51 protein-coding genes and 2 riboswitches are annotated in these 57,671 nt (G+C 59.8%); of the genes, 22 read left to right on the plus strand and 29 right to left on the minus strand.

Annotated elements, in window-relative coordinates; genetic code table 11:
* The 3 genes from AC1DUP_RS33930 to AC1DUP_RS33940 form a co-directional block, all read left to right on the plus strand.
* Window positions 1–276 (plus strand): enolase C-terminal domain-like protein (locus AC1DUP_RS33930; RefSeq protein WP_477836894.1); only part of this gene is annotated, 276 nt, incomplete at its 5' end.
* 94 nt (window positions 277–370) lie between these two features.
* Entirely contained in the window at window positions 371–766 is a 396-nt protein-coding gene (locus tag AC1DUP_RS33935) for a DoxX family protein (RefSeq protein ID WP_477836896.1), read from the plus strand.
* Between the two features lie 77 nt (window positions 767–843).
* Window positions 844–1,623 (plus strand): SDR family oxidoreductase, encoded by a 780-nt coding sequence (locus tag AC1DUP_RS33940; RefSeq protein WP_477836898.1) that lies wholly within the window; start codon window positions 844–846, stop codon window positions 1,621–1,623.
* 266 nt (window positions 1,624–1,889) lie between these two features.
* Here AC1DUP_RS33940 and AC1DUP_RS33945 read toward each other — a convergent pair whose 3' ends face one another.
* Together AC1DUP_RS33945 and AC1DUP_RS33950 are read right to left on the minus strand one after the other, a co-directional pair.
* Window positions 1,890–3,107 (minus strand): adenylate/guanylate cyclase domain-containing protein, encoded by a 1,218-nt coding sequence (locus tag AC1DUP_RS33945; protein WP_113296790.1) that lies wholly within the window; start codon window positions 3,105–3,107, stop codon window positions 1,890–1,892.
* 83 nt (window positions 3,108–3,190) lie between these two features.
* The gene (locus AC1DUP_RS33950; protein ID WP_477836900.1) at window positions 3,191–4,213 is read right to left on the minus strand and encodes a LacI family DNA-binding transcriptional regulator; all 1,023 of its coding nucleotides are present in this window, start codon (window positions 4,211–4,213) and stop codon (window positions 3,191–3,193) included.
* A 94-nt stretch (window positions 4,214–4,307) separates the two neighbouring features.
* Between AC1DUP_RS33950 and AC1DUP_RS33955 the strand changes: the two genes are divergently transcribed.
* The 3 genes from AC1DUP_RS33955 (at window position 4,308) to AC1DUP_RS33965 (ending at window position 7,476) form a co-directional block, all read left to right on the plus strand.
* On the plus strand, window positions 4,308–5,495 hold the full coding sequence (locus tag AC1DUP_RS33955) for a phytanoyl-CoA dioxygenase family protein (protein WP_477836901.1): 1,188 nt from the start codon (window positions 4,308–4,310) through the stop codon (window positions 5,493–5,495).
* 80 nt (window positions 5,496–5,575) lie between these two features.
* On the plus strand, window positions 5,576–6,397 hold the full coding sequence (locus AC1DUP_RS33960) for an SDR family oxidoreductase (RefSeq protein ID WP_113507041.1): 822 nt from the start codon (window positions 5,576–5,578) through the stop codon (window positions 6,395–6,397).
* 167 nt (window positions 6,398–6,564) lie between these two features.
* Window positions 6,565–7,476: an SMP-30/gluconolactonase/LRE family protein gene (locus AC1DUP_RS33965; RefSeq protein WP_113507040.1), complete on the plus strand. Its 912-nt coding sequence runs from the start codon at window positions 6,565–6,567 to the stop codon at window positions 7,474–7,476.
* Window positions 7,477–7,487: 11 nt separating this feature from the next.
* Here AC1DUP_RS33965 and AC1DUP_RS33970 read toward each other — a convergent pair whose 3' ends face one another.
* The 6 genes from AC1DUP_RS33970 to AC1DUP_RS33995 form a co-directional block, all read right to left on the minus strand.
* Window positions 7,488–7,769 carry a MurR/RpiR family transcriptional regulator gene (locus AC1DUP_RS33970; protein ID WP_162805072.1) on the minus strand — a complete coding sequence of 94 codons (282 nt, stop codon included), beginning with the start codon at window positions 7,767–7,769 and terminating at the stop codon, window positions 7,488–7,490.
* A 70-nt stretch (window positions 7,770–7,839) separates the two neighbouring features.
* The gene (locus AC1DUP_RS33975) at window positions 7,840–8,589 is read right to left on the minus strand and encodes a ThuA domain-containing protein (RefSeq protein WP_113308286.1); all 750 of its coding nucleotides are present in this window, start codon (window positions 8,587–8,589) and stop codon (window positions 7,840–7,842) included.
* A 16-nt stretch (window positions 8,590–8,605) separates the two neighbouring features.
* A complete protein-coding gene (locus AC1DUP_RS33980; RefSeq protein ID WP_477836903.1) occupies window positions 8,606–9,688 on the minus strand; it encodes an ABC transporter ATP-binding protein in 1,083 nt (360 codons plus the stop codon).
* A gap of 19 nt (window positions 9,689–9,707) precedes the next feature.
* Window positions 9,708–10,619, minus strand: a complete 912-nt coding sequence (locus AC1DUP_RS33985; protein ID WP_477836905.1) for a carbohydrate ABC transporter permease — start codon at window positions 10,617–10,619, stop codon at window positions 9,708–9,710.
* A gap of 1 nt (window position 10,620) precedes the next feature.
* A complete protein-coding gene (locus AC1DUP_RS33990; protein ID WP_113308289.1) occupies window positions 10,621–11,508 on the minus strand; it encodes a carbohydrate ABC transporter permease in 888 nt (295 codons plus the stop codon).
* Between the two features lie 87 nt (window positions 11,509–11,595).
* Window positions 11,596–12,888: an extracellular solute-binding protein gene (locus tag AC1DUP_RS33995; RefSeq protein ID WP_113308290.1), complete on the minus strand. Its 1,293-nt coding sequence runs from the start codon at window positions 12,886–12,888 to the stop codon at window positions 11,596–11,598.
* 201 nt (window positions 12,889–13,089) lie between these two features.
* Here AC1DUP_RS33995 and AC1DUP_RS34000 point away from each other — a divergent pair, with 201 nt between their 5' ends.
* The 3 genes from AC1DUP_RS34000 to AC1DUP_RS34010 all read left to right on the plus strand — a co-directional run bounded on the left by AC1DUP_RS34000 (window position 13,090) and on the right by AC1DUP_RS34010 (window position 17,453).
* The gene (locus tag AC1DUP_RS34000) at window positions 13,090–14,094 is read left to right on the plus strand and encodes a Gfo/Idh/MocA family protein (RefSeq protein ID WP_477836908.1); all 1,005 of its coding nucleotides are present in this window, start codon (window positions 13,090–13,092) and stop codon (window positions 14,092–14,094) included.
* Window positions 14,095–14,104: 10 nt separating this feature from the next.
* Window positions 14,105–15,103, plus strand: a complete 999-nt coding sequence (locus AC1DUP_RS34005; RefSeq protein WP_113296778.1) for a LacI family DNA-binding transcriptional regulator — start codon at window positions 14,105–14,107, stop codon at window positions 15,101–15,103.
* 106 nt (window positions 15,104–15,209) lie between these two features.
* The gene (locus AC1DUP_RS34010; protein WP_477836910.1) at window positions 15,210–17,453 is read left to right on the plus strand and encodes a glycoside hydrolase family 2 protein; all 2,244 of its coding nucleotides are present in this window, start codon (window positions 15,210–15,212) and stop codon (window positions 17,451–17,453) included.
* Between the two features lie 110 nt (window positions 17,454–17,563).
* Here AC1DUP_RS34010 and AC1DUP_RS34015 read toward each other — a convergent pair whose 3' ends face one another.
* The 4 genes from AC1DUP_RS34015 to AC1DUP_RS34030 form a co-directional block, all read right to left on the minus strand.
* Complete coding sequence (locus AC1DUP_RS34015) at window positions 17,564–18,679, minus strand: ABC transporter ATP-binding protein (RefSeq protein WP_113296776.1); 1,116 nt, start codon at window positions 18,677–18,679, stop codon at window positions 17,564–17,566.
* A gap of 3 nt (window positions 18,680–18,682) precedes the next feature.
* Complete coding sequence (locus AC1DUP_RS34020) at window positions 18,683–19,630, minus strand: carbohydrate ABC transporter permease (protein WP_113308294.1); 948 nt, start codon at window positions 19,628–19,630, stop codon at window positions 18,683–18,685.
* A complete protein-coding gene (locus AC1DUP_RS34025; protein WP_477836913.1) occupies window positions 19,627–20,580 on the minus strand; it encodes a carbohydrate ABC transporter permease in 954 nt (317 codons plus the stop codon). The genes AC1DUP_RS34020 and AC1DUP_RS34025 overlap by 4 nt, the downstream gene beginning before the upstream one ends.
* Before the next feature lie 76 nt (window positions 20,581–20,656).
* A complete protein-coding gene (locus tag AC1DUP_RS34030; protein WP_113296773.1) occupies window positions 20,657–21,916 on the minus strand; it encodes an ABC transporter substrate-binding protein in 1,260 nt (419 codons plus the stop codon).
* A 301-nt stretch (window positions 21,917–22,217) separates the two neighbouring features.
* Between AC1DUP_RS34030 and AC1DUP_RS34035 the strand changes: the two genes are divergently transcribed.
* Window positions 22,218–23,279: a LacI family transcriptional regulator gene (locus AC1DUP_RS34035; RefSeq protein WP_477836915.1), complete on the plus strand. Its 1,062-nt coding sequence runs from the start codon at window positions 22,218–22,220 to the stop codon at window positions 23,277–23,279.
* A gap of 7 nt (window positions 23,280–23,286) precedes the next feature.
* Here AC1DUP_RS34035 and AC1DUP_RS34040 read toward each other — a convergent pair whose 3' ends face one another.
* The 7 genes from AC1DUP_RS34040 to AC1DUP_RS34070 form a co-directional block, all read right to left on the minus strand.
* Entirely contained in the window at window positions 23,287–24,510 is a 1,224-nt protein-coding gene (locus AC1DUP_RS34040; RefSeq protein ID WP_113308297.1) for an adenylate/guanylate cyclase domain-containing protein, read from the minus strand.
* A gap of 95 nt (window positions 24,511–24,605) precedes the next feature.
* On the minus strand, window positions 24,606–25,580 hold the full coding sequence (nrdF, locus tag AC1DUP_RS34045) for a class 1b ribonucleoside-diphosphate reductase subunit beta (RefSeq protein WP_477836917.1): 975 nt from the start codon (window positions 25,578–25,580) through the stop codon (window positions 24,606–24,608).
* A 179-nt stretch (window positions 25,581–25,759) separates the two neighbouring features.
* Window positions 25,760–27,928 carry a class 1b ribonucleoside-diphosphate reductase subunit alpha gene (nrdE, locus tag AC1DUP_RS34050; RefSeq protein WP_477836919.1) on the minus strand — a complete coding sequence of 723 codons (2,169 nt, stop codon included), beginning with the start codon at window positions 27,926–27,928 and terminating at the stop codon, window positions 25,760–25,762.
* Complete coding sequence (nrdI, locus tag AC1DUP_RS34055; RefSeq protein WP_477836921.1) at window positions 27,907–28,320, minus strand: class Ib ribonucleoside-diphosphate reductase assembly flavoprotein NrdI; 414 nt, start codon at window positions 28,318–28,320, stop codon at window positions 27,907–27,909. Before nrdI ends, nrdE begins: the two co-directional genes overlap by 22 nt.
* A 13-nt stretch (window positions 28,321–28,333) precedes the next feature.
* A complete protein-coding gene (nrdH, locus tag AC1DUP_RS34060) occupies window positions 28,334–28,555 on the minus strand; it encodes a glutaredoxin-like protein NrdH (protein ID WP_113296768.1) in 222 nt (73 codons plus the stop codon).
* Window positions 28,556–28,821: 266 nt separating this feature from the next.
* A riboswitch (cobalamin riboswitch) is annotated at window positions 28,822–29,048 on the minus strand.
* Between the two features lie 176 nt (window positions 29,049–29,224).
* On the minus strand, window positions 29,225–31,549 hold the full coding sequence (gene metE, locus AC1DUP_RS34065; RefSeq protein WP_477836923.1) for a 5-methyltetrahydropteroyltriglutamate--homocysteine S-methyltransferase: 2,325 nt from the start codon (window positions 31,547–31,549) through the stop codon (window positions 29,225–29,227).
* A gap of 108 nt (window positions 31,550–31,657) precedes the next feature.
* A riboswitch (cobalamin riboswitch) is annotated at window positions 31,658–31,863 on the minus strand.
* 40 nt (window positions 31,864–31,903) lie between these two features.
* Window positions 31,904–34,204: a heavy metal translocating P-type ATPase gene (locus AC1DUP_RS34070; RefSeq protein ID WP_477836925.1), complete on the minus strand. Its 2,301-nt coding sequence runs from the start codon at window positions 34,202–34,204 to the stop codon at window positions 31,904–31,906.
* A 70-nt stretch (window positions 34,205–34,274) separates the two neighbouring features.
* Here AC1DUP_RS34070 and AC1DUP_RS34075 point away from each other — a divergent pair, with 70 nt between their 5' ends.
* Window positions 34,275–34,697 carry a MerR family transcriptional regulator gene (locus tag AC1DUP_RS34075; RefSeq protein WP_113296765.1) on the plus strand — a complete coding sequence of 141 codons (423 nt, stop codon included), beginning with the start codon at window positions 34,275–34,277 and terminating at the stop codon, window positions 34,695–34,697.
* A 38-nt stretch (window positions 34,698–34,735) separates the two neighbouring features.
* A complete protein-coding gene (locus AC1DUP_RS34080; RefSeq protein WP_477836927.1) occupies window positions 34,736–35,947 on the plus strand; it encodes a TIGR03862 family flavoprotein in 1,212 nt (403 codons plus the stop codon).
* On the opposite strand, the gene AC1DUP_RS34085 is transcribed toward AC1DUP_RS34080, so the two are convergent.
* Window positions 35,934–37,805, minus strand: coding sequence for a cytochrome c biogenesis protein DipZ (locus AC1DUP_RS34085; RefSeq protein ID WP_477836929.1), 1,872 nt, complete (start codon window positions 37,803–37,805; stop codon window positions 35,934–35,936). The two genes, AC1DUP_RS34080 and AC1DUP_RS34085, sit on opposite strands and share 14 nt — an antisense overlap.
* A gap of 16 nt (window positions 37,806–37,821) precedes the next feature.
* A complete protein-coding gene (msrB, locus tag AC1DUP_RS34090; RefSeq protein ID WP_113296762.1) occupies window positions 37,822–38,310 on the minus strand; it encodes a peptide-methionine (R)-S-oxide reductase MsrB in 489 nt (162 codons plus the stop codon).
* 417 nt (window positions 38,311–38,727) lie between these two features.
* On the opposite strand from msrB, the gene AC1DUP_RS34095 reads away from it, so the two are divergent.
* The 8 genes from AC1DUP_RS34095 to AC1DUP_RS34130 all read left to right on the plus strand — a co-directional run bounded on the left by AC1DUP_RS34095 (window position 38,728) and on the right by AC1DUP_RS34130 (window position 48,914).
* Complete coding sequence (locus tag AC1DUP_RS34095) at window positions 38,728–39,687, plus strand: sigma-54-dependent Fis family transcriptional regulator (RefSeq protein ID WP_113296761.1); 960 nt, start codon at window positions 38,728–38,730, stop codon at window positions 39,685–39,687.
* A gap of 169 nt (window positions 39,688–39,856) precedes the next feature.
* Window positions 39,857–41,365 carry an aldehyde dehydrogenase gene (adh, locus tag AC1DUP_RS34100; RefSeq protein ID WP_113296760.1) on the plus strand — a complete coding sequence of 503 codons (1,509 nt, stop codon included), beginning with the start codon at window positions 39,857–39,859 and terminating at the stop codon, window positions 41,363–41,365.
* Between the two features lie 73 nt (window positions 41,366–41,438).
* The gene (locus AC1DUP_RS34105; RefSeq protein ID WP_113308304.1) at window positions 41,439–41,834 is read left to right on the plus strand and encodes a DUF779 domain-containing protein; all 396 of its coding nucleotides are present in this window, start codon (window positions 41,439–41,441) and stop codon (window positions 41,832–41,834) included.
* An 86-nt stretch (window positions 41,835–41,920) separates the two neighbouring features.
* Window positions 41,921–42,517 (plus strand): DJ-1/PfpI family protein, encoded by a 597-nt coding sequence (locus AC1DUP_RS34110; RefSeq protein ID WP_113296758.1) that lies wholly within the window; start codon window positions 41,921–41,923, stop codon window positions 42,515–42,517.
* A 123-nt stretch (window positions 42,518–42,640) separates the two neighbouring features.
* Window positions 42,641–42,991, plus strand: a complete 351-nt coding sequence (locus AC1DUP_RS34115) for a ribbon-helix-helix domain-containing protein (RefSeq protein WP_113296757.1) — start codon at window positions 42,641–42,643, stop codon at window positions 42,989–42,991.
* Between the two features lie 182 nt (window positions 42,992–43,173).
* A complete protein-coding gene (locus AC1DUP_RS34120) occupies window positions 43,174–44,304 on the plus strand; it encodes a calcium:cation antiporter (RefSeq protein ID WP_113308307.1) in 1,131 nt (376 codons plus the stop codon).
* Between the two features lie 201 nt (window positions 44,305–44,505).
* Window positions 44,506–45,702: an efflux RND transporter periplasmic adaptor subunit gene (locus AC1DUP_RS34125; RefSeq protein ID WP_113507022.1), complete on the plus strand. Its 1,197-nt coding sequence runs from the start codon at window positions 44,506–44,508 to the stop codon at window positions 45,700–45,702.
* Window positions 45,703–45,743: 41 nt separating this feature from the next.
* Complete coding sequence (locus AC1DUP_RS34130; protein ID WP_477836933.1) at window positions 45,744–48,914, plus strand: efflux RND transporter permease subunit; 3,171 nt, start codon at window positions 45,744–45,746, stop codon at window positions 48,912–48,914.
* Between the two features lie 15 nt (window positions 48,915–48,929).
* Here the strand turns inward: AC1DUP_RS34130 and AC1DUP_RS34135 are convergent, their stop codons facing one another.
* The 6 genes from AC1DUP_RS34135 to AC1DUP_RS34160 all read right to left on the minus strand — a co-directional run bounded on the left by AC1DUP_RS34135 (window position 48,930) and on the right by AC1DUP_RS34160 (window position 54,525).
* Window positions 48,930–49,259: a hypothetical protein gene (locus AC1DUP_RS34135; RefSeq protein WP_113296753.1), complete on the minus strand. Its 330-nt coding sequence runs from the start codon at window positions 49,257–49,259 to the stop codon at window positions 48,930–48,932.
* On the minus strand, window positions 49,256–50,044 hold the full coding sequence (locus tag AC1DUP_RS34140; protein WP_113507020.1) for a DUF2092 domain-containing protein: 789 nt from the start codon (window positions 50,042–50,044) through the stop codon (window positions 49,256–49,258). The genes AC1DUP_RS34135 and AC1DUP_RS34140 overlap by 4 nt, the downstream gene beginning before the upstream one ends.
* 155 nt (window positions 50,045–50,199) lie before the next feature.
* Entirely contained in the window at window positions 50,200–51,000 is an 801-nt protein-coding gene (locus tag AC1DUP_RS34145; protein ID WP_113507019.1) for a hypothetical protein, read from the minus strand.
* Window positions 51,001–51,534: 534 nt separating this feature from the next.
* Window positions 51,535–52,317, minus strand: coding sequence for a FadR/GntR family transcriptional regulator (locus AC1DUP_RS34150; protein ID WP_113296750.1), 783 nt, complete (start codon window positions 52,315–52,317; stop codon window positions 51,535–51,537).
* Between the two features lie 192 nt (window positions 52,318–52,509).
* Window positions 52,510–53,496, minus strand: a complete 987-nt coding sequence (locus AC1DUP_RS34155; protein WP_113296749.1) for a substrate-binding domain-containing protein — start codon at window positions 53,494–53,496, stop codon at window positions 52,510–52,512.
* 48 nt (window positions 53,497–53,544) lie between these two features.
* A complete protein-coding gene (locus AC1DUP_RS34160; RefSeq protein ID WP_477836936.1) occupies window positions 53,545–54,525 on the minus strand; it encodes an NAD-dependent epimerase/dehydratase family protein in 981 nt (326 codons plus the stop codon).
* A gap of 257 nt (window positions 54,526–54,782) precedes the next feature.
* On the opposite strand from AC1DUP_RS34160, the gene AC1DUP_RS34165 reads away from it, so the two are divergent.
* Together AC1DUP_RS34165 and AC1DUP_RS34170 are read left to right on the plus strand one after the other, a co-directional pair.
* Window positions 54,783–55,523, plus strand: coding sequence for a sugar ABC transporter ATP-binding protein (locus AC1DUP_RS34165; RefSeq protein WP_113308313.1), 741 nt, complete (start codon window positions 54,783–54,785; stop codon window positions 55,521–55,523).
* Between the two features lie 40 nt (window positions 55,524–55,563).
* Entirely contained in the window at window positions 55,564–56,562 is a 999-nt protein-coding gene (locus tag AC1DUP_RS34170) for an ABC transporter permease (protein WP_113296746.1), read from the plus strand.
* Between the two features lie 155 nt (window positions 56,563–56,717).
* Here AC1DUP_RS34170 and AC1DUP_RS34175 read toward each other — a convergent pair whose 3' ends face one another.
* Together AC1DUP_RS34175 and AC1DUP_RS34180 are read right to left on the minus strand one after the other, a co-directional pair.
* Window positions 56,718–57,071, minus strand: a complete 354-nt coding sequence (locus AC1DUP_RS34175) for an EF-hand domain-containing protein (protein WP_115036221.1) — start codon at window positions 57,069–57,071, stop codon at window positions 56,718–56,720.
* Between the two features lie 17 nt (window positions 57,072–57,088).
* On the minus strand, window positions 57,089–57,331 hold the full coding sequence (locus AC1DUP_RS34180; RefSeq protein ID WP_113296744.1) for a glycine zipper 2TM domain-containing protein: 243 nt from the start codon (window positions 57,329–57,331) through the stop codon (window positions 57,089–57,091).
* Between the last annotated feature and the right edge of the window lie 340 nt (window positions 57,332–57,671).

A 57,671-nucleotide genomic window follows, 5' to 3' on the forward strand; every position in this document is an offset into this window, starting at 1 on the left:
GCGCTTGCCGCCTGCCTGCAGGTCGACGCCATCTCCTACAATGCCTTCATTCAGGAACAGAGCCTCGGCATCCACTACAACAAGGGCAACGACATCCTCGACTACATCTCCAACAAGGAGGTCTTCCAGTATGCCGACGGTTTCGTCTCCATTCCGCAAGGCCCCGGCCTCGGTGTTGAAGTGGACGAAGCCTATGTCATCGAGCGCGCCAAGGAAGGCCATCGCTGGCGCAACCCGATCTGGCGCCACGAAGACGGCAGCTTCGCCGAATGGTAATCAGAAGGGCCGCGAAAGCGGTCCTTTTTCATTCGTCCTGTCGGATATCAGGCGCTTCACCCGTCATAGTGGAACTCAAAGAGGAGATTTCACAATGGCCAGAGCAATCGCAATCATCATTGCCCGCATCATCTTCAGCTTCATCTTTTTCATGGCTGCCGGCTTCAAGTTCGCCGATATCGGCGCGACCGCCGGCTACATCACGTCGGCCGGTTTTCCGATGGCGACATTCCTCGCCTGGGTCGCCGCCTTCTTCGAGATCGCGCTGGCGCTCGCGTTCATATCAGGCGCCTTCTTCAGCGAGGCCAGCCTGCTTGCCGGCATCTACGTGATCTTCCTCGCCTTTTCCTTCCATGGCCCGTCCCTCTGGCAGCAGAACCAGGCCGAATTCGGCTTTTTCGTCGATCACTTCTCTTTTCTGGCCGGCCTGCTCTTCGCCGCCGTTCACGGACCGGAAAAGTGGGCGCTGCGCTACAGCCTCTTGAAATAGCCTCCTCGCACGATCGCGCCGGAACCAAGAGCCGCCCTGTTCATTGCCCTTATCGGCAGAGGCAAAAGGAGCGGCTCATGGAGTTGCAGGGAAAGATCGCATTGGTGACCGGCGCAGGCTCCGGCATCGGCAAGGCAACTGCATTGAAGCTCGCCGCTGAGGGCGCAAAGGTCGCGGTGCTGAGCCGCACCGAAAGCGAGGTATTGCAGACCTGCAAGGAGATTATCGCGGCCGGCGGCCAGTCGATCGAGTTGACTGCCGATACGAGCGACGAAGGACAGATGCGCATCGCGATCGACAAGATCATCGAGACCTTTGGCGGTATCGACATCGTCGTCGCCAATGCCGGCATCAACGGCGTCTGGGCGCCAATCGACGATCTCAAACCCGACGAATGGGATCAGACCATGGCTGTGAACCTTCGCGGCACCTATCTGACCCTGCATCTCACCGTGCCCTATCTGAAGATGAACGGTGGCGCGATCGTCGTCGTTTCCTCCATCAACGGCACCCGCACCTTCACCACACCCGGCGCCACGGCCTATACGGCCACCAAGGCTGGTCAGGTCGCCATGGTCCAGCAGCTGGCGCTGGAACTCGGCAAACACGGCATCCGCGTCAATGCCGTCTGCCCCGGCGCGATCGAAACCAGCATTTCCGCCAACACCACCACGCGCCACCGCGAGGAAACCGAAGTACCCGTCATCTGGCCGGAGGGCGAAATCCCCATCACCGGCGGCAAGGCCGGGTCGAGCGACGATGTCGCCGAAACGATCCTCTTCCTCTCCTCCAAACGCGCCCGGCATATTACCGGCACGCCCGTCTGGATCGATGGCGGACAGGGATTGCTGCGTTAGGGCTGTTCCTGCGGGGTGCGACTATTGCCTTATCGGCAGAGGCATAGGATGCATAAACTGCATAGGGTTGTTTATAGCTACGTAGGAAAGTGTCAGTCATGTCTATCAAGACATGACATTCTCTATAGAGCGTAGGGAAATGCCCCTGCATATCCTGCGCCCTATGCAGGCCCCGAAGACCTGATAAATCTCGCTGAACCTCGAAGCGTTCCGCGCGAAAATACCAAGCGATTTGCAGTTGCATCAAGATAAAACGGCCTTGCTGATCAGCCGTTCAGCCGCCCGCTCTCCAGCGTGTAAAGCAACTGCGGGCGCTTGACGCCGCGTAGCGCGTAGCGGCCGATACAGGCGAGAACGTTGCGCTCCGCCTCGGGGATCGCCGCTTCGAAATCCGACGACATCAGCACGTTGAGATCGACCGAACGGCAGATCGAGGCGATGCGGCTCACCTCATTGACGGCCGGCCCGATGACCGTGAAATCAAGCCGGTCCTGACTGCCGATATTACCGTAGAAGACATCGCCGATATGCAGGCCGATATAGACATCGGTCGTCGGCCGCCGGTCCACCTCGCGCGCGGCGTTCAGTACCGCGAGCTTCTGCCGCAGCAGACGCTCAGCCTGCAGAGCCGCGGAACAACATTCTGCCGGCTCCTCGCCTTTGAAGATAGCGAGCACGCCGTCGCCAATCAGCTTCAGCACATTGCCGCCGGCCTCATGGATCGCAGTAATCACCACTTCGCTATATTCGTTGAGAAGCGGGATGATCTCTTCCGGCGCCGAATTATCAGATATCTTCGTGTAGTTCAGCAGATCCGAGAACCACAGTGCAGCCGAAATCCGCTCCGACTTGCCGCGTGAGATCTTGCCTTCCATGACCTGGCGCGCTGCATCCTCGCCGAGATAGACCTCGGCGATCGTGCGGGCGATGCGCGCAAGCGCCACGCATTTGATCGCCAGCCCGAGCACCGGCACCAGCTTGCGCAGAATGACAAGGTCCTGCTCAGAAAAGCCTTCCGGATGTTTGGTCGAAAAGTGCGAGAAGAAGCAGTCCATCTCGCCGATCGTGCCGGCCTCGGCGAAGCGATGCGCCATGGCGACATAATCCGTATGGCCCGACGCATGGATCTGCTCCAGCATGATAAAATCGGTCGGGTCGCCGAAGCCGATCCTGCGTCGCACCTCTTTGGTACCGGTCGTCCAGAGATAATAGAAAGCCGAGCGGCGCCAGGTATCGAGGCCCTGCCCTTCGCTCGAAGGGCCATATTCGAATTCGCCCTCGAAGGCCTCTGAATTGTCCCAGCGAAAAGCCCGGCCTTCATGGACCGGATGAAGCGTATCCATCAGCGCCATCGCACGATCGAGCCGCATGCCCGCCTTACGGCAGGCCCCGCAAAAGCCAGCCAGCAACTCTGCTTCAGACACGCCATTCAGGCCCTGTTCGGTCACCCAGGCTGCAATTGTGCCGACGTCGCTATGATCCATGCGCGCTCCTCACTTCCCGCAAGCTGTAGCGTGAATCTGCCGCGGATGGAAAGACAATCAACCCGGATGGATTCCCGAACAAATCATTGCACGGCCGGCATATTGTAGGGCGTCACGATTTCGACGGCCGAAAAAGAAGCCGGTGCCGTCCGATTGGCGGGAAGCGCCCGCGTCATGATCGCACGGAAGGCCGAGCGCGCATCGGTCCTGAGATCATGATGCAGGACGAAATCGATCCGCCGTTCGGCGAGCAGGATGCGATTGTCGGCATCGAGGTCGTGAGCCACGAAAGCCGAGATCGGTCGGCCCGCAGCCTCGAAGGCAGCAAGCACCGCGCGATTGCCGCCACCGACCGAATAGACGGCGTTGATGACAGGATCGTCCACAAGAGCTGCCGCAACGAGCGTGCCTGTCGCGGCATCGGTGCCGTGCCCTTCGCTGATTTCGATAATGCCGATCGAAGGATAATGCGCGCGGATCACCCGGCGAAAACCGATTTCCCGCTCTTCCTCGCCCCTGAAACGGCCACTCGACAACGTCACCAGCACTTTGCCCCCTGCAGCCCCGAGCAGCCGGCCGATGAGATAGGCAGCGGTCTCGCCCGCTGCCCGATTGTCGGTGCCGGCATAGGCAGAGCGCCCCGAATTCGGCAGGTCAGTGACGAGCGTGACGACCGGAATGCCCGCTGCCTCCAGCCGCGCGACGGCAGCGACAACTTCAGGCACATCAGGCGCCTTCAGTACGATGCCATGCGTGCCGCGCAGCCGGATACGGTCGAGAAGCTGCACAAGCTCGGCTGCCCGCATCACCTCGGCGAAATGGAAGCGGCAGCGGAAGACGGTCGGCAGGAAAGTCGCAACCTCTGCTTCGAACGCAGCCCGAACCGCATCGCTGAACCGCTCCGGCGTCTCCATGACGATATCGATCGCAAGCTTCCGGCCGGCGACATCGGCGCCTGCCTGCTTTTCGAGTTCGGCCATCGCTGCCCTCACCCGCGTCTCCGTCTGCCGCCGCACACCGGGCCTATCGTTCAGCACCCTATCGACGGTCGCCGTGCTGAGACCTGCCTGGAAAGCGATATCCTTGACGAGAAAGGGATGGGCCATATCAGCTGTTCTGATGGATTTTTGATGGTTTCCTGATCTATATCAGGCTCCCAGCCGGCGTATAGTCCCTTCATCGGAAATGGAGGAGCACCCGATGAAATCAGACAACCAGCAGAAGCTGCGCGCCGATCGCGTCTGGCTGACAGAGGACGCCTGCGATCTCACCGATTTCCGCGCCCTTGCCGAGAAGACCACCTTGCTTGCCGACTATCCGACGGCCTCTGCCGTCGAGAAGAACGTATTGATCTACGACAGCCGCAAGGTCGTCGAGGCGGCTTCGACGCCGGAGGGCCGCCGCGCCGTTCTCGCCGAAATCAGCGAAGCTTTCGGCATCGGCCCCGGCGTCGTGGTCTTCAAGCGCGCCTATGAAAATACCGGCATCATCGACCGGGCGAGCACGATCTTCGACGAAATCATCGAGGAGCAACATCGCACCTCGACCGGCGGTGGTGACCATTTTGCCAAGCCTGGCGCCAACGACCGCATCTGGAACTCGCTCGAAAAGCACTGCCTTGCCGATCCCGAGAACTTCGCCCGCTACTACGGCAATGCCATCGTGGCGCTGGCAAGCGAGGCGTGGCTCGGCCCGCATTATCAGATGACGGCGCAGGTCAATCGCGTGAACCCTGGCGGCGCCGCGCAATCAGCCCATCGCGATTATCACCTCGGCTTCCAGTCTTCCAAGGTGATCGAGCAGTTCCCCGCGCATGTCCATCGCCTCTCGCCGGTGCTGACCCTGCAGGGCGCGGTCGCCCATTGCGACATGCCACTCGAAAGCGGCCCGACGCTTTTCCTGCCGCACAGCCAGACCTATGAGCCGGGCTACCTCGCCCTCAAGCGCGAGGAATTCAAGGACTATTTCGACCAGCACCATATCCAGCTGCCGCTGGAAAAGGGTGACGTCGTCTTCTTCAATCCCGCCCTCTTCCACGCCGCCGGCACAAACCGCTCGAAAGACATCAAGCGCGTGGCGAACCTGCTGCAGGTTTCCTCGGCATTCGGTCGGGCAATGGAGACCGTCAACCGCGAACGCATGAGCGCCGGACTTTTTCCGGCCCTCAAGGCACTGAAGGGCAAGCTCTCTGCCGGCGAGATCGCCAATGCCGTCGCCTCCTGCGCGGAAGGTTATTCCTTTCCAACCAATCTCGACCGCGATCCACCGGTCGGCGGCCTCGCGCCGAAGACCCAGGCGCAACTGATGCATGAGGCGTTGGCCGAGAACTGGAGTGACGAGGCATTCACATCGGCACTTGCCGAACAGGCGGCGAAGAAGCTGAGCTGACGCTTGGCCCACTATAATCATCTCAAAGCCCCTCGCCGCCGGCGAGGGGCCATTCGCATGTCATCAGGAGGAAAAGACATATGAGCACTGATCACACCCGCCTCGACGGCAAGATTGCCATCGTCACCGGCGGCACACAGGGCCTTGGCGCCACTATCGCCCGCCTCTTTGCCGAACGTGGCGCAAGAGGCATCGTCATCTGCGGCCGCAACGAAACCAAGGGCAAGGCGAAGGCCGAAGAGATTTCGTCAAAGACCGGCACCAAGGTCGTCTACGTCAGGGCCGATCTCGGCAAGGTCGAGGATGCGCAGAATGTCGTCCAAGTCTGCGACCAGACGTTCGGCCGCGTCGATGCACTGGTCAATGCAGCCGCCATCACCGACCGCGGCACGATCCTCGATACCAGCCCCGAACTCTTCGATGCGATGTTTGCCGTCAATGTTCGCGCACCCTTCTTCCTTATGCAGGAGGCGGTGAAGGTCATGCGCCGCGAAAAGATCGAGGGCACCATCGTCAATATCGGCTCTATGTCCGCCAAGGCCGGTCAGCCCTTCATCGCCGCCTATTGCGCCTCGAAGGGTGCGCTGGAAACGCTGACCAAGAACACCGCCTATGCGCTGTTGCGCAACCGCATCCGTGTCAACGGATTGAACATCGGCTGGATGGCATCAGAGGGCGAGGACCGCATCCAGAAGGAATTTCATAAGGCCTCGGATGACTGGCTCGCCAAGGCCGCCGCCAGCCAGCCCTTCGGCCGCCTGGTCGATCCGGAAGAGGTGGCCCGCGCCTGCGCCTATCTCTCCTCTGCGGAATCCGGCCTCATGACCGGCTCCGTCATCTGCTTCGATCAGTCGATCTGGGGCGCCTATGACGGCTCACCGCATCCGGTGGCCGCGCTTTAAACCTCATGAGCAATTCCAGCAAAACTGTGCAGCGGTTTTGCGTTCGGAATTGCGTAGAAACTAAGAAACGGGAATGTCCGCAGCCCGGCGCTTTCTGCAGCCGGGCTCTGGAACGTTCAGCCGTTTGCCGCTACGAAGGTGAAATATCGATCTGGGAGGAATCGGGCATGGCCGGAAACGAGCTTTATGACAACAGAGATGAGCGTTTCGGCGCGTTGATCGCCGGCAGCGCGGTACTGGAAGAGCTTTACACAGGCTGCCGCTGGGCCGAGGGTCCCGTCTGGTTTTCCGATCTGAATTGCCTGATCTGGAGCGATATTCCGAACGAACGCCTGATGCGCTGGGTACCGGATGGAACGGTATCCGTCTTCCGCTCGCCTTCGAACTACGTCAACGGCAACACCCGCGACCGGCAGGGCCGCCTGGTTTCCTGCGAGCACGGCGGCCGTCGTGTCACCCGCACCGAGCCGGACGGCCGCATCACGGTTCTCGCCGACAGCTATGAGGGCAAGCGGCTGAACTCCCCGAACGACGTCGTCGTGAAGTCCGACGGTTCGATCTGGTTCACCGATCCGAGCTACGGCATCATGTCTGACTATGAGGGCCACAAGTCTCCGGAAGAACAGGAGACGCGGAATGTCTACCGCATCGACGCCGCGACCGGCGAGATCGAAGCCGTCGTCACCGACTTCATCCAGCCGAACGGCCTTGCCTTCTCCCCGGATGAGCGCCAACTTTTCATCGCCGATTCCGGCTCCTCCAATCACGAAGTCCCGCGCCATATCCGCGTCTTCGATGTCGTGGACAGCCGCAAGCTGACGAATAGCCGCTATTTCTGCTCGATCGACAGCGGCGTGCCGGATGGCTTTCGTTTCGATGTCTCGGGAAATCTCTGGACGAGCGCGGCTGATGGCGTGCACTGCTTTGCCCCTGATGGGACGCTGATCGGCAAGATCAAGGTGCCGCAGACCGTCTCCAACATCACCTTCGGCGGTCCGAAGAAGAACCGGCTCTTCATCACTGCCACGCGCTCGGTCTATTCGATCTATACGACGACGAACGGCGCGCAGTATCCGTAAAATCCGGCGGACTATTCCTTCCGGACTGCAGCCCGCAAGCCTTGCTGGAAAACCTGCTTCATCTCGGCAAAACCGTCAAAGCCGAGATGATGCGCGAAGCGGATAACGCTGGTCTGCGAGACGTTGCAACGCTCGGCTATCTTCTGACTGCTTTCGAAGGCGAAAACATCAGGTCGCTCGGCGGCCAGCCTCGCCAGCGTATCCAGCCGCCGCGGCAGATCGCGATGGATGGACACCCAGAATGCCTTGCTGAGAAAGGCATCACTGTCAGCCTTCATCGAAACAGTCTGCATTCGTCCCTCCATGCGCTACCGCCCGTGGAGGCCAGAGCCGTCATGACCTCAGCCCCACGGGAGGAACTGCTTAAGCTTTCACTTTGTCCGGCCGGCCGTGCAACGGCTCCTTGCGATGCCAGTTTTCGAGAATGCGGCCATCCGTGTGCTTCTGCTGCGCCCAGCGGATGCCGTTCGAAATGACCTTGTGCACGATCTTGTCATGATAGATCGGATAGGTCTCATGGCCGGGGCTGAAGAAGAAGATGCGCCCGCGGCCGCGCTGGAAGGTGCAGCCGCTGCGGAACACTTCGCCGCCCGAATACCAGGAGATGAAGACCAACTCGTCCGGCTGCGGAATGTCGAAGGGCTCGCCATACATTTCCGAGGCATTGACCTCGAAATAGGGCGGCAGGCCCTCGGCGATCGGATGCGAAGGATTGACCACCCAGACACGCTCCAGATCACCCTCAGGCGTCTCGCGCCAGGAGAGGTTTGCATTGGTGCCCATCAGCCGGCGGAAGAGCTTGGAGTGATGACCGGAATGCAGGACCAGCAGGCCCATGCCCTTCAGCACTCGCTGCTGCACGCGGTCGATCAGCCCGTCGCTGACTTCCTCATGCGCCATGTGCCCCCACCAGAGCAATACGTCGGTATCGTCGAGCACGGAGTCCGGCAGCCCTTCGTCCGGATCGTCGAGCGTACCACGGCGGATCTCGAAATCGGGATGGGCGATACCGGCAGCGATCGCACCGTCTATACGGTCAGGGTAAATGTCCTGAACCTCTTTGTGGACCTGCTCGTGGCGTCCTTCGTTCCAGATAGTGACCTTGATTGTCATGCGAGTCCTCGATGTTTCAAGCTTGGGCCGACCGGACGACCCGGCCGGCAGAATCGAACAGATGGCAGGCGGCGCGCTCCGCCGTCAGCGACACGCGGTCGCCGGGACGGATGGTCATGTCGCCCTCTGTGCGCACGACGATCGGCTGCTGCTGCGAACCGACCGTCAGATAGGTCTCGACGCCGAGCCGCTCGACGATGACGACCTCGGCCGAAAAATCGCCCTGCCCCTGTGGCGCGAGCTTCAGATGTTCCGGTCGGATGCCGAGCTTCGCTTCGCCCTGCGGCACGACGCCATTGGCGTCTGAAAGATCGATGGCAAGGCCGAGCGGGCTTTCCAGATGCACCTTGCCGGCATCCCGGCGCGTCGCCGTCATCGGCAGCACGTTCATCTTGGGCGAACCGATGAAGGTCGCGACGAACTCGTTTTCGGGCTGATGATAGAGCTCCATTGGCCCGCCCTGCTGGGCGACGACACCCTTGTTGAGAACGACGATGCGGTCAGCCATCGTCATCGCCTCGACCTGGTCGTGCGTGACATAGACGACGGTCGCCTTCAGCTCGCGATGCAGGCGCTGCAGCTCGGCGCGCATCTGTACGCGCAGTGCCGAGTCGAGGTTCGACAGCGGTTCGTCGAACAGGATCAGTGACGGCTTCTTGATGATGGCGCGGCCGATCGCCACGCGCTGGCGCTGGCCGCCGGAAAGCGCTGCCGGCCGGCGGTTGAGATAGTCGGTCAGCTGCAGGATTTCGGCGACGCCTTCCACCTGCTTCTTGATTTCGGCTTCCGGCACCTTCTTCAGGCTCAGCGAGAAACCGATATTTTCCCCGACCGTCATATGCGGATAGAGCGCATAGGACTGGAACACCATGGCGATACCGCGCTTATCCGGCGGCACGTCGTTGATGCGCTGGCCGTTCAGCACGAGATCGCCCTCGTCGATACCTTCGAGGCCGGCGATCATGCGCAGCAGCGTGGACTTGCCGCAGCCGGACGGGCCGACGAACACGGCGAATTCGCCGTCTTCCACCGTGATATCAACGCCCTTGATGACTTCGAGCGCGCCGTAGAATTTGCGAACGTTTCTGAGATTGATCATTCGTTTCTCTTTCTTGATCTCAGCCCTTCACACCGCCCGAGAAAGTCTGGACGAGGAAGCGCCGCGCAAAGCCGAAGGCGACGACGGCCGGCAGCAGGTAAATGAAGGCGAGAGCCGTCAGCAGGCCGTAGTCGATCTCGTTGATGCGCAGAAAGGCGCGGAAGAGACCGAGCGGCAGCGTCTGCAACTCCGGCGACGAGAGGAAGATCAGCGGCAGCAGGAAATCGCCCCAGGCCGACATGAAGGCGAAGAGCCCGGCAGCGGCCAACCCCGGCATGGCAAGCGGGATCAGCACACGGCGAATGCGCTGCATCATCGTCGCGCCGTCCATGATGGCCGCTTCTTCATAGTCGCGCGGCAAGCCGTCGAAGAAGGTCTTCATGATCCAGAGCCCGAGCGGCAGCTGCATGGTGGCAAGCACCAGCATGATGCCGAGATAGCCATCGATGAACCCGGTCCAGCGCATGATATCGCGGGCGTAGCTGCCGAAGATCGGCCGCAGGATCGCAGCCTCCCCATTGTTCAGCGTCAGCAGGAACTTGTAGAGCGGCACGACGAGTGCGGTCGGCGGCAGCACGCGGATGAGCAGGATCGCATAGAGGAAAGGCAGCTTCCACCAGGCCCGCGTACGCGACAGCGCATAGCCGCCAAGCCCCGCCAGGACCATGACGATAAGTGTCGCTCCGCCCACCACGAAGAGCGAGTTGAACAGCCACTTCGCCCCGTCTTCCTTGGTGAAGACGCGCACGTAATTTGCGAAGGTCCATTGTTCCGGCCAGCGCAGGAAAAGCTGCGCGTTGCCATCGAAGGAGGCGAGCAACACCCAGAAGAAGGGCACGGCGCAGAAGATCGAGATGATCGTCAGTGTTGCGTAGGCAAGCAGGTCGGAGCGGGTCTTGTTGGCCCCTTCGCTCGGAGAAATAACGGCCATGTCAGACCTCCACTTTCATGGCGCGCACATAGCCGATGCCGAGGATCAGCGAGATGAGGAGCGCGACGACCGCGACCGCAGCGCCGTAACCGAGCTGGAAGGCCGTAAACGACTGGTTATAGATGTAGATGCTGACGACTTCAGTTGCTCCGCCCGGACCGCCGCGCGTCAGCGCATAGACGAGACCGAAGACGGCAATGGTGGAGACGGCCGAGATCAGCATGTAGAGCAGGATCGTCGGCATCATCAGCGGCAGCGTGATGCGGCGGAACATCTGCGAGGGTGTCGCGCCATCCATGCGCGCCGCCTCGTAGATCTCCGAGGGAATGGTGCTGAGGCCCGCCGTCAGCAGGATCATCGCCGTGGCGATGCCGCGCCAGGTATTGACGATGATGATCATCGACAGCGGGAAAGCATTCAGCCAGTCGGCAGGATCGATGCCGAAGAAGGCGACGATGCGCGACAGCGTGGCATGTTCGCCGCCGGCCAGCATCGAGATCCACATAAAGCCGGCAACGACCTCAGGTGCTGCGTTCGGCAGCAGGATGATCGCCGAAAAGATCTGCCGGAAGCGGATCGACCGACGCAGCGCCATGGCCGATATCAGCCCGAGCACGAACTGCCCGATGACGGCCGAACCCATCACGAAGACGAAGGTGACGAACAGCGAATTCCAGAACTTCGCATCGTTGAAAAGGCGCACGTAGTTGCGGATGCCGACAAAACGCGGCCGCAGCGCCGCAGCACCCGTCAGCGCCTCATTGGTGAAGCTCAGATAGACGGAATAGAGCGCGGGATAGATCACAAAGGCCAGAAGCAGGATCAGCGATGGCAGCAGAACCAGCAGGAGTTGGCGCTCGGTTCGCTTTTCATGAGAGTTTCGGGCCATTGAAGCTCACAACCTTATCGAATGAAATCGGGAAGACGCGGCAATCGTGCCGCGTCCCCGTCTTGGCGGGAGGAAGATATCAGTGACTTACTTGACCATGTCGTCGCCGAGCGTTTCCTTGACGTAATCGACAAGGATCTTCTGGGCGCCGGCAGCATCGGTTTCCTTGCGCAGCAGGGCTTCGGTGGCGCGCGCCACACCTTCGGCAACCGTGCCGAAACCGGAAGCCTGCTTCAGGAAGACACCGTTCCCAGCAGCAGCATGGATCGGAACGAGTTCCGTCAGCTTCTGGAATTCCGGATCCTTGGCGGCATCCTTGCTGGCCGGAATGTTGCCGATGCGGGCAGCATAGGAGACCTGTGTTTCGACCGAGCCGATTTCCATCAGCGCTTTCTTGGCAAGTTCCACATTGGCGGACTTGGAGCTGACGGCCCACGGAGCAGCAAGGTTGGCAAGCACATACTGGCCGCCGCTCTGGCCCGGAACGGTCCAGGTGCCGACAATCTTGGTCACGTCAGGGATCGGGTTCTTGCTCTCACGGCCCCAGTCGAAGATGTAGCACCAGGAGCCGCAGGTGGTGGCGGCGAGCTTTCCGGCCGGGAACATTTCATACTTCGGCACGACCCAGGGCTCCGGCCCGAGCAGCGGCTGTACCGGCATTAGATCCTTGTCGATGAGCGTCTTGTAGACGTCGAACACATCCTTCACGCCTTCGCCGTTCAGGTCGAGCTTACCGTCGGCACCGACGAGCTGCGGCGTCTTGGAACCGACGATCAGGTGCTGGAAGCCTTCGTCGAACGCGCCGCTGCCCCAGGAAACGCCTGCCGGGAAGAGCAGGCCGTAAGAGCCGGTCTTCTGCTTGACCTCGGCTGCGCGATCGAGCAGCTCCTGCCAGGTCTTCGGCTGTTCCGTCGAAATGCCGGCCTTTTCAAGAACGTCCTTGCGGTAATAGATTTCCTGAATGCCGAGCATGAACGGCATCACATAGGTTTCTCCGTCAGGGCTGACGGCGAGCTGCTTGGCAACGTCGTAGAGATTGGCATAGCCGTCCCAGGCCTTGAATTCGGTGGTGACAGGCGCGAGGTAGCCGGCTTCCACCATGTCGGCGACGGCAGCCGTCGTCGGAATGGAGAAGAGATCGGGCGCATTGCCTGCACCCAGTTCGGTCAGAAGCTTTGTAAGATAATCTTTGTCGGGTGCCGGATATTCAATGACCTCGACAGTCACGCCATACTTTTTCTCGATCCGCTCGACAGTCGACTTCATGGCGTCGATGCCGGCCTGACCGTGATTGGCGATACGGATTGTTTCAGCATGGGCCAGCGTCGAAACAGCGCTGAGCAGGATGGCACACAAACCACCAATAACCGTCTTCTTCAACGGAAGTCCTCCCTTTTTAGAGCTACGGCGCCCTCCAGCACCGGCGACGAAAATGTACACGCATTCTGAATAGTGACAAGACGATTTTTAAATCGTTTTCCTACATCAAATTATCACGTTGATTTTACTATATTATTTATGTCTTGCCTTCGATATGTCGTTTGTGTAATCGTTTGCACAACGATATCAGGGAGGATTTCGATGTCTCAGAAATTACGCCTCGGCGTCATTGGCGCCGGCTTGAAAGCGGCTGAGTATGCAGAGAGCTGGGCGAAGATGCCGGAAATTCAATTCGTGGCGTTGGCCGACACCAGCGAATCCTCCCGCAAGCGCCTCATAGACGTCTGCACCGCGGCCGGTGCGCCGGAGCCGAAGGGCTTCGCCGATTACCGGGATCTGCTCACAAAATGCCGCGACGAACTCGACATCATCTATGTCTCGACCCCGCACGCTTCCCATGCCGAACAGGCGACCGCCGTCGCCGAAGCCGGCCTCGATCTCTTCCTCGAAAAGCCGATGGTGACCACGGTCGCCGAGGCCGAGACGCTGATCGCGGCACAAAAGAAGAGCGGCGTGACGATCGTCACCGCCTTCCAGGGCGGGCTTTCGCCACTGGTGCTCGATACCCGCAAACGCGCACTCTCAGGCGAATTCGGCGAGCTGATCGCCATTTCAGGCATGATCTGGGAGAGCTGGTCTTCGAATTATGAGGGCCACTGGAAGCAGCAGCCGGAAATCTCCGGCGGCGGTTTCATGTTCGATACCGGCGCGCATATGATGAACACCGTCTGCCTGCTCGCCAATTCCGATTTCGACAGCGTTTCCGCCTATATGAACAACCACGGCAAAAAGGTCGATATCGCCACCGCCGTATCCGCTCGCCTGAAGAACGGCGCGCTCGTAACGCTGACCGCGGCCGGCGAAGGCCCTCCCGGCTGCGCCTCCCATATTACCTTCTTCTATTCGAAGGCGATCGTGCGCATCGACGCCTGGGGCGGCTGGCGTGAAATCAGCGTCGGACGTACCAGCGAACCGCGCGAAGAGGCCGAGATTCTCGGCAATCCAATGAAGAATTTCCTCGCCATCCGCGCCGGAACGATGGAAAACTCCGGCTCCGTTGAAATGGGTCTCAGATTCGCTAGGCTCTGGGATGCAATCAAGCAATCGGCAGCGGCCGACGGCATACCCGTCAGGATCACCGCATAGGCGCAAGACGATGAGCGGAACGAACAGACGGCGGATCACCTCGAAGGAACTGGCGAAATTGGCCGGTGTTTCCTCGGCGACGATATCGAGGGCCTTTTCGCCGGATTCCAGGATCGGCAGTGCCACGCGCGACCGCATTCTCGCCGTCGCCCGTGAATATGGCTATCAGCCGAATGCGATTGCCCGCTCGCTGAACAACCAGCGTTCGCGCCTCGTCGCGCTCGTCGTCAATGCCATCGGCAACCCCTGCGAGGCCGAGGAGCAGCAGCTTCTCGTCCACCGCCTGCAGGCCCGCCAGCTCCTGCCCATCATTCTCTGCTGCGCCGATCATTCGGACCGGCTGCAGTTGATGCGGCTGGCATCCACCTACCAAGTCGATCACGTCGTCATCTTCTCCGACATGGTGTCGATGCAGGACGCTGTCGACATTTTCCACACCACGAAGCCGATCATCGTTTCCTTCGAGCCGCTGGAAAACGAGGATGTCTCCAATATCCGCATTGATGGTGCGGCCGGCGCCGGCGAGATTATCGACAAGATCGTCGCCGATGGTAAGCGGCGCTTCGCCTATCTCTCCGGCACCAAATCGAGCTGGATCGACAAGTTGCGCCGCAAATGGTTCGCCGACGCCCTGGCGCGCCACGGTCTTGCCTTCGAAGCAGAAGCCTTCGGTGATTATTCCTATGATTCCGGCTTCAAGGAAGCAGTCCTCTTGCTGCACCGCTCCAAGGTCGATGCCGTCATCTGCGGCAACGATGTGATGGCGATCGGCGCGCGCGATGCCGCCCGCCGCGTGCTCGGCAAGAATACGCCCAACGACATTGCCATCGTCGGCCAGGATGGCATTGCCATGGCTGGCTGGGATTGCAACGACCTGACGACGCTGAGCCTCGACCACGCCGCCTTCATGGACGCCGTCGTCGAAGTGATCGAACGCCATGAGGCAGGCGATGAAGGCCCGCACAGCATCACGCTTGCCTGCACGCCCCGCTGGGGCTCGACCGCCTGAGGGGGCGGTTCCAGTCATTCGCATCGAGGAGGATTACCGATGACCACCCTTTTCCGCGCCGCCATCCGGCGCCACCTCTCCCTTGCCGCCTGCCAGGGAGCCTGAGATGCGCTCTGTCGTTTCCTTGAACGAATCCTGGAGCTTCCACGAAGGCTTCAGCCCGAGCCTGACTGAAGCTTTTGACGGCGTCAGCATGGTCCACCTGCCGCACACGGCAGTCGAGCTGCCCTTCAACTATTTCGATGAGAAGCGCTACCAGCGCGCCTTCACCTATCAGAAGGTGCTGCGCTGGCTACCGGAATTCGAAGGCCGCGAAGTCTCCATCCTCTTTGACGGCGCCATGGCCGACAACGTCGTCTATCTGAACGGCGAAGAGATCATCGCCCACAAGGACGGCTACACGCCTTTCGAGGCTCGCCTCACCGGCAAGCTGATCAAGGGCGACAACCTGATCACCGTCAAGATCGACGGCAGCGAGAACCCGGCCATCCCGCCCTTCGGCGGCCGCATCGATTATCTCACCTATGCCGGCATCTATCGGGACGTCTGGCTGAAGGTCACCGAAAAGGTTTTGATCCGCAATCTCAAGATCGAAACGCAAGACGTTCTCTCAGACACGAAGTCGGCGACAGTGCGTGTCGATATCGCCAACCCGCAATTTCTGACTTATGCGGCAACCGTCACCGGATCGCTGAGAGATGGGCATGGCAACATACTTGCGAGTGCGGCCGGCGAAACGATCGGCTCCACCACTACGCTGTCCTTCGGTGGCCTGACCGATATAACGCTCTGGGATCTGTCGAACCCGGCGCTCTATGAAGTCTCGGTCGAACTGAGGACGGAGCATGGCGCGGACAGAACCACCGCTCATTTCGGCTTCCGCACCGCAAAGTTCACGCCCGAAGGTTTCCTGCTGAACGGGCATCCCGTGAAGCTTCAGGGCCTCAACCGCCATCAGGCCTATCCCTATGTCGGCTATGCCGCCGGCCGCTCCGCGCAGGAGCGAGACGCCGACATCATGAAGTCGGTGCTGAAGTGCAATATCGTGCGCACCTCGCACTATCCGCAGTCCAAATGGTTCCTGGACCAGTGCGACCGCATCGGCCTGCTCGTCTTCGAAGAAATCCCCGGCTGGCAGCATATCGGCGATCTCGACTGGCAGAAGGAATCCATCGAGAACGTGCGCCGCATGATCGAGCGCGACTGGAACCATCCCTCGATTATCATTTGGGGCGTGCGCATCAACGAGTCGCTCGACAGCCACGACTTCTATACCGCGACCAACCGGCTGGCCCACGAACTGGATTCCACCCGCCAGACCGGCGGCGTCCGTTACCTGACCGAAAGCGAGCTTCTCGAAGACGTCTATACGATGAACGACTTCATTCTCGGCAACGAGGAGCTGCCGGGTGCCAACCGCCCGCGCACCGCATTGCGCAGCCAGCAGGAAAATACCGGCCTGCCGCACAAGGTCCCCTACATCATCACCGAGTTCAACGGCCACATGCATCCAACCAAGATGTATGATGCCGAGCAGCGCCAGGCCGAGCACGTGCGCCGCCACCTGGAAGTGCTGAACGCCGCCTACGGCGATCCGGATATTTCAGGCGCCATCGGCTGGTGCATGTTCGACTACAACACGCACAAGGATTTCGGCTCGGGCGACCGCATCTGCTACCACGGCGTCATGGACATGTTCCGCGAGCCGAAATTCGCGGCCTATGCCTATGCCAGCCAGTGCGACCCTTCGGATGAGATCATCATGAAGCCGGTCACCTTCTGGGCGCGCGGAGAACGCAGCATCGGCGGCGTGCTGCCGCTGATCATCCTGACCAATTGCGATGAGGTGGAGCTGAAATACGGCTCGCTGACGAAGCGTATCGGCCCGGATCGCGAGAACTATCCGCACCTGCCGCATCCACCCGTCGTGCTCGACCACCGCCATTTCACCCAGGACGAACTTGGACGCTGGGGCCTCGAATGGATCGACGGCGAATTCACCGGCTTCATCGACGGAGAGCCCGTGGCCAAGCTGACGCTTGCCGCCGATCCGCTGCCGACAGCGCTCGAAGTCGCACCCGACAGCTCCACGCTGAAGGCCCGTGAACGCGATACGACCCGTGTCATCATCCGCGCGCTCGACCAGCGCGGTCAGCGCCTGCCCTTCCTGAACGACGCCGTCACGCTGACGGTCCGCGGCCCAGCCAAGATCGTCGGCCCGACAACCGTACCGTTGCAGGGCGGCACGACCGGCTTCTGGCTGGAGGCAACGGGTCTTACGGGTGAAATCACAGTCGAAGCGACATCGAGCCACTTCGCACCGGTAACACTCTCGGTGGCGGCCGTCTGACGGCCAATAGAGCATTTCCGTTTTTTCTTCGAACTACGGAAATGCTCTATCTCTTTGTTTTTACGCAATTCCAGACGCAAAAACCGCTGCGCACTTTTGCTGAAATTGCTCTAGGCGATCCGAAGCTGGCTTGCGGGATCGAAGAACACCGCCTTGTCGAGATTGAAGGCAAGGCGGGTGTTCTGGCCGGGCAGGATGCCGGTATCGGCGCCGAGGCGCGCCACCACCGACTTGCCGCCGAGCTTGGTGACGGCAAACGTATCCGAGCCTGCCGGTTCCACGACCTCGATGGCGCAGTCGCCTTGTACGACCGACTTCGCCTTGCGGTCGGCCCCGTCAGGATCCGTCAATGCTTCGGGACGAATGCCGAAGATCACCTGTTTGCCCGCATAGCCGGTCAGGCTGTTATTGCCCGCATTGACCGGTAGCTTCAGCGGCGCGGCATTGGGCCGCTCCAGCGAAACCTGCAGCCCGCCGTCGCCGTTTTCGACGGTGGCGTTAAGCAGGTTCATCGCCGGCGAGCCCATGAAATCAGCCACGAACACATTGGCCGGGCTATTGTAGATTTCCGCTGGCGTACCGAACTGCTGCAGCACGCCGTCCTTAAGCACGGCGATCTTCGTCGCCAGCGTCATGGCCTCGATCTGGTCGTGGGTGACGTAAACGATCGTCGTTCCCATGCGTTGGTGCAGGCGCTTGATTTCCGTGCGCATGTCGACGCGCAGCTTCGCATCAAGGTTGGAGAGCGGCTCGTCGAAGAGGAAGACCTGCGGATTTCGCACCAGCGCACGACCCATCGCCACGCGCTGCCGCTGGCCGCCGGAAAGCTGCGAAGGCTTGCGATCCAAGAGATGGCCGATCTGCAGCATGTCGGAGACCTGCTTGATCGCCTTCTCGCGCTCTTCCTTCGGCACGCCGCGGATTTCCATGCCGAAGGCGATATTGCCGGCAACCGTCATGTTCGGATAGAGCGCGTAGCTCTGGAACACCATGGCGATATCACGCTTGGACGGGTGCAAGCCGTTGATGGAACGGCCATCGATGCGGATCTCGCCCGAAGTGATCGCTTCGAGCCCGGCGATGGTGTTGAGCAGCGTGGACTTGCCGCAGCCGGACGGGCCGACCAGCACCAGGAAGCCACCCTTTTCGAGTTCCAGGTCGATCCCCTTGAGAATGTCGACGGCACCGAAGCGCTTTTTGAGACCGGAAATTTCAAGGAAAGCCATGGATCACCCTTTGACGGCGCCCGCCATCAGACCGCGAACGAAATAGCGGCCGGCGAGGATATAGACGATGAGCGTAGGAACGGCAGCGATCATCGCCGCAGCCATGTTGACATTATATTCGACCACGCCGGTCGAGGTATTGACGACATTGTTCAGCGCCACCGTCATCGGCATGGAGTCGCCTGTACCGGCATAGGCCGAGGCAAAGAGGAAGTCGTTCCAGATATTGGTGAACTGATAGATGACCGTAACGACGATGATCGGCAGCGAGTTCGGCAGCATGATGCGCCGGAAAATCTGGAAGAAGCTCGCGCCATCGACCTGCGCGGCCTTCACCAACTCGGTCGGGAAGGCCTCATAGAAATTGCGGAAGAACAGCGTCGTGAAGCCGAGACCGTAGACGACATGCACGAAGACAAGGTTCACGGTCGGATTGCCGAAGCCGAAGGTGAAGCCCGTGGCATTCTGCAGCGTCGTGCCGAAACGGCCGAGAAAACCGAGAATAGTCGCCATCGGCAGCAGCACGGACTGGAACGGGATGAAGCAGGCAAAGAGCATCAGCCCGAAGACCAGCGTATCGCCGGGAAACCGCCACTTGGTCAGCACATAACCGTTGAGCGCGCCGAGAATGGTGGAGATCGCGACAGCCGGCACGACCATCTTGATCGAGTTCCAGAAATAGCCCTTGATGCCGGCGCAGGTAAGACCAACGCAGGTTTCACCCCAGGCCTTGAACCAGGGATCGAGCGTCGGCGCCTGCGGCAGCGCCAGCATGTTGCCGTTTTGGATCTCATCCATCGTCTTGAACGAGGTCGTCAGCATGACGAAAAGCGGCATCAGATAGAGAACGGCGAAGATCAACAGCAGGCCGTAGATGATGACGCGGCCAATCCAGCGGCCGCCATTGCCACCATGTGTGCGCGCGATATCGGAAGAGGTCACGCTGCTCATCGCGCCTTCTCCTTCAGTTCGGAATAGAGATAGGGAACGATGATCGCCGAGATGGTCATCAGCATGATGATCGCGCTTGCAGAACCGACAGCCATTTCATTCCGCTTGAACGTGTATTCATACATGAAATTGGAAGGCAGCCAGGCCGAGCCGCCGGGGCCGCCGGATGTCAGCGCCACGACGAGGTCGTAGGATTTGATTGCCATATGGGCGAGCACGATGAAGGCGGAGAGGAAGATCGGCCGCAGCAGTGGAATGACGATGCGCCGGTAGAGCTGGAACGGTGTGGCGCCATCGATCTGCGCCGCCTTCATAATCTCACCGTCGATGCCCCGCAGACCCGCCAGGAACATCGCCATGACGAAGCCGGAGGCCTGCCAGACACCGGCGATGACGACGGTGTAGATGACGAAGTCCTTGTTCTTGATCCAATCGAAGTGAAAGCTCGTCCAGCCGAGATGATGCAGCGTCTGCTCCAGGCCGAGGCCCGGATCGAGGAACCATTTCCAGGCGACACCTGTTACGATGAAGGACAACGCCATCGGATAGAGGAAGATCGGCCGCAAGATGCCTTCGCCACGGATCTTCTGATCAAGAAGAATCGCCAGCATCAGGCCGAGCCCGAGGCAGATGAAGATATAGAGGAAGCCGAAGATCCCCATATTGGTGATCGACGTGTACCACGAGGACGGCGGATCGCTCTCGAACGTCCAGCGCCAGAGCCGCTGATAGGCGCGAGGCCCCGTCAGCACATAGGACGGGAATGTCTTGGAATTGGTGAAGGAGAGATAGGCCGTCCAGACGATGAAGCCATAGACGAAAATCACGGTGATCAGGAAACTCGGCGCCAGCACGATCTTCGGCAGCGCATCCTGCAGCCGGCCGCGAATGGACGTGCGGGTTGAAGACTTCGACGTCAGGACCGGATCCGTGGTCGCAACTGTACTCATGTGATCATCTCCTCCCCGCACCGCAGGGGCTGTGGCTTCCCCGCAAGAGTGCGGGAAAGCCTTGGTCGGTGGGATATTAGCGAGCGTCGTCGATAGCCTGGACGAGCTGGGTCACAGCTTCGTCGGAGGTCTTGATCTGACCATGGACGAACTTCGAGACAACGTCCTTGTAGGCGTTGGCGATTGCCGGAGGTGCGCCATAGCCCTGTGCCAGCGAGCCGAACAGCGTGCCGCCTTCGTTGGCAGCCTTCAGGTCGGCAATACCCTTCTTGCCGCAAGCGTCGAAATCCGTATCCGGAACGTCGGTACGGGCCGGAACCGAACCCTTGACGACGTTGAAGGCGGACTGGAAGCTCTTCGACAACGTTGCCGTGGCGAGCGCGACCTGAGCGGCCTTGCGGTCGTCAGGAACGTTGAACATGCCGAACATGTCGGAGTTGTAGACCACGCTGCCATCGGTGCCGGGGAAGCGGTAGCACAGGAAGTCGGTATCAGGGGTCTTCTTGGCGGCAACGAATTCGCCCTTCGCCCAGTCGCCCATGACCTGCACGAGCGCATCGCCCTTGATGACCATGGCGGTCGCCAGGTTCCAGTCGCGGCCCGAGAAGTTCGGGTCGACATACTGGATGATCTTGGCGAGGTTGTCGAACGACTTCTTCATCGTGTCGGACTTCAGCGAAGCCTCGTCGAGGTCGTTGAAAGCCTTCTTGTAGAATTCCGGACCGCCGGTCGACAGCACGATGGAGTCGAACATCGTGGCTTCCTGCCAGTTCTGGCCGCCGAGCGCGAGCGGGATGACGCCTGCTGCCTTCGCCTTGTCGAGCAGGGCGATCAGATCGTCAAAGGTCTTCGGCTGCGTGCCGCCGATCTTGTCCATGACGGACTTGTTGATCCACAGCCAGTTGACCGAGTGAACGTTAACAGGGGCTGCAACCCACTTGCCGTCATAGACCGAGAACTTCTGAAGTGCTGCCGGAACGGACTTGTCCCAGCCTTCCTTCTTGGCCGTTTCGGTCAGGTCGCCCATGACGCCGGCCTGGGCGTAATCGAGCACGGTATAGCCAAGCATCTGCGAGGCGGTCGGATAGGTGCCTGCGGCAACCATCGCCTTCAGGGCGGTCATGGCTGCGTCGCCGCCACCGCCTGCCACCGGCACATCCTTCCAGGCAAAACCTTCCTTGGAAAGGTCCTGCTTCAGCACGTTGAGCGCCGCGGCTTCACCGCCTGACGTCCACCAGTGCAGCATCTGAACTTCCTTGACGTCAGCCGCGTGAGCGCTGCCGAAACCAGCCATCATCACGACAGCAAGAGCTGCCGAGCTCAAAAACTTGCGCATGAATATCCTCCCGTTCGTGATTAGGCGACGAGACCCTCCTCAGCCGCCCAGATGCCTCCCGTCGCAACGGCGGTCAGACACCACACCGCACCTCCCAGCGCGGTTAACAATTTAAAACGTTATAAACACAACGGCGTCAAGTCCTTCTCGACTCCCGAGAAAAATATCCTTAACTCGCATAAACACTGATTTTACTGGATTTTTTTAAGAAGGCTAGGAAACCCCCAAGAATTTAAATCGTTTGCATAGATTGATTGCGCGTCGGTTGCATCGTGTTAAGGTAGCCGCGACCCAGCACGGAATGTCCTCAGTGACCGAATCGCCTCAACTGCAACGCGGTGAAAATCCCGAGAACGCGCAAAGACGCGGCAAGCCGACATTGCGTACCATCGCGACTTTGACGGGCCTTGCGGTGACAACGGTTTCGCGGGCGCTCAGCGACGCCCCGCAGATATCGGTCGAGACGCGTGAGCGCGTCCACCGCATTGCGCGCGAGATTGGCTACCTGCCGGACCGGGCTGCCCAGCGCCTGAAGACTGGCCGCACCAATGTCATCAGCATTCTTCTCGATCCGCATCAGGAAGTCGTCGGTTTCGGCACCGCCATCATGTACGGCATCGCCAAGGTGCTGAAGGAGACGTCCTATCATCTTGTCGTCGCCCCGAACTTTCTGTCGACGACGGATCTCGAAGCGGCGGAATACATCGTCCGCAACAATTTCGCCGACGGGCTGATCTTCACGAGGACGGAGCCCTTCGATGCAAGGGTGCGGATGCTGCAGGAAGTCGGCTTTCCCTTCGTCTGCCACGGCCGCACCGAGTTTTCCACACCACACCCTTACGTCGATTATGACAACTACGCCTTTGCCTATGAGGCCACCCGACGTCTGATCGCCAAGGGAAGAAAGAGGGTCACGGTCGTCATGCCACCGAAGCGGCTGACTTTCAGCCAGCATATCCTTCATGGCTTCATGACCGCAGTGCGCGAGGCGGGCGTCGCCTACGAAATATCGGAGGCCGTCACGCTCGATTCACCAGCCAATGAAATCAGAGATTTCTTTCGCGCGCGTGCCGCCGCAGCCGATGTTCCCGATGGATTCGTCTGTCCGGGCGAGGTCTCGGCGCTGGCGCTTGTGACAGCCATGGGTGATGCCGGGCGGATTCTCGCGGAAGACTATGATATTGTCGCCAAGGAGACCTCGCATCTCCTGACGCATCTTCAACCGAAGATCGACACGATCTACGAAGATCTGGTCAAGGCCGGCGAACATCTGGGACAGATGCTTCTCCAGCGAATCAGCAATCCGGCAGCGGAAAACGAGACCCTGCTCCTGCCGCCTCAGATCAACTTCCCGGTCGCCTAAGCTCGCATCACTTGTCACGAAAGGCAAAGACGTCGACCGGCTCTCCGAGCCCGCGTAGCGGGAAGCTGCCGAGACTGTCCATCTCTTGGCTGCAAGTGGCCATCTCGACGAAAGCGCGGGAGAGAAGGACTGGTCGCTTGACCTCCTTCGTCAGGCTCTCGAGCCGTGAGGCGACATTGACCGCCGGACCGATGACGGTAAAATCCAGCCGCCGGCGCGAGCCGATATTGCCGTACATCACATCACCCACGTGCACGCCCACGCCATAACGCAGGGGCTCACGCCCAAGGCGTTTGTGCTGTTCGTTGAGCTGTGCCATCGCCTCCTGCCCTTCCCTGATGGCCGTCAGGAGATCCTCGCATGCCGAAGGCTTCGACAGGGGGAAGATGGCAAGCAATCCGTCGCCCATGAACTTCAGGATTTCGCCGCCGTGCCGCTCGATCGGATCGGACATGGCGTCAAAATAGTCGTTAAGCAGCTGGATGACGTCATCGCGCGGCCAGAGATCGGAGATCGCCGTGAAATCGCGCAAATCGCAGATCATGATCGCCGCGCCGACGGTCGTACCACTGCCTCGGGTAATGACGCCGGAAAGAATCTGTTCACTCGCATGCGGCCCGACATAGGTCTGCAGCAGCGTGCGCGCCATGATGTTCTTCAGCCGGATCTCGCTGACCAGCGTCAGGGCGGGCAGCAGGTCGCGCAGAAAATCCAGGTGTTCGCCGGTAAAACCGCCCGGTCGATTGGTCGAAAAGGTCACGACGTGGCGCTTGTCAAACGTGTGGTCGATCGGCCAGGCGATATATTCGGAATAGCCTTCGTCGCGCAGCTCCTGGTAGAAGGGATTGTCGTCGCCCTCCCACAAATCCTCCAGGTTCTTCCGCACCTCGTTGGCGCCGTTGTGGATCTCGTTGACCGGGCTATTCAGATACTGCGGCGTATTTTCCACGCCATAGGCAAACGTATTGATCTTTGCCTCCTTCATACCCTCGGCCCAAAGGATACGCGCGCCGATCCATTGCGGATGATTTGTGCGGAAATGCAGGCTGGAGCGTGTCACCGGCACGCCGGCGGCCAGCAGCTTCTCGCACATTTCCATCAGGATATTATCGATGAAGCGCTCGCCGCGCGTCTCGTTCACCAGCCAGTCAAGAATCCGCCTCCGGCGGATCGGCCACACGCCTTCGACGGTTTCGTTGGCCACAGCGGCCTTGTTGACAGAGGACTTCATCGAAAACTCCCGCTACGCCACATTCAACTGAATCTGCTCGCGCTGAATGTGGGCGATGGCGGGCCCGATGATAAGGGGCTTCGTGAAGTTAGGCCTCAGAAATCCCAGTCTTCGTCTTCCGTCGCGACTGCCTTGCCGATGACATAGGAGGAGCCGGAGCCGGAGAAGAAGTCGTGGTTCTCGTCGGCATTCGGAGATAGCGCCGACAGGATCGCCGGATTGACCTTGCAGGCTTCAGCCGGGAACAGCGCCTCGTAACCGAGGTTCATCAGCGCCTTGTTGGCATTGTAATGCAGGAATTTCTTGACGTCCTCGGTCAACCCGACGCTGTCATAGAGCGCTTCGGTATATTTCGCCTCGTTATCGTAGAGCTCGAGCAGCAGGTCGAAGGCAAAATCCTTGATCTCCTGCCGGCGCTCTTCGGAAAGCTTTTCAAGTCCGCGCTGGAACTTGTAGCCTATGTAATAACCGTGCACGGCCTCGTCTCTGATAATGAGGCGGATCATATCGGCCGTATTGGTGAGCTTTGCGCGGCTTGACCAGTACATCGGCAGATAGAAGCCGGAATAGAAGAGGAAGCTCTCGAGGAAGACGCTCGCGACCTTCTTCTTCAGGGGATCGCCGGACGCATAGTGCTCCATGATCAGCGCCGACTTCTTCTGCAGGAACTCGTTCTCTTCCGACCAGCGATAGGCATCGTCGACATCTGGCGTCAGGCAGAGCGTCGAGAAGATCGAGGAATAGGAGCGTGCATGCACCGCTTCCATGAAGGAGATGTTGGAGAGCACCGCCTCCTCATGCGGCGTCGCCGCATCCGCCATCAGCTTGACGGAACCGACACCGTTCTGGATCGTGTCGAGCAGCGTCAGCCCGGTGAAGACGCGGATCGTCAGCTGCTGTTCGGCCGACGTCAGTGTCCCCCAGGAGGGAATGTCGTTCGACAGCGGCACCTTTTCCGGCAGCCAGAAATTGCCGGTCAGACGGTTCCAGACTTCGAGATCCTTGTCGTCCTCGATACGGTTCCAGTTGATGGCGCGCACGCGGGAGATCGGCTTGATGGATATGTTCATGGGGCGGTCTTTCTTCCACAAATTCTAACGGAGTACGGAGCCCCCTCACCCTGCCCTCTCCCCGATGGGGAGAGGGGGACGCCGTGCAAGCGGCTTGTCTCTTCTCCCCATCGGGGAGAAGGTGCCGGCAGGCGGATGAGGGGGCTACGGGCTCGAAACTCTCGGCCAGCAGCCCAAAATCAAAGCGTGCAGGAAACGCAGCCCTGCACCTCGGTGCCGGACAGCGCCATCTGGCGAAGGCGGATGTAGTAGATCGTCTTGATGCCCTTCTTCCAGGCATGGATCTGGGCACGGTTGATATCGCGTGTCGTTGCCGTGTCGCGGAAGAACAGCGTCAGCGACAGGCCCTGGTCGACATGCTGGGTCGCCGCCGCATAGGTGTCGATGATCTTCTCAGGGCCGATCTCGTACGCATCCTGATAATAGTCGAGATTGTCGTTGGTCATGAACGGCGCCGGATAATAGACGCGGCCGATCTTGCCTTCCTTGCGGATCTCGATCTTCGAGACGATCGGATGGATCGAGGAGGTCGAGTGGTTGATGTAGGAGATCGAGCCCGTCGGCGGCACCGCCTGCAGGTTCTGGTTATAGAGACCGGAGGCCATCACAGCCTTTTTCAGTTCGAGCCAGTCTTCCTGTGTCGGGATATGAATGCCGGCATCATCAAACAGCGCCTGCACCCTCTCGGTAGCCGGCTTCCATTCCCGGTCGGTATATTTGTCGAAATAGTCGCCGGTGGCATATTTCGAATTCTCGAAGCCCTTGAAGCTCGCACCACGCTCGACCGCAAGGCGGTTGGAAGCGCGGATCGCGTGATAGGTCACCGTGTAGAAATAGATATTGGTGAAATCGACGCCCTCTTCCGAACCGTAATGGATGCGCTCGCGGGCGAGATATCCATGCAGGTTCATCTGTCCCAGGCCGATCGCGTGGCTGTCATCATTGCCCTTCTCGATCGACGGCACCGAGGAGATATGGCTCATGTCGGAAACGGCTGTCAGCGCCCGGATCGAGGTCTCGATCGTCTTGCCGAAATCGGACGAATCCATCGCCATGGCGATGTTCAACGAGCCGAGATTGCAGGAGATATCCTTGCCCATCACCTTATAGGAAAGGTCGTCGTTGAATTCACTCGCTTCGCTGACCTGCAGGATTTCCGAGCAGAGATTGCTCATGCTGATGCGGCCGGCGATCGGGTTTGCCCGGTTCACCGTGTCTTCGAACATGATGTAGGGATAGCCACTCTCGAACTGGATTTCGGCAATCACCTGGAAGAATTCGCGCGCCTTGATCTTCTTTTTGGTGATACGGGCATCCGCCACCATCTCGCGGTACTTTTCCGTCACCGATATCTCGGTAAAGGGCACGCCATAGACCCGCTCCACGTCATAGGGCGAGAAGAGGTACATATCCTCATTGTTCTTGGCGAGCTCGAAGGTGATGTCGGGCACGACGACGCCGAGCGACAGCGTCTTGATGCGGATCTTTTCGTCGGCATTTTCGCGCTTGGTATCGAGGAAGCGCATGATGTCGGGATGGTGGGCGTTGAGATAGACGGCACCCGCACCCTGCCGAGCACCGAGCTGGTTGGCATAGGAGAACGAGTCTTCGAGCAGCTTCATGACGGGGATGATGCCGGAAGACTGGTTTTCGATCTGCTTGATCGGCGCACCGGCCTCGCGGATGTTCGTCAGCGACAGCGCCACGCCGCCGCCACGCTTGGAGAGCTGCAGTGCGGAATTGATGGAGCGGCCGATCGATTCCATATTATCTTCGACACGCAGCAGGAAGCACGAGACGAGCTCGCCGCGCTGCTTCTTGCCGGCGTTGAGGAAGGTCGGCGTAGCCGGCTGGAAACGGCCGGTGATGATCTCTTCGACCAGATCGCGGGCAAGCTGCTCATTACCCTCGGCAAGGGCCAGCGCCACCATGCAGATACGGTCCTCGTAGCGCTCGAGATAGCGCTTACCGTCGAATGTCTTCAGCGTATAGCTGGTGTAATATTTGAAGGCGCCGAGAAAGGTCGGGAACCGGAACTTCTTGGCATAGGCTTCGTCGAAGAGGTCGCGGACGAAATTGAAGGAATACTGATCGAGCACTTCCTGCTCGTAATAACCTTCCGTGACCAGATAATCGAGTTTCTCCCGGAGATTATGGAAGAACACTGTGTTCTGGTTCACGTGCTGCAGGAAATACTGCTTGGCCGCCATGCGGTCCTTTTCGAGCTGGATCTTGCCCTGCTCGTCATAGAGGTTCAGCATTGCGTTCAGCGCGTGATAATCCAGCGCATCCGCTGCCTTTAGCGGTTTTGCGCCCGCATCCCGCGTCAGATTTGTCCCCGTGTCCAAAATCGTCCCATCCCGTCTTTGACATTGGCGACATCCTCGGCAGTCCCCAGAAGCTCGAACCGGTAGAGGTACGGCACCTGGCATTTCTGCGAGATCACGTCGCCGGCAAGCCCGTAGGTCTCGCCGAAATTGCTGTTGCCCGCAGCAATGACGCCACGGATGTTGGAGCGGTTTTCCGCATCGTTGAGGAAACGGATCACCTGCTTGGGCACGGCCCCCTTTACGACCCCTGGGCCGCCATCCCCGCAATAGGTGGGCGAGATCAGCACATAGGGTTCGCGGATGTGGATGTCTTCAGCGCCTACGGGAATGCGCGCCGCGCGCAGTCCCAGCTTCTCGACGAAACGATGGGTATTTTCGGACTGGCTGGAAAAATAGACGATCAGGCCCACCGTTCCTCTCCTATCAGGAGAGCGCGCTGATCATATCAGGGCGGAAGCCCGCCCAATGGTTCTCACCGGCAACGACGACCGGAACCTGCATGTAGCCCATGCCGCGCACGCGATCGAGCGCGTCGGCATCTTCGGAAATGTCGATGATTTCATAGTCTACGCCCAGACGATCGAGGGCGCGGTAGGTCGCGGTGCACTGAACGCAGGCAGGCTTGCTGTAAACGGTAACGCTCATCATGTTCCTCGTGATGTCAATGGATTCCGGACGCAGAACTAGGGTCGGGCGCCTTACGGCGTCCGGGGCAACGCTTGAGAATGATCTGACAAAGTTGGCGCTTTACACGCCTTGCATTATCCCTCGCAGGATGTGCGTGGGCGGCGGTTTTGATGCTCTCGACATGACTTCAACCCCGAAGTGCTCATGCGGACGTTCGGGGCAGCGCAACAGGTGCGGATTTGATCCGCCTGACATGCACGCAACCTTCCGGACACCCCGCCCGTGGACGTTTCTCGTTCAAGGCAGGTCTCCTGGCTCGCGGGTCGAAGCACCCTGCCCGCAGCCTTCCCAAAGCATCATGCCTCAGTGACCTGAAATCGGACAGTTGCTCGCCGCTTACAGTTGCGGGGGCAGCTCCGGCCTTGTTTCGCCTTCATGGCAAAACGCACCGTATTCCCGTCTTAGCCCTCAATCCTGACGAATCGAAGGAACCTTGAACACTAGATATAGTACTCGAATCGAAGTTGACGTCAACGGATGGTTTGTCCGTCGCGTTACGGCATGTTTGAAATTGCTACATTCCTGTGAAAAACATGGATAACGGCTGGTTAACAGCAGCAGGCTGTGGAGAAGGCCGCCGAGGCGAGAGCCGACCTATAGCCGGCTCTGCAGGAATCGATTAGGCGCTCAGACGTGAGTCATCGCTGCGGCACCACGTAACAGCCGGGCGGCGGCCACCATGTTGACGAGCGCCGGGCGCACTTCTTCCCACTTACGGGTCTTCAATCCGCAATCAGGATTGATCCAGAGCTGTCCATCCGTCAGACGCTCGCGCGCCAGCGTCAGAAGCTCGGTCATTTCCTCGACATCGGGAACGCGCGGCGAATGGATGTCATAAACACCGGGGCCGATCTCGTTAGGATATTTATAGCTGCGGAAGGCTTCCAGCAGTTCCATCTTCGAGCGTGAGGTCTCGATGGAAATCACGTCGGCATCCATGGCCGCAATGGCGTCGATAATCTGATTGAACTCCGAGTAGCACATATGTGTGTGGATCTGGGTTTCGTCGGAAACACCGGATGAGCACAGGCGGAAACTTTCCACCGCCCAGTCGAGATAGGTCTTCCAGTCCACTTTGCGCAACGGCAGACCTTCGCGAAGGGCCGCCTCGTCGATCTGGATCATCGCAGCACCCGCCTGTTCGAGATCAAGCACCTCGTCGCGGATCGCCAGCGCGATCTGCCGGCTGACATCGGCGCGGGAGAGATCGTCGCGGACGAACGACCAACTCAGGATCGTCACCGGCCCCGTCAGCATGCCCTTCACCGGCTTCTGCGTCAGCGACTGCGCATAACGCCACCACTCGACTGTCATGGGCTTCGGCCGGGAGATGTCGCCGAAGATGATCGGGGGGCGGACATAACGGGAACCATAGCTCTGCACCCAGGCATGCTGCGTGAAGGCGAAGCCGGAAAGCTGCTCGCCAAAATACTGCACCATGTCGTTGCGCTCGAATTCGCCATGGACGAGCACATCGAGGCCGATTTCCTCCTGCCAGCGGATCGCCGCTTCGGTCTCCTTTTTCAGGAAGGCATCATAATCCGCCTCGCTGATCGCCCCCTTTGTGAAAGCAGAGCGAGATTTGCGCACATCATCCGTCTGCGGAAAGGAGCCAATCGTCGTCGTCGGGAAAAGCGGCAGGCGAAGCTTTCGTTCCTGCAGGCCGGTGCGCTCCGCAAAGTCACTGCTGCGCGTCTTCATCGCCTCGTCGATTGCGGCAACCCGCTGCCTGACCTTCATGTCATGCACACGCACTGATGCAGCACGCAAGCCAACGGCTCGCGACGCGGCCGCGATCACCTCTGAAGCCGTGCCGGGGTCGCCTAACGCTGCAAGTTCGTCCAGCTTCTGGGTCGCGAAAGCGAGCCATGACCTCAACTCGTCGTCCAGTCCGGTCTCCAACTCCAGATCGATCGGCACATGCAGCAGGGAGCATGACGGTGCGATCTGCAGCCGATCAGCACCGAAATGCTGGATCAGCGGCTCGATCCTTTTCAGGATCGCAGCCAGATCCGCCTTCCAGATATTGCGCCCGTCGATGACGCCGAGTGACAGAGTCAGGTCGCCTGGCGCCTTGAGAAGGGCATCGATCTGCTGCGGAGCACGAACGAGATCGACATGCAGGCCCGCGACCGGCAGCGCAAGTGCCGTTGGCAAGTTGTCGCCGATGTCGCCGAAATAGGTGGCAAGCATGATCTTCAGGTTCGGCACCAGCTCATGCAGCGCGCGATAGGCATGTTTCAGCGCCGCCTGCTCTTCTCCCGTTATATCCAGCACCAAGCACGGTTCGTCGATCTGCACCCAGTCGGCACCGGCAGCACTCAGTTCCGCCAGCACCCTCGCATAGACCGGCAACAGGCGCTCCAGCAGGCTGATCGGCGCAAAACCGTCCTCGGTTCCCTTGGCGAGTTTCAGGAAGGTGACCGGACCGAGGATGACCGGCCGGGTGTGTATGCCAAGGGTCTTGGCTTCGATGAAGGCATCGAGCGGCTTGTTTGCCGTCATCGCAAAGGACTGATCGGGACCGAGTTCCGGCACCATGTAGTGATAGTTCGTGTCGAACCACTTCGTCATTTCCAGCGCCGGCACGCCATGTCCGTGATGGTGCTGATGGCCGCAATCGGCATGCGCCGCATCGCCGGTCGAGCCGCGCGCCATGGCGAAATAGGTATCGAGCGCAACAGGGCCGCCCTTCCAGCCATAGGTCGAAGGAATGGCGCCGACCATGACAGCCGTGTCGAGCACATGGTCGTAAAGCGAGAAATCGTTCGAGGGAATGACGTCGATCCCCTTCTCTTTCTGCAAGGCCCAGTTTTCGGCCCGCAACCGCTTCGCAACATCGAGAAGCGCGCCGGCATCGGATTTTCCGGCCCAATAGTTTTCCAGTGCGAATTTGAGTTCGCGATGCTTTCCGATCCTGGGAAAGCCGAGATTGGCAGTCTTGATGGTCATTTTCCTTACCCCGAAGGTTATGGGCAAGGCTGAGGCGCAACGCATCGACGAGATGCGGACACAGGAGTGCCGTCTCGCGCAAAGCGGCACACCGGGACACCCCGCCCGTGGACGTTATCTATCGCGGCAGGTCTCCTGGCTTGCGGGTCATCGACACCATCCAGTCTTCCCAGGCGTCTTCCCAGTGACGTCGAAGGACGGTGTCTATCCGCTTACAGTTGCGGGGGCAGCTTCGGTCTTGGCGATCGCCGCACCGAATTCCCTCTTAGCTTGGGATTGTCTGATCCCAAGAACCAACGATGCGGCAACCATGCACCCGCCGCATCGCAACGTCAAGATCACATAAAGAAATCTTTATATCTTTATACGAAGAAGGCGGAGTGCATTCATAGTCACCAGCACGGTCGCGCCGGTATCGGCGAGGATCGCCGGCCACAGGCCGGTAATGCCGACGATGGTGGTGACAAGGAACACCGCCTTCAGCCCCAGCGCGATGGTGATGTTCTGGAAGATATTACGCATCGTCCGCTTCGAAAGGTCAATCATGCGCGCAACGTCGCCGACACGTCCGTGCAGCACGGCCGCATCCGCGGTTTCCAGCGCCACGTCGGTGCCGCCGCCCATGGCGATGCCGACATCGGCAGCGGCAAGCGCCGGCGCATCGTTGATGCCGTCACCGACCTTGGCGACGAACAGCCCTTCCTTCTTCAATTCGCCGACGATGCGCTGCTTGTCCTGCGGCAGCAACTCGCCGCGCCAGTCGATGCCGAGATCACCGGCAACGGCAGCGGCCGTGCGCTTGTTGTCGCCGGTCAGCATAATGGCACGCACGCCTGCCGCCTTCAGCGTCGCGAGGCCGCTCTTTGCGTCCTCACGCGGCTCGTCGCGCATGGCGATGAGGCCGGCAGCGACTCCATCGATCAGCAGCACCGAAACACTTTTGCCCGCGCCGTTCAGGACGGCGACCTGCTCATCCTGCTCCGCACTCAAAGCACCACGCTCTCGCGCAGCCGGCGGCGACAGGAGATCGAGCGTCTCGCCGCCCACCTTGCCCGTCACACCCTTGCCCGGCAGCGCCTCAAGTTCGAAAGCCGGCGGCATCGGCACACCATCGGCCTTCGCCCGGTTGAGGATCGCCAGCGCCAGCGGATGGCTGGAGCCCTGCTCCAGTACGGCGGCTCGTGACAGCACCTGCGCCTCGGGACGTCCATAGGCAATGATATCGGTCACCTGCGGCTTGCCCGCGGTGAGCGTACCCGTCTTGTCGAAGGCAACGGCCGTCACCTTGCCAAGCGACTCCAGAACCGCTCCGCCCTTCATCAGCAACCCGCGGCGCGCGCCTGCCGAAAGCGAGGCCGCAATCGCCGCCGGCGTCGAAATGACCAGCGCGCACGGGCAGCCGATCAGCAGGATCGCAAGACCCTTGTAGATCCACTCGCCCCACGCCGCACCCATCAGAAGCGGCGGCAAGGCCGCGACAAGCGCCGCCACGACGACAACGCCCGGTGTATAATAACGCGAGAAGCGGTCGATGAAGCGTTCTGTCGGCGCCTTGGATTCCTGGGCTTCTTCCACGAGCTTGACGACACGGGCAATCGTATTGTCCTCAGCAGCGGCCGTTACACGAATGCGCAGCGCGGCATCGCCATTGACCGTACCGGCGAAGACGGTCTCGCCCGTTCCCTTGCGCACCGGCGTGCTTTCGCCGGTCACCGGCGCTTCGTCGATAGCGCTTTCACCAGACAGGATCGTACCGTCGGCGGAAATCCGATCGCCCGGCCGTACGAGAATGACGGAGCCCACAGCGAGTGTTTCCGCCGGCACTTCCTTCACCTCGCCACCCGTTTCAAGCAGCGCAATCTTCGGCACCAGTGTTGTCAGCGACTGGATGCTGGCGCGCGCCTTGCCGGCCGCAACGCCTTCCAGCAGCTCACCGACAAGGAACAGGAAGACCACCGTTGCCGCTTCTTCGCCGGCATTGATGATGACTGCGCCGACGGCGGCGATTGTCATCAGCATTTCAATCGAAAAGGGAATGCCGGCAAGCGCCGCCATGATGGCGCGCTTGGCGATCGGAACCAGCCCGACCAGCATGGCAATGATGAAGGCATAGGAAGCAATCGATGGCACCAGATGGCCCACCACATAGGCTGCCACCAGTGCCACGCCGGAAAAGATCGTCAGCCGACCCTTCTTGCTCTGCCACCACGGACCCGTCATCGGTCCATGATCATGGCCATGCAGCCCTTCGACTTCCTCCGCGCCATGCGAATGCCCGTGATCGGAATGGTCATGACCAGCATGATCATGATCGCGATCATGGCCTTCATGGGAATGGTCATGATGCTCGTGCTCATGCTCATGCGCATGGTCATGATCGTGATCATGATGTGCGTGATCATGACTACCCTTCGGCTCCTGAGCGGGCGCCTTGCCCTTGAGCGGAGCAACGGAATAACCGAGGCCGGTTACCTTCTTCTCGATCGCCTTCAGGTCGCTGCTTCCGTCATGACGCACGGTCATCGTACCTGCCGTCACCGAGACGGCGACATCTTCGACCCCGTCCATGCGCCTGACGGCCGTGTCGATTTTCGTCGCGCAAGCGGCGCAATCCATGCCGCCAACCCGGTACCGTGCCTGTGCTGCTTCACTCATGATCTAAATCCTTGCTTGTAGGCAGCCTCCTTCCTACATCCTCTAGCGACTAGAGGTGCAAGAGGAAATCATGAAAAAGATCACCATCGGCGAGGCGGCACGCCAAAGCGGCGTCAAGGTGCCGACGATCCGCTATTATGAGGGCATCGGCCTGTTATCGGCACCTAGCCGTAGCGAGGGCAACCAGCGTTCCTACGAGCCAGCCGATCTCAACCGCCTCGCCTTCATCCGTCACGCCCGTGAACTCGGCTTCGAGATCGATGCGATCCGCACGCTGCTGCACCTGCAGGACGACCCGGACCAGTCCTGTGCCTCCGCCGATGCCATCGCCAAGGCGCGCCTTATCGAAGTCGAACAGCGCATCCGCAGTCTGAACGCCCTGAAGGCCGAACTGGAACAAATGGTCGAAGGCTGCGGCCATGGCCGCGTCGACCAGTGCCGGGTCATCGAGGTGCTCGCCGACCACGGCAAGTGTGCCCATCCTCATCACTGAGACTTGCGCCAGATCACCTGCCGCGCCAAGAAGGCGTAATGGAACAGAAGACTATCGCGATCATCGGTGGAGGCCCTACCGGCCTTTCGGCTGCCGAAGTGCTGTCCGAAAGCGGCCATGCCGTTTTCATCTATGATGCCATGCCGACCTTCGCCCGCAAGTTCCTGCTCGCCGGCAAGTCGGGTCTCAACATCACCCACTCCGAAGACTACGACCAGTTCGCCTCCCGCTTTGGCGGTGCCAATTCTCGGCTGCGCGCCGCCCTCGATGCCTTCACGCCAACAAATATCCGCGCCTGGGCGGCAGGCCTCGGCACGGAAACCTTTATAGGCTCCTCGGGCAGGGTCTTCCCTAATGTCATGAAGGCTTCGCCTTTACTACGCGCCTGGCTCGCCCGGCTGGAAGCCCGTGACGTCACCTTTTTTACCCGCCATCGCTGGATCGGCTTTGCCGAGGGTGGACATGCATTCGAAACCCCCGACGGCCGCAAGACCGTTTCCTGCGACGCCACGCTGCTCGCGCTCGGCGGCGCCAGCTATCCCCGCCTCGGCTCTGACGCCGGCTGGGTATCGCTGCTTTCCGAACGCGGCACGACAATCGCGCCATTTCAGCCTGCCAATTGCGGCTTCGATGTCGACTGGAGTGATCTCTTCCGTGACCGCTTCGCCGGAGAGCCGTTGAAATCGGTCATTGCGACATCGCGCGCCGGCACATTTCCCGGCGAATTCGTTATCAGCCGGCACGGCATCGAGGGCAGCCTCATCTATGCACACGCCGCCGCTCTGCGTGATGACCTGCTGCAGCATGGCGAGGCAAGTCTGGCAATCGACCTTTCCCCCGGCCGCACGCTGGAACGCCTATCTCGCGATCTCGTCCGGCAGGACGCCAAGTCGAGCTTTTCGAACCGTCTGCGCAAGGGCGCCGGCATCGATGGCGTGAAGGCAGCACTCTTGCGCGAACTGGTGTCGCAGGCGGATCGCAACGATCCGAACAAGCTTGCTGCCGCCATCAAGTCCTTGCCGATCCCCCTGCTGCGCCCTCGCCCCATCGCCGAAGCCATATCCTCCGCCGGCGGCATCGCCTTCAGCCAAATCAACGAGACCTACATGCTGAAGCATCTCCCCGGCACTTTTGCAGCCGGAGAGATGCTGGATTGGGAGGCGCCGACAGGCGGCTATCTGCTGACAGCCTGTTTCGCTACGGGCCGAGCCGCAGCGAAAGGCATCGACGACTGGCTCAGCCGAAAGTGAAGGCAAAAGCCTGCACGCCGGGATCGAGGAAATGGATCTCGAACGTATGGTCGCCGACCGGCCCGGCCTCGCGCACCAGCTGATAGAGCCGCTGTCCCGTCACCGTACCGTTGCCGTCAGTATCCGTATCGACGCCGTGACCGTCGCCCGGCGCCTTGCCATCCACCGTCACCTGGAAGCGCACCGGCTTGCCATCCGCACCAGGTCCGAGAACCAGGTGCAGATCGCGGGCATGAAAGCGATAGTAGATGCTGCCGCCGGGAGTATTGAGCGTTGCCTGCTCGGACCCAACGGTCCAGTTGCCGGTTAGACCCCATTCGTTGATCTTCGGCGTCGTGGCAACATAGTCATGGGCTGCATCGTTGACAGTGCCCTTGTCATCGACGAAATTTTGCGAGCGCTGATAGCCGACATAAGTTTCCGGTGACTGCACGTCGGCCGTATCCGAAGCTGCTTCGGCGCCCGTCGCCTTCACATTGACGATGTCGCTTGAAACACCGGTCTTCCCGGCTTCCGCCAACAATTGCTGGATCACCCTCTCGGACTGGTCATAGTCGCCTTCGCCGAAATGATGGTGCCGGATCTGCCCCTTCGCATCGATAAAATAATGCGCCGGCCAGTATTCATTGTCGAAGGCGCGCCAGATCGCATAATTATTGTCGACTGCGACCGGGTAGGTGATGCCAAGGTCGGAAATCGCCTTCTTCACGTTGTCGACGTTCTTTTCGAAGGCGAATTCCGGCGAGTGCACGCCGATGACGACGAGGCCCTGATCCTTGTATTTCTCGGCCCAGGCTTTGACATAGGGGATGGCGCGCAGGCAGTTGATGCAGGAATAGGTCCAGAAGTCGACGAGCACGACCTTGCCCTTCAGCTGCTCAGCTGTCAGAGGCCCGGAATTCAGCCATTGCACAGCGCCGTCGAGCGGCGGCATCTGGCCTTCGACCGGCAGCTGCTCGGCAACACCCTTCGGCTTCATCGCCATCATCATCGAGTTGCCGCTCATCGTGGCGGGGTTGCCGGACATCATCATCTGATTGTTCAAAGTCATCGCCATCGAGCCGCCCCCATCCGTGGGCGTGACAACGGATTCCATGGCGCCGCCGGCATTGTCAGCCGTTTGCTGTTGCGGATGGAACCGGTCGACCAGTCCCTGTTCCAGAACATTGGTGCTGGCAAGCGAGGCCTGCGTCAGGAAACCCGTATCGAGGCCGAGCGCGATTGCCCCGACGGCGGCGAGAACCGCCACGCCGACACCTCGCCGCAGCCACTCGCCGACGCCCAGAGATCGCTTCATCGCCTGATAGACCTTGCCGCCGATGAGAAGCGCAAGCGCAAGCGATGTTGCGGTACCAAGCGCATAGGCAAGCAGCAGCAGCGTCGTGCCGACATTTGCACCCTGCAGCGCAGCACCTGTCAGGATGAGGCCCAGAACCGGCCCGGCACAGGGAGCCCACAGCAGTCCGGTCGCAACGCCAAGCAGCAGCGAGGCGGCGATGGCCGAGCCACCACCGCGGCTGCTCTGATCGGCCGACTGCGACAGTCGCGCGCCGAGCGAAACGAGCGGCCGCGTCAGATAGTCTGACAGCGCCGGAAAAAGCAGGATGATGCCGAAGATCGCAAGCAGCACGATGGCGGCATAGCGGCCATATTCATTGGCCTGCACCGCCCATCCGCCGCCGACGGCCGCCAATGTCGCGACGCCGGCGAATGTCGCCGCCATGCCGATAAGCATCGGCAGCGTGCTGCGCATGAACGGCTGCCCCGCACGCGCAAAAACAAAGGGCAGTACCGGAAGGATGCAGGGGCTGACGATCGTCAGCACCCCACCGAGATAGGCAAGGACGAAGAGAAGCATCGGAATAATCCGTCAATCAGGCAGAAGCTGGGTGGAATGTCATGGCCACGCCGTTCATGCAGTAGCGCAGGCCGGTCGGTTTCGGTCCATCGTTGAAGACGTGGCCGAGATGCCCGCCGCAGCGGCCGCAATGGACGGCATCGCGCACCATGCCGAAGGAGGTATCGTGCGTCGTACCGACGACCTTGCCATCAAGCGGCGCCCAGAAGCTCGGCCAGCCTGTTCCGCTGTCGAATTTCGTGGCCGAGGAAAACGCCTCCTGATCGCAGCCCGCGCAGGCAAAATTGCCCTTGCGCTCTTCGTGCAGCAGCGGGCTGGTGAAAGGATATTCCGTTCCCTCCTGCCGCAGCACCGAATATTGATCCGCCGTCAGGAGCTTGCGCCATTCATCGTCGGTATGGGTCACGGTGAAGGTCTCCTCCGCCATGGCGTGGCTGCCAAAGCCGAAGCGCAGGGCGAAGGCGCCAAGTCCGGCAGTGGTCAGCAGAAATCGTCTGTTCAGCATCGCGTCGCTCTCCTATCTCTACAGCATCTGCGACAGGCACTTTCATTCAGTAGACAACGATCGGCCGGATTTATTCCCGGCATTCAGATCTTTTTAGTCCACACAGGAAACTACGGAGCCATGCGTGTTTTGTTACGCAGGGACCGGCCGAAACACGCAAACGTGAAACGGTAGCTGCCGGCTGGATCGTTATATCCTTTGAAATACGATGCTGCTCCGCAAATGCGGGCCGGGCAAGCGGAAGGCCGGTCATATTGTCGCGATCACGATGCCGAGGTGGGCCGGCGCAACTGTCTCAGAAATGCGACACCCGCCATCAGGCAAATTCCATTCACGCAATCCGCCGTCACGTCGGTCTGATTGCAAAGCGGCCGCATTTACATCAGAATATGCGCAAGTTCCGTGGGAGGAGCCTCAATGCATGAACAATCCGCGCATGCGGAACATGTCTATACGAGCGCCCAGCAGAATTCCGCTGCGGCCAGCTCTCCGATCGTGGCTTCCTGGCGCCGCTGCATGACGATGTACCAGCTGGCGCCCGAGGACAAGCGCGCGCCCTTACGCCTCACGGAGCAGGAGTTCCGGCTGGCGCGGGAGCAATCCGAACAATTGATCGCTGACGCCCGTGATGAACTCGACCGCCTCTTTGCGACGGTCGGAAGAGCCGGCTGCTGCCTGCTTCTGACCGACCGCAACGGCATTGCGTTGGAGCGCCGTGGAGCGGTCGGCAATGACAAGGAATTCCACGATCTCGGTCTCTGGACCGGCTCCGTCTGGACCGAAGCCAGCATCGGCACAAACGGCATCGGCACGGCCCTTGCCGACGACCGCTCCGTCGCCGTCTTCCGCGACCAGCATTTCTATTGCTCCAATATCAAGCTCAGTTGCACCACGGCACCCATCCGCGATCATCGCGGCCTGCTGACCGCAGCGCTCGACATCTCCACCTGCCGCGACGACGTCAACGAAATGACGCTCTCCATTCTCTCGCAGGCGGTACGCGATGCTGCGATGCGCATCGAGCTCAACCTGTTCCGCTCCGCCTTTGCGGGCGCCCGCTTCGTGATGGTTCCAGCCGGCCCCAATTCCGCCAATGCGCTGCTTGCCGTGGACCGGCACGATCTCGTTCTCGGCGCCACCCGCGCTGCCCGCCTCGCCCTCAAGCTCGATGATTTGCGCATCGCCGCCGGCCTGCCGGCTTCCGATGCGCTGCATGAAGGCCGTGTTTCGCAGGAAGAGGAAATGGCAGAAGCCGAAAAGGCAGCCCTCTTGCGGGCGCTGTCGCGCACCCACGGCAATGTCTCCCAGGCCGCCGCAGCGCTCGGTATCAGCCGCGCCACGCTGCACCGGAAGATGAAAAAGCTCGACCTCCACTGAGATTGACCGAAAGGTTCAATCACGTTTTCGTGGTGCTGTCGGAACCTGTCGCAACTCTGCGACACTGTGCACTGCGGTATTGGCAAGCCGCCCTGTTCCGTCAGGCGAAAGCAACACAGATTTCCTCCCACTGGTTCGATCCGGAACCCGTTCATCAAGGGAGGATGACATGCTTCATCAAAAAATCGTCGAGTCGCCGTTCAAACTGAAATACGGCAACTATATCGGTGGCGAGTGGCGTGAGCCGATCGGCGGCAGATACTTCGACAACGTCACGCCCGTCACCGGCGGCAAGCTCTGCGAAATCCCGCGCTCCGATGAAAAGGACATCAATGCCGCGCTCGATGCCGCCCACGCCGCAAAGGAAAAGTGGGGCCGCACCTCCACCACCGAGCGCTCCAACATTCTCATGAAGATCGCCCAGCGCATGGAAGACAAGCTGGAGCTCCTGGCCCAGGCCGAAACCTGGGACAACGGCAAGCCGATCCGCGAAACCATGGCAGCCGACATTCCGCTCGCCATCGACCACTTCCGCTATTTTGCTTCCTGCATCCGCGCACAGGAAGGCACGATCGGCGAAATCGATCATGACACTGTCGCCTATCACTTCCATGAGCCGCTCGGCGTCGTCGGCCAGATCATTCCCTGGAATTTCCCGATCCTGATGGCAACCTGGAAGCTGGCCCCGGCTCTCGCCGCCGGCAACTGCGTCGTCATCAAGCCGGCCGAACAGACGCCCGCTTCGCTCCTGCTCTGGGCAGAACTCGTCGGTGATCTGCTGCCCCCCGGCGTGCTCAACATCGTCAATGGCTTTGGCCTCGAAGCCGGCAAGCCGCTCGCTTCCAGCCCGCGCATCGCAAAGATCGCCTTCACCGGCGAGACGACGACAGGTCGCCTCATCATGCAATATGCCAGCCAGAACCTCATTCCGGTCACGCTGGAACTCGGCGGCAAGTCACCCAACATCTTCTTTGCCGATGTGGCAGCCGAGGATGACGACTTCCTCGACAAGGCTCTCGAAGGTTTCGCCATGTTTGCGCTGAACCAGGGCGAAGTCTGCACCTGCCCGAGCCGCGCTCTCATCCAGGAGTCGATCTATGATCGCTTCATGGAAAAGGCCGTCAAACGCGTCGAGGCCATCACCCAGGGCAACCCGCTCGATCCGGCAACGATGATCGGCGCCCAGGCCTCCACCGAGCAAATGGAAAAAATCCTCGCCTACCTCGATATCGGCAAGCAGGAGGGCGCACAGGTCCTTACCGGTGGCTCTCGCAACGATCTCGGCGGCGAATTGTCCGAGGGCTATTACATCAAGCCAACCATCTTCAAGGGCCACAACAAGATGCGTGTGTTCCAGGAGGAAATCTTCGGCCCGGTCGTCTCGGTCACCACCTTCAAGGATGAGAAGGAAGCGCTCGAGATCGCCAATGACACGCTCTATGGCCTCGGCGCCGGTGTCTGGACCCGCGACGGCAACCGCGCCTATCGCTTCGGCCGGGAAATCCAGGCCGGCCGCGTCTGGACCAATTGCTACCACGCCTATCCGGCCCATGCCGCCTTCGGCGGTTACAAGCAGTCCGGCATCGGCCGTGAAACGCACAAGATGATGCTCGACCACTACCAGCAGACCAAGAACATGCTGGTCAGTTACAGCCCGAAGAAGCTCGGCTTCTTCTGAGAAGCGGTTGATCGTGCTATTATCGCGCCTCCTCCCTTCACGGGGAGGAGGCATTGTCTTGGAGGAGGCAATCATGGAACAGACAATCAATGGCGAACCGCGTGTCCTCGCAACCGATGCAGCGCTCGATCTCATCAAGGAAATCCAGCGCGACTACCCTGAAATCCTCTTCCACCAGTCCGGCGGCTGCTGCGACGGTTCCTCGCCCATGTGTTACCCGACAGACGATTTCATTGTCGGCGATCTGGACGTGAAGCTCGGTGAGATCGGCGGCGTGCCTGTTTATATCAGCGCCAGCCAGTTCGAAGCCTGGAAGCATACGCAGCTCATCATCGACGTCGTGCCCGGCCGCGGTGGCATGTTTTCGCTCGATAACGGCCGCGAGAAACGCTTTCTCACCCGCTCCCGCATCTTCGGCGGCGGCGAGGCCTGCGCCATTCCCGATGTCAGGGCCCGCGAGACGACCTGAACCGAAATCCGGCGTAGTATTCCCTTAATACCCGCGTCCGCGATCCTTTGTTAAAGTCCATCTGTTGGTTTTTACGGGAGGAAGACATGCCAGCGAGCAAGATCCTGATGATTACAGGCGATTTCACGGAAGATTACGAAACCATGGTGCCGTTTCAGACGCTGCTTGCCTGCGGCTATACGGTCCACGCCGTCTGCCCCGGCAAGACTGCCGGCCAGACGGTCGCCACCGCCATCCATGATTTCGAGGGCGACCAGACCTATTCGGAAAAGCGCGGTCATAACTTCGCGTTGAATGCCACCTTCGAAAGCGTGCGCGCCGAAGATTACGATGCCCTCGTTATTCCGGGCGGCCGTGCGCCGGAATATCTCCGCCTCAACCCCGAGGTCATCAAGGCTGTCAGGCATTTCTTCGATGCCAACAAGCCCGTCGCCGCAATCTGCCACGGTGCCCAGCTTCTGGCGGCTGCCGGTGTCCTCAAAGGTCGCACCTGCTCGGCCTATCCCGCCTGCCGCCCGGAAGTCGAGCTTGCCGGCGGCACCTATGCCGACATCGCCATCACCGATGCCGTTTCCGACGGCAATCTCGTCACCGCACCGGCCTGGCCGGCCCATCCTTCGTGGCTGCGTCAGTTCATGACGGTGCTCGATGCGGTAACGACCCTGGAGACCAACGCCGCCTAAAGCATGTCGCGCAAAAGTGCGCAGCGGTTTTGCGATAGCGACATGCAAAATCAAAACCTAAAGCGTGGCAAGCGAATCCGAAGGATCGCGACACGCTTTAGACGGACCGGCGGGAGGAATGTGATGTGTGAACTGTTCATCAAGGCCGATGCCCGGCTTTGGGAAAGCACCACCCGGTCGCTGCGGATCGACGGCATGGTCACCAGCGTGCGGCTGGAGAATTTCTTCTGGTCGAAGCTGGAAGAAATCGCCCGCCGCGACGGTATGAACGTGGTCCAGCTCATTACCCGGCTGCACCACGAGTCGATTGACGCCGGCCATGATCTCGGCAACTTCACCTCGTTCCTCCGCGTCTGCTGTGCCCGCTATCTGGACCTCCAACTTGCCGGCGACATCCCTGCAGACCTCTCTAGACCGATCGCTGGCCTCGACGCGCCACAAATTCTGGGGCGGGAGAAGCGGAAGTATCATTGAATTCGCCGGAAACGTGAGGCGATGATTTTTAGATAGCCGGAATGCCCCTCCGCGTGAGACAATCACTCTCGACCGCCGCCAAACCGCACCGCTCGGTTTGCCCGGGCGGGCGAAGGCGGAGAGGAAAATGGCAGCGATCGTGGTCGTGATGCTACGGTATTCCGTGGCCGGCAGTAGTTCCGATGACTGACAGCGCCGCATTTCGCACTACCAGCATGGCGGGTGCCATACGTGAGGAATGGTTCCTCGGCGTCAGCGTCGCGACCGGCCTGGTTTTCTTCGTCTTCTCCGGGCCAATCTTCGCGCGGCTTTCCGAGCCCCTCTGGTTTACCGTCATTTTTCTTTGGCTTTTTGCCGTTGTGCTGGGCTCCGCCATGTCGGTCGTTCGTCATGCCGATCATCTGGCCGAGCAGCTTCGGGAGCCCTACGGGACCCTCATCCTGACCCTCGCCATCACCTCGATCGAAGTGATGGCGATCTCAGCTGTCATGCTTCATGGGGAAAATAATCCGACGCTCGCACGCGACACGCTGTTTGCCGTGGTGATGATCATCCTGAACGGCATGGTAGGATTGTCGCTGCTGTCAGGCGCATGGCGCAGAGAGGATCAGCAGCACAATCTGCACGGCGCCAATACCTATCTCGGGGTCATCGTGCCGCTGGCGACCCTCAGCCTCGTCATGCCGACTTTTCTGACCGGTCCGGATGGTCCCCACCCCTCGACCCCGCGGCAGATGTTTCTCGGCATCGTCTCGATCGGCCTCTACAGTATATTTCTGCTCCTCCAGGCCGGCCGTCATCAGCGCTACTTCGCCGATGATGACCATCATGAGCACCATATAGTCGGCATACGGCACCATCGATCCGTGTGGCATCATGCTGTCCTGCTCCTCGTTTACATGGGGCCGGTCGTTTTCCTGGTCGAACAACTCGCCCGGCCGATCGACTACGTGATCGAAACCCTGCACGCACCGGCAGCACTCGGAGGTGTGGTCATGGCGGTGCTTGTCGCGACACCAGAGGCGATCAGTGCCGTGCGCGCCTCGATCGCGAACCACCTGCAGCGGGCCATCAACATCTTCCTCGGCTCGGTCCTGTCGACGATCGGCCTCACCGTGCCGGCCATGCTGGCAATAAGCCACCTTTACGGGCACCCGGTCACGCTAGGGCTTCAGGGTCCCGATCTTGTCATGTTCGTGCTGACGCTTGCTGTCAGCATCATCACCTTTTCAAGTGGCCGCACCAATCTCATGCAGGGCGCAGTTCACCTGATGCTGTTCGTGGCTTACGTGCTGCTCATTACTCAGCAGTGAGCACAAAATCTGCGAACTAAGCCGTTACCGGGATTACGCGGCCACCAATCATTTAGGCACAGCTAAATTGCGTGCCGGGAACTATTGCAATTCCGAACAATCCCGCGACATAGTATCGCATGCCTGATATCCGGCGACTTATGGGGGTCGCCGCCAAGGCACGCATGAGACCGGGGCACACAGATCGTCGGGGCAGCAGCAATGCATGAGGGATTGCATCGGGGCCTGCAAATTTTCGTATCACTCATCGGCATGGGAGCACTCGCTGCCTGCGATGGAAGCAGCAATACGTATGTTCCGCCGCCGCCGCCCGCCGTCCGCGTTGCGCAGCCAGTCCAGCAGCCGATCACCCTCTATTTCGAACTGACGGGCAATACTGCGGCGCTGAATTCGGTTGATATCGAAGCGCGCGTCCAGGGCTACCTTCAATCGATCGACTATCAGGACGGTACGACGGTGACGAAGGGCACCAAGCTCTTCGGCATCGAGCGCGATACCTATCAGGCGCAGCTCGATCAGGCGAAAGCATCGCTCGCCTCGCAACAGGCGTCCCAGGTCGGGGCCAAGCAGGAATATGACCGGCAGCTCAACCTTCTGAAGCAGCAGGTCACCACGCAAACCGCCGTCGACAGCGCCAAGGCCACGCTCGACGAAGCAAACGCTTCCATCCTCAATGCCCAGGCCAATCTCGAGCTTGCGACAATCAATCTCGGCTATACCGAAGTGCTTGCGCCCTTCGACGGCACTGTGACCAATCACCTCGTCGATATCGGCACGCTCGTCGGCGTCTCGGGTCCGACCAAGCTTGCCAGCATCGTTCAGACAGACCCGATCTATGCCTATTTCAACGTCAGCGAAACACAGGTGCTGATGATCAAGGATATGCTGAGAAAGCAGGGACGCACGTTCAAGCAGACGGATCTACCCAGCATCCCTGCCGAGCTCGGCTTGCAATCCGAGGAAGGCTATCCCCACAAAGGGCATCTCGATTACGTCTCGCCCCAGCTCGATGCGTCCACCGGCACGCTTCAGGTGCGGGCTTTGTTCGACAATAAGGACAAAGTCATGCTCCCCGGCCTCTTCGTTCGCGTTCGCGTGCCCGTCGAGCAGAACAATAAAGCACTGCTCGTGCGCGACGACGCGATCGCCACCAACCAGCTCGGCAGCTACCTGCTCGTCCTCGGCAAGGAGGATATGATCGAGCAGAAACAGGTCAAGACGGGCCAGCGCGAAGGCGCCCTCCGCGTCATCGAGTCCGGTATTCAGCCAGCTGACTGGGTTGTGATCCAGGGCATCCAGCAGGCCATCCCCGGCAGCAAGGTTGCGCCTGAGAAAATCGATATGAATGCACAGCCGGCGCAAGCCAGCACCGATGCAAAGGCCATGACGACGCAGTAAATCCGCCACCACGCTTCATCTGAACGTCCAAGGACAACAGCATGATCTCGCGCTTTTTCATCGAACGGCCGGTGCTCGCCAATGTTCTGGCATTGGTCTTTGTTCTCATCGGCGCGGTGGCTCTCTTCCAACTGCCGGTGGCGCAATATCCGAATGTCGTTCCGCCGACCGTGCAGGTCACGACGCGGTTTCCGGGCGCCAGCGCCAAGACGCTTGTCGACACGGTTGCCCTGCCGATCGAGCAGCAGGTCAACGGCGTCCAGGATATGCTCTATATGCAGTCCACGAGCGCAAGTGACGGGACCTATTCGCTGACTGTCACCTTCGCCATCGGCACCGATCCCGACCAGGCGCAGGTCCTTGTGCAGAACCGGGTCGCCATCGCCATGTCGTCGCTGCCGCAATCGGTGCAGGTCCAGGGCGTCACCACTCAGAAGAAATCGACGTCAATCCTCGGCTTCGTCACCCTGACGTCGTCCGAAACCCAATATGACAGCCTCTACCTCTCAAACTATGCCGTCATCAACCTGCAGAACGAACTTGCCCGTCTGCCGGGAGTCGGCAACGTCACGGTTTTCGGCGCAGGCCAATATGCCATGCGCATCTGGATGGATCCGAACTTGCTGCAGGCGCGTGGCCTGACGCCGCAGGATGTCGTCAACGTCGTGCAGCAGCAGAGCCAGGAGGTCACGGCCGGTCAGCTCGGCATTCCTCCAGTCCCTCAGGGGCAGACCTTTCAGTACACGCTCAACGTCAACGGCCGCCTGAATGACGCTGTCGACTATGAGAATATCATCGTTAAAGTAGATGGCGCAGATGGCGGCCGGGTGACGCGGATTCGCGATATCGGCCGGGTCGAGCTCGGCGCCCAGACTTATAGCCAGTCCTTCATGCAGAATGGCCGCCCGGCCGCCGGCATTGGTATCTTCCAGTTGCCCGAGGCAAACGCCATTGCGGTCGCGCAGGCGGTCAGAACGAAGATGGAGGAATTGTCGAAGAGCTTCCCGCAAGGGCTCCAATATCAGATGCCCTTTGATACGACGAAGTTCGTCAATGCCTCGATCGACGAAGTCTATGTGACGCTGATCGAGGCCGGCGTTCTCGTTCTCATCGTCATCCTTCTGTTCCTGCAGGACTGGCGGGCGATGCTCGTACCGGCAACGACGGTTCCCGTCACCATCATCGGCGCTTTTGCCGCGATGGCGGCGATGGGCTTCACGGTCAATCTGTCCACGCTGTTTGCGATCGTTCTCGCCATCGGCATCGTCGTCGATGACGCGATCGTCATTGTCGAAGGGGTCGCCCGACACATCGAGGCCGGCATGTCCGGCCGCAAGGCAGCCGAGAAGGCAATGGATGAGCTGCTGGGCCCGGTCATCGGCATTACCCTGGTATTGATGGCCGTGTTCATTCCGGCTGCTTTCCTGCCGGGGCTTACGGGTCAACTCTACCGGCAATTCGCGCTCGTCATTGCCGCCACGGCACTGATCAGCGCCATCAACGCCGTGACGCTGAAACCGACGCAATGCGCCCTTTGGCTGCGCACGCCTGTACCTCCCGAGAAAAGAAACTTCATCTATCGTGGCTTCAACAGGGTCTACGATTGGGGCGAACGCGGCTATGTCAGGCTGATCGGCGCCATGACGCGCCACGCCGCCATCATGGTCCTTCTGGCGCTAGCACTGATGGCAGGCGCCATCTGGGGGCTGACCCGCATACCGACCGCGTTTCTGCCGATCGAAGATCAAGGCTATGTGCTGATCGGTGCCCAACTGCCCGATGGCGCATCCAAGGAACGGACCGACGCCGTCATCGCCGAGGTCGGCAAGATCGCTCAACAGACGCCTGGCGTCGATCAGGTCCTGACAATCAGCGGCGTATCGGTTCTCGATAACAATGCCAGCCTCCAGAATGCCGGCGTTGCTTATGTCGTGCTGAAGGACTGGGACGAGCGGCTCAAAGTGAAGGGACAGGATCTCCTGTCGATCTACGAACATCTGAATGGCGCCCTGGAGAGTGTCCTGGTTGCCAAGACCCTGGTCATCGTACCGCCTCCGATCCAGGGCGTCGGCAATGCCAGCGGCTTCACGATGCAGGTGGAACTCAAGAACGGTGTTTCCGATTACGCCCTGCTGCAGTCGCTGGCCGATACGATCGTGAAAAACGGTGAAGCCCAATCATCGCTGCAGAGACTCAGTACGCCGTTCCGTTCCAACGTGCCGCAACTTGAGGTCTCCGTGGACCGAATCAAGGCGGAGACGCTGGGTATCACGGTCGGCCAGGTCTTCTCCGCTTTGTCAGGCTATGTCGGATCGAGCTATGTCACGCAGTTCAACAAGTTTGGCCGCACCTTCCAGGTCTATGCCCAGGCATCCTCCGAATTCCGCGTCAGCCAGGACGATATCCGCAATCTGAAGGTCAAAGCCGGCGATGGCACCATGGTGCCGCTCGGAACCGTCGTCGATATCAAGGCCATGCAAGGCCCATCGTTGATCAGCCTCTACAATCTGTACCCGACCGCAACGATCGTTGGCGGCCCTGCTGCCGGCTTCAGCTCGGGTCAGGCGCTCGACGTCATGCAACAGGTCGCCGACAGCACTTTGCCGCCCGGCACTGGCTATGAATGGACAGCACTCTCCTACCAGGAGAAAATTGTCGGCGGGCAGATCTACTACATCTTCGCGCTTGCCATGCTGCTCGTCTATTTCGTGCTTGCGGGACAGTATGAAAGCTGGATCCTGCCCTTTGCGGTGCTGCTCGCCGTGCCGCTTGCCCTGCTCGGCACCGTCGGGGCGTTAACGGCAGCGGGCGTCGCCAACAACCTCTACACCCAGATCGGCCTGATCCTGCTGATCGCGCTCGCATCGAAGAATGCCATTCTGATCGTCGAATATGCGCGGGAAAAGCGGGCGGGAGGCATGGAGATAATGGATGCGGCAGTCGAAGCGGCGCGCTTGCGTTTCCGCCCGATCCTCATGACATCCTTCGCCTTCATCCTCGGCGTTTTGCCGCTCGTTCTGGCGACGGGTGCCGGCGCATCCGCCCGCAAATCGATCGGCATATCGGTCTTCAGCGGCATGATCGCATCGACCTGCCTTGCCGTGCTGTTCGTCCCGTCCTTCTACGTCGTGCTGCAGCGCCTCGAAGAGTTCAGAAGGCGCCGCAGCACCAAAGACCCGGCGGTCGTAGATGCGGAGATGAAGGTGCAATAGGATTGCATTAAGAGCCTATTGCACGATTACCTGCACATAAACGCCGCCGCTCTTGGCATAGTACAGGCCACCGCAGCGGTAATAATAGCCACCATAGTAGGGACCATAAAGGCAGCCGGGCGGCAGAACCGCGATCGTTGTTGCCGTTCGCCGGACAACCCGGCGCGTCGTCCGGCGGGCAACGCCGGCATAGGATAGCGGTGTCAAGGGACGGCCGATGACAGCCCCCGCCGGTGTGGCGAAGCCGATCGAAAACGGCAGCGGACCTTCTCCCTCTACGCGAAAATCGGCAAAAATCATCCCGCCGGCAAGGCAAAAGGCGAAAAAGAGCTTACTGAAGGTCATTTCATCTCTCCTGTAACTGCAGGCGCCGGAAGCTCATCGATCGATTGGAGTTCGCTCAGATCGACGGTTTTGGCATTGGCCGGGATCTCGATGTTGTAGGAAGTGGAGGCAACCTCTGCCCCGGTTTTGAAGTCGCTGATCTCAAGCGTGTATTGCGGCGCCTGGACGACGTGTTTGCTGGTGATCACATAGCGTCGCGGTATCGGCTGCGACCCCGTCTGTATCCAGATCTGCCAGTCGAGTTCCGGCGTGCGAAAGGTGAGATATTCGCATTCCACGCCATCGACGAAGGCGCTGGAAATGTGCTTTGACTCGGTCACATCGGACATCAATATGTCGTTGACATGAGATGACAGAAGATCGGCGCCAGGCGCTTCGACGCCTGCATCGGCAAGCCGGTCGATCAGATCATCGAGCGAACCCTTGCCGTCGATCTTCGCATAGGCATCGAGGTTCTTGCCATGCACGGTCAGTACCGAACCGTCAAAGCTGACGTCGATATCGGCAAAGCCCCCGGTTCTTGTGACGCGCAGTTTGTCAGGCCGGGTAATATTGGCCGTACCCGAACTGACGAACTGCAGCTTCTCGAAATCCGGTGTCACGGCTTCTAGCGATGATTGATAGCTGAAGGATATCGTTTTCTGCGCCACGAGGAAATCGGACATGGCCTTAAGAAGATCTTTGGCATCATCCGCCCACGCATGGGTCGGCAGGACGAGGCCGGCGGCAACGGTGGAATAGGTCAGTATTCGTTTCAATCGCGATAGATGAGAAGTCGATGACATGGCAATTGCCTTTCGCTTGTGTCGTCATTGAATTCATCGAATGCGGGGATTTCGGATCGCGCTGCAACGATCGAAGAATGGTGGTGCGGACCTGTCAGCGGAATGCCTGACGGTTCAGGCATTCCCAGCGAACCCGTATGCGTATTGGAAAGCCGCTACAGTCCCGAGGTCAGCACCCTGTGACAGGCTGGCGATACACGCTGCAGATTATCCCGCAGGCACGAGATGACCCGCCCTCCGCCGACCGGCACCATCCGGCAAAATGCCCGAAAGTCCGGTCCGCAGGTCTCGCGCACGATCATCACTTCCTCGCGCGGAGAGAAGACGGGCATGGCCGCCGGTCGGGTCGCCGGCGGTGCGGCAGCCGTGGCAGCACCTGCACCGGCTGCGGGCGCACCCGCTGCATTAATGGCCGCAACCGCCTGCTGGCAGGGCGCCGACAGACGGGCACTATGCTGCTGCAGGCAGGAGAGCGCCGCCGCACCGCCGGGGGTGACGCCGGAGCATTGCGCCATGAAATCGGAGCGGCAGGCCGATTTGATGGCATCGCGCTGCGCCTCGGTTGGTTGAGCCGCCGTCTGAGTGCCGGCTGCCGGGGCCGGCGTCGCCGCACCTGTCGTGACAGGCGCAGTTTGAGATGGCTCTGCGGATGTCGATTTCGGTTTGGTGCCAATCGCCGACACCGCCTTACGACAAGCAGCGGAGAGGGTGGAATCGTGTTGCTGCAGGCAATTCAGTGCCTCCATGCCCCCCGGCTGCACGCCAGAGCATTGTGCGATGAAATCGGATCGGCAGGCTGATCTGATCGCGCTTTTCTGCTCGTCGGTGGGCGCCTGCGCGACTGCGATCCCGGCGAAAAGACTGGCCGCGCAGACGACACTGAGCGCCGATAATCCGAAGATCAGATGACGCCTCCAGCGTCGCTCCGCTCTTAGAGAAGATGCACATTCTCGCATTGTTCCCCTCCCTGGAAAGCTCATCGATTTACGGCATGAAAACAAATACCCCAGCTGAATGAGACAGCAGGACCTCGAAAGGTCGATGAAGGTCGCTAAACGGAAATTGTGGAACGTCCACTCGCCTTTAAATTTAGCACATTCGAATTTTATAGACTAGGCTCGAATATCCCGGCAAGGATTAGCGCACTATGCTTATGGCTTAGCGGTGGGATGCATTCTTCACAGCTGGCAGGCGACAAGAACATCAGCTATCTATGCTTTGTAGAAGCTTGTCTCTGTTTGAAGTAACCTCCAGCTCACTGGAAACGCCGCCAGAATCTCATGGCCCATTGCTGCCTAGGCATCCGAAAATTTTGCAAAAGCAGACGCGCGCCTCTGACCGGGTGCTAAATCATCGCTCTGCTGCCAACAAAGAAGTCCGCTCTTGGCCGGCCTACCTTTTTGGCTTCTAATGCGGGCTTTGCGCTATTCGCTGGCGAAGATACGCCAGCGGAACTGGCGGCCGCTTCCTCGGCCGGCAAAATGCAACTTCTATCGTGACCACCGCGCTATGATTTGATCGGTATTTGCCAGCACCTTGCGGACTGCGTTGCGCGCCATGTTAGGTCGCTGCAATCGGATGCTTTTCTCAATATTCTCATGAAGTTTCAGCGCATACTGCAAATTGTCTTCCTCCCGGGTGACATGGGCGAAGAGCTGGTTCAGAGCCGATTCGATCAAGACGCCGAGCGGCACCAACAGATCATTTCCGGAGGCGCGCAAGATTGCGATGTGAAATCGCGCATCGGATTCTGTGCGCTGCTGGAGTGATGTCGCCTGATCCATGTCATGCAGGGCCTGACTGATCGCGCTCATCTGCTCCTCCGTTCGGCGCTCGGCAGCAAGTGCTGTCGCCTCCGGCTCGATCATATGCCTGAGTTCCTGCACGGCCCTCAGAAACGATTCACGATCGGGAGATGCGGCGTACCAGCCCAATACATCCCGATCCAGCAGGTTCCAACGTTCCTTGGGTTCGACCCAACTACCGATTTTCGGGCGGGAAGACAGCAGGCCTTTTGCCATCAGCATCTTGATTGCTTCGCGCACCGCCGATCGGCTGACTTCGAAGACTTCCGACCACTTTGCCTCATTCGGCAGGATCGTGCCCGGCGGATAGTCGCCGCGCACGATTCGCAGGCCGATCTCGCCTGCCAAAGACACATGAACACTCGCCCCGGTCATGCGGGGAGCATTTGGGCGCCTTGCGGTGGCCGAACGGTCAACCGTCACCACCTCGGCCGGAGCCGTCAGCTTTCCCGATTTTTTGTCAGGCATCTTTTCTACTGCCTCAGCATTCTTCGATTGTCTGCACGTACCATCAAAACAATCGTAATAACGAGGAAGTCGCCTGCGATTGACCCCGCCAGAAAGCGCGGAATCTAGGTCGCGTCAAGCCCTGCAGATCTTTCGATCCGTCTCGTGGAGGCAGTCGGCGCACCCTTGTATCAGGTGCGCCAAACCGCGAGCCTACTTTTGAATGCAGGTATCGACTGTGTCCTTCGTGCACTCATCGAGCCCAGTGAAAACAGGATCTTCAACCGGCTTGCCGGCAATCAGATCCATCATCACCGAAGGTGCCTTGTAGCCCATCTCGAATGGCCGTTGGCCGACGAGCGCAGTCACCAGGCCTTCCTTCGCAATAGCGACCTCGTCGCCGATAGTGTCGGCGGCACCAATGACGAAATCGTTGCTGGCGATCTTGTCGGCCATCGGCTTGAACAGATCGCGATAGGGTTGCGGCGCGCCGAACAAAGGCCAGCCACCCATAATGCCGAATGCATCCAGGTCGGTATTGGCCGCAAGGATATCGGTCATTGCCTGCACGCCCTTGGCACCGTCGTCATTGGTAAATACCGGGCAGCCTGCGACTTCCGTCCAGCCGCCCTCGCCTTTCAGCGCGGTCAGACCTTTCTGGCCGGTGAGCGTGTCTCGCATACCTTGCGCGCGGCGCAGAATATTGTCCGCTCCCGGATTGCCTTCGATCGTGCAGATCTTACCGCCACTCGGCTTGGCCTTCTTGATGTATTCGCCGATGCGTGCGCCCATCAGATAGTTGTCGGTCCCGAGATAGGTCTTGCGCAGCGCGGCATCCTCGGCTGCAAGATCGGCATCGAGCGTCATCACCGGAACCGTCGGATTGGCTGTCTTCAGGGTCTGGGCGATGAGCTTTGCATTCGACGGCGAAATTGCGATTGCCGCCGTGTCTGCCTTGCCCAACATATCCTGAACAATCTGTGCTTCGCCGGCTTCATCGGATGTCGATGCCGGACCGGTGTAGAAGCACTCGTATTCCGCAGTGGGGTTCTCCTTGTTCCATTTCTGGCAACCCTGGTTGATTGCTTCGAAGAACGGATTGTCGAGGCCCTTGACGACGATGACGAGTTGCTTCTTGGCCAGGGCCTGCCCGGCGGTTAGTGCTAAGACTGCGGCTGTAAGTAATAATGCCTTCCTCATAGTTTCCTCCCTTGAAACAGACGGGCACCACGTGCCCGCCACACGACATCAACCCGGATACCAAACGATACGAGGCTCCTCCTCCGAACGCTCGTATTGCCATGCCGAGTCGATAAGCATTTCGAGATTATAGTTTGGCCGCCAACCCAGAAGGTATTTCGCCTTGCTGTTGTCCATCCAATTGGAATGGAACCGGCTTGGTATCTCGACAGAGCCGAGATTTCGCGTGCGCGACAGGTAGGCGGCAACTTCAGCATAATCGACGGGTAGATCCATGCAGATATTGAAGAGTTGCCGCTCGGCCCGAGGGTTGTCGATTGCCGCCAATATTGCCGACGCCAGGTCATCGACATGCACGAAATTGCGTTTCAGCGGACGGCCGTCGGCATCGAGCAACAGCGGCACCGTCCCCATGGCCGCATAACGCCGCGCCGCTTCCTCAGGAACGAGTGTCTTCCAGTCTGGACCGCCAAAGAGGTCGTCACCAAAAGAAAGCGTATATTTAAAATCATCCTTTTCCATGATCCAGGGCGCGCGCAGACAACAACCATTGAGGCCGTACTGAATGCCGAACTGCTCCAGCATGACCTCTTCCAGGACCTTGGAGAGCGCGTAGCTTCCTGGATAGGCACAGTGAGGAGCGTTCTCGGTGATCGGCCCATTGTGGCGATAGTGGAAATGCCCTATGCCCGCATCGCCGCCGATCAGAATGAACTGGCGTGCCGTGACGCTCGCGCGGAACTCTTCAAGCAGCCAAAAGAGACCTTTGACGGTAACGTCCATGATGTCTTCAGGCGTTTCCTTGCATGTGGCGAGATGCACGACATGGGTAACGTCATGGAGCGCCGCTGCCACAACATCGCGGTCGGCGATCGAGCCTCGGATGACGGCGACACGGTCGGTTTCATCGCACAAACGATTATGACAAAGCGCGCGAATACGGGCTTTGGAAAACCTCGGATCGTCAAGCAGCCCAGCAATGAAGTGCCGCCCGACCTTGCCCGTCGCACCGGTAACAAGGATCAGCATGCTCTCTCTCCCCCACTGAAAGCTAATATTCAGGCGCTGCCCGCGTCAAATGATATTTGTCTGACAAAACAGATTTTTGCGACAATAGACCCAATACCTCGGACAATCTGTTGACGCTGTCGCAGGGTTTTGCGTAAATGCTCATAATCGCTTTTCCCGGGAGGACGTTGGAAAAGCGAATTCGCTGGAGCCGCGCGTCGAAAACAAGTCGGGTTCGGAGCGACGGATAGCTGCAGGTTTTGGGAGGCCGGAGGCTGGTGGCGGTTCTTGAACTCACCAATATTTCCAAACATTTCGGCGCCATCCAGGCCGTCAACGATGTTTCGTTTTCACTCGAAGCTGGGCAAGTGGTCGGCCTCATGGGCGATAACGGCGCTGGCAAATCCACATTGGTGAAGATGATCGCCGGCAACTTTCGACCGAGCCATGGAACCATGCGCCTCGACGGCGCCGATCTCGTGCTTCATCGGCCGAAGGAGGCACGCCAGCATGGCATCGAGATCGTTCATCAGGATCTGGCGCTCTGCAACAATCTTACGGCGGCAGCAAATGTGTTCCTCGGACGAGAATTGCGCCGCGGCATATGGCCTCTTCGCATCCTCGACTACAAGACCATGTACAAGCGCGCCGGAGAAATTTTCCGCGAACTCAAATCCGAAACGCGACCGCGCGATCTCGTCAAGCAAATGTCAGGGGGCCAGCGGCAAGCGGTAGCGATCGCCCGCACCATGCTGTCGGAAGCGAAAATCGTCTTGATGGACGAGCCGACGGCAGCCATTTCCGTGCGTCAGGTCGCTGAGGTTCTCAATCTGATCCGTCAGTTGCGTGACCGCGGTATCGTCGTTGTCCTGATCAGCCACCGCATGCCCGACGTCTTTTCGGTTGCCGACCGCGTGATCGTGATGCGGCGGGGCAGAAAGGTCGCTGACAAGCAGATTGCGGCAAGTTCGCCGGAGGAAGTGACGGGGCTTATTACCGGCGCCATCGAACAGGTGTGATCGATGCTATCCGTTGCAACAAAAACGAAGAAGGTCGACGATGGCGATTACACTTGACCAGACGATCGGACAGAAGCAACGGAGCTGGCTTGCAGCAGTCTTGGGCGGCCAGACATTCTGGGTTCTGATTGCGGTCATTCTCGCCTGCATTTTTCTGTCGATGGCGACGGACTCCTTTGCGACAGCGAAGAACATCTACAACATCACCCGCAACGTCACCTTCGTCGCAATTATCGCGCTGGGCATGACGCTGGTCATTATCACCGGCGGCATCGACCTGTCCGTTGGCTCCGTGCTGTGCCTGTGCAGCATGGTGCTGGCGGTCGTCATGCACGCGGGATACAGCATTGAAGTCGGTATCACCGCTTCGATCGGTACTGCTCTTTTGGTCGGAGCTTTCAACGGCGTATTGATTGCCTATCTTGGCTTCCCGCCTTTCGTCGTCACGCTCGGGATGCTGTCGATTGCGCGCAGCCTGGCGATGGTGGCATCCAACAACACCGTCGTTTTCGAGTTCGGGCCCGATCACGACAAGCTACTAGCGCTGGGCGGTGGCGCCTGGTTTTTTGGCATCGCCAACCCGGTGCTTTACATGGTCGTGTTGGCACTCATTACCGGTTTCGTGCTGCGCTGGACCAAGTTCGGCCGCTATGTCTTTGCCATCGGCGGCAATGAGCACGCCGCGACTCTCACGGGCGTTCCCGTGCCGAGGATCAAGGTTATCGTATATATGATTTCTGCCCTGTCGGCGGGGGTTGCCGGCATCATTCAAACCGGCTGGCTCGGCGCCGTCACCACAAACATCGGCGCCGGGATGGAACTTCAGGTCATTGCCGCTGCGGTTATCGGCGGCGCCAACCTGGCTGGCGGCGTCGGCACTGCCTTTGGTGCGTTGATCGGCGCCGCACTCATCGAGATTATCCGGAACAGTCTTGGTTTGCTCGGCATCAACGCGTTCTGGCAAGGTAGTTTTATCGGCGGCGCAATTGTGCTTGCCGTCCTCTTCGACCGAATTCGCAACCTGCGACGCGATGAGTAGGCAAACCCTGTCCCACATCTTCGAGCCTCACGAGACCGGCATGATGAACTATGTGCGGGCCGCCTCAGTGAAGCCTGCCGGACGAACGCACCTGGCCGTCGTTACCGCATAGAGGCGAGCGGAACACACTTGCCTTGGCGCTTGGGCCGTTTTTGTTACTGCAGGCTCCCGTCGCCGCCGCGGTCGGCAGCCTTGAAGTCAGCCATCACCCTATTCAGGAACTCGCTCTGGCTGACCTTGCCGTCACCGTTGGCGTCGGTGGCGGAGAATTGTTGGACAGTCAGAACTTGGGTAACTTCGTCAGAGTTCAGGCTGCCGTCCTTGTTCTTGTCCAGACCAGCGAAGGCCGACGTCATGAAGGCTTGATATTCAGATCGGTCGACCGCCCCATTCTTGTCACGATCGAGCCGGTCCATTTGGCCCTGGTTCATAGCTATCGGCTGATTCTGCGCATCGGCCGCAATGGCGGTAAAGAAAACGAACCCCGTCAGCAGGACTACTCTTTTCATAATTCCGACCTTTCGCGTCAATGACATGTCAACGCACTGCCACCCGCAGCGCCCAGCGTGGCGCCGCCGCCGACAGCCCAGAGCTGCCCTGTCCCCGAGCCAATGGTCGCGCCAAGCAATCCGCCGACGACCGCGCCGCCGACCGTACCGGCGATGCAGCCGAACTCGTTACTGCGTCCTCCCTGGGACGTCGAAGCAGATTGGCAGCCAGACAAGGCAAGGCAGCCTAAGAGAGTGAGACTTATCGTGTACGTGTTCATTTTTTCCTCCAGTATATCCGTGCACGTTTAAGACAAACATGCGGAGGCACCGTTGAGTGGCGGCGGTTGAAAGCAAGCTTCTGAGTAAGTGTCTCACGCGCGAGAGATTCTCTGCTGATCAGAGGCAACTCACAGACGAAACATGCAAAGCGCGCGCCAAAGCTGCAACGATACTACAGAATACTACCACCGCGACCGATTGAAGACAACACCTGCACTTATCTCCACCGCTGATGTCCTGCCGAGGCGAGAACAGATCGCTCGTTCAGCGCATCCCGGACCGGATACGGTCCCCTCCTTTAAGCGATCGTCGGTCCGCCTTAACCGTGAAGCCGGCGCA

The organism is Rhizobium sp. 01L419, assembly GCF_056400025.1.

Coding starts and splice junctions, on each gene's coding strand:
- AC1DUP_RS33935 (WP_477836896.1), top strand. CDS start 371: ATGGCCAGAGCAATCGCAATCATCATTGCCCGCATCATCTTCAGCTTC.
- AC1DUP_RS33940 (WP_477836898.1), top strand. CDS start 844: ATGGAGTTGCAGGGAAAGATCGCATTGGTGACCGGCGCAGGCTCCGGC.
- AC1DUP_RS33945 (WP_113296790.1), bottom strand. CDS start 3,107: ATGGATCATAGCGACGTCGGCACAATTGCAGCCTGGGTGACCGAACAG.
- AC1DUP_RS33950 (WP_477836900.1), bottom strand. CDS start 4,213: ATGGCCCATCCCTTTCTCGTCAAGGATATCGCTTTCCAGGCAGGTCTC.
- AC1DUP_RS33955 (WP_477836901.1), top strand. CDS start 4,308: ATGAAATCAGACAACCAGCAGAAGCTGCGCGCCGATCGCGTCTGGCTG.
- AC1DUP_RS33960 (WP_113507041.1), top strand. CDS start 5,576: ATGAGCACTGATCACACCCGCCTCGACGGCAAGATTGCCATCGTCACC.
- AC1DUP_RS33965 (WP_113507040.1), top strand. CDS start 6,565: ATGGCCGGAAACGAGCTTTATGACAACAGAGATGAGCGTTTCGGCGCG.
- AC1DUP_RS33970 (WP_162805072.1), bottom strand. CDS start 7,769: ATGCAGACTGTTTCGATGAAGGCTGACAGTGATGCCTTTCTCAGCAAG.
- AC1DUP_RS33975 (WP_113308286.1), bottom strand. CDS start 8,589: ATGACAATCAAGGTCACTATCTGGAACGAAGGACGCCACGAGCAGGTC.
- AC1DUP_RS33980 (WP_477836903.1), bottom strand. CDS start 9,688: ATGATCAATCTCAGAAACGTTCGCAAATTCTACGGCGCGCTCGAAGTC.
- AC1DUP_RS33985 (WP_477836905.1), bottom strand. CDS start 10,619: ATGGCCGTTATTTCTCCGAGCGAAGGGGCCAACAAGACCCGCTCCGAC.
- AC1DUP_RS33990 (WP_113308289.1), bottom strand. CDS start 11,508: ATGGCCCGAAACTCTCATGAAAAGCGAACCGAGCGCCAACTCCTGCTG.
- AC1DUP_RS34000 (WP_477836908.1), top strand. CDS start 13,090: ATGTCTCAGAAATTACGCCTCGGCGTCATTGGCGCCGGCTTGAAAGCG.
- AC1DUP_RS34005 (WP_113296778.1), top strand. CDS start 14,105: ATGAGCGGAACGAACAGACGGCGGATCACCTCGAAGGAACTGGCGAAA.
- AC1DUP_RS34010 (WP_477836910.1), top strand. CDS start 15,210: ATGCGCTCTGTCGTTTCCTTGAACGAATCCTGGAGCTTCCACGAAGGC.
- AC1DUP_RS34015 (WP_113296776.1), bottom strand. CDS start 18,679: ATGGCTTTCCTTGAAATTTCCGGTCTCAAAAAGCGCTTCGGTGCCGTC.
- AC1DUP_RS34020 (WP_113308294.1), bottom strand. CDS start 19,630: ATGAGCAGCGTGACCTCTTCCGATATCGCGCGCACACATGGTGGCAAT.
- AC1DUP_RS34025 (WP_477836913.1), bottom strand. CDS start 20,580: ATGAGTACAGTTGCGACCACGGATCCGGTCCTGACGTCGAAGTCTTCA.
- AC1DUP_RS34030 (WP_113296773.1), bottom strand. CDS start 21,916: ATGCGCAAGTTTTTGAGCTCGGCAGCTCTTGCTGTCGTGATGATGGCT.
- AC1DUP_RS34035 (WP_477836915.1), top strand. CDS start 22,218: ATGTCCTCAGTGACCGAATCGCCTCAACTGCAACGCGGTGAAAATCCC.
- AC1DUP_RS34040 (WP_113308297.1), bottom strand. CDS start 24,510: ATGAAGTCCTCTGTCAACAAGGCCGCTGTGGCCAACGAAACCGTCGAA.
- nrdF (WP_477836917.1), bottom strand. CDS start 25,580: ATGAACATATCCATCAAGCCGATCTCCCGCGTGCGCGCCATCAACTGG.
- nrdH (WP_113296768.1), bottom strand. CDS start 28,555: ATGAGCGTTACCGTTTACAGCAAGCCTGCCTGCGTTCAGTGCACCGCG.
- metE (WP_477836923.1), bottom strand. CDS start 31,549: ATGACCATCAAGACTGCCAATCTCGGCTTTCCCAGGATCGGAAAGCAT.
- AC1DUP_RS34070 (WP_477836925.1), bottom strand. CDS start 34,204: ATGAGTGAAGCAGCACAGGCACGGTACCGGGTTGGCGGCATGGATTGC.
- AC1DUP_RS34075 (WP_113296765.1), top strand. CDS start 34,275: ATGAAAAAGATCACCATCGGCGAGGCGGCACGCCAAAGCGGCGTCAAG.
- AC1DUP_RS34080 (WP_477836927.1), top strand. CDS start 34,736: ATGGAACAGAAGACTATCGCGATCATCGGTGGAGGCCCTACCGGCCTT.
- AC1DUP_RS34085 (WP_477836929.1), bottom strand. CDS start 37,805: ATGCTTCTCTTCGTCCTTGCCTATCTCGGTGGGGTGCTGACGATCGTC.
- msrB (WP_113296762.1), bottom strand. CDS start 38,310: ATGCTGAACAGACGATTTCTGCTGACCACTGCCGGACTTGGCGCCTTC.
- AC1DUP_RS34095 (WP_113296761.1), top strand. CDS start 38,728: ATGCATGAACAATCCGCGCATGCGGAACATGTCTATACGAGCGCCCAG.
- adh (WP_113296760.1), top strand. CDS start 39,857: ATGCTTCATCAAAAAATCGTCGAGTCGCCGTTCAAACTGAAATACGGC.
- AC1DUP_RS34105 (WP_113308304.1), top strand. CDS start 41,439: ATGGAACAGACAATCAATGGCGAACCGCGTGTCCTCGCAACCGATGCA.
- AC1DUP_RS34110 (WP_113296758.1), top strand. CDS start 41,921: ATGCCAGCGAGCAAGATCCTGATGATTACAGGCGATTTCACGGAAGAT.
- AC1DUP_RS34115 (WP_113296757.1), top strand. CDS start 42,641: ATGTGTGAACTGTTCATCAAGGCCGATGCCCGGCTTTGGGAAAGCACC.
- AC1DUP_RS34120 (WP_113308307.1), top strand. CDS start 43,174: ATGACTGACAGCGCCGCATTTCGCACTACCAGCATGGCGGGTGCCATA.
- AC1DUP_RS34125 (WP_113507022.1), top strand. CDS start 44,506: ATGCATGAGGGATTGCATCGGGGCCTGCAAATTTTCGTATCACTCATC.
- AC1DUP_RS34130 (WP_477836933.1), top strand. CDS start 45,744: ATGATCTCGCGCTTTTTCATCGAACGGCCGGTGCTCGCCAATGTTCTG.
- AC1DUP_RS34135 (WP_113296753.1), bottom strand. CDS start 49,259: ATGACCTTCAGTAAGCTCTTTTTCGCCTTTTGCCTTGCCGGCGGGATG.
- AC1DUP_RS34140 (WP_113507020.1), bottom strand. CDS start 50,044: ATGTCATCGACTTCTCATCTATCGCGATTGAAACGAATACTGACCTAT.
- AC1DUP_RS34145 (WP_113507019.1), bottom strand. CDS start 51,000: ATGCGAGAATGTGCATCTTCTCTAAGAGCGGAGCGACGCTGGAGGCGT.
- AC1DUP_RS34150 (WP_113296750.1), bottom strand. CDS start 52,317: ATGCCTGACAAAAAATCGGGAAAGCTGACGGCTCCGGCCGAGGTGGTG.
- AC1DUP_RS34155 (WP_113296749.1), bottom strand. CDS start 53,496: ATGAGGAAGGCATTATTACTTACAGCCGCAGTCTTAGCACTAACCGCC.
- AC1DUP_RS34160 (WP_477836936.1), bottom strand. CDS start 54,525: ATGCTGATCCTTGTTACCGGTGCGACGGGCAAGGTCGGGCGGCACTTC.
- AC1DUP_RS34170 (WP_113296746.1), top strand. CDS start 55,564: ATGGCGATTACACTTGACCAGACGATCGGACAGAAGCAACGGAGCTGG.
- AC1DUP_RS34175 (WP_115036221.1), bottom strand. CDS start 57,071: ATGAAAAGAGTAGTCCTGCTGACGGGGTTCGTTTTCTTTACCGCCATT.
- AC1DUP_RS34180 (WP_113296744.1), bottom strand. CDS start 57,331: ATGAACACGTACACGATAAGTCTCACTCTCTTAGGCTGCCTTGCCTTG.